This window comes from Peribacillus sp. NPDC076916 (genome assembly GCF_050269675.1).
Taxonomy (GTDB): Bacteria; Bacillota; Bacilli; order Bacillales; family DSM-1321; genus Peribacillus; species Peribacillus aracenensis.
The window spans coordinates 691,490-744,058 of record NZ_JBNNIU010000002.1 but is presented as its reverse complement, the minus strand read 5'-3'; the positions used below and the strand labels follow the sequence as shown (position 1 = coordinate 744,058).

47 protein-coding genes and 4 pseudogenes (1 of these 51 running past the window's edge) are annotated in these 52,569 nt (G+C 36.9%); 13 read left to right on the top strand and 38 right to left on the bottom strand.

Annotated elements, in window-relative coordinates; translation table 11 throughout:
• The 3 genes from ACQKFG_RS08560 to ACQKFG_RS08550 form a co-directional block, all read left to right on the top strand.
• Positions 1-1,390: hypothetical protein (locus ACQKFG_RS08560; protein WP_427557856.1), on the top strand; the 1,390-nt coding region annotated here is incomplete at its 5' end.
• Between the two features lie 175 nt (positions 1,391-1,565).
• The gene (locus ACQKFG_RS08555; protein WP_427557853.1) at positions 1,566-2,444 is read left to right on the top strand and encodes a glycosyltransferase family 2 protein; all 879 of its coding nucleotides are present in this window, start codon (positions 1,566-1,568) and stop codon (positions 2,442-2,444) included.
• A gap of 89 nt (positions 2,445-2,533) precedes the next feature.
• Positions 2,534-3,364 carry a glycosyltransferase family 2 protein gene (locus ACQKFG_RS08550; RefSeq protein ID WP_427557850.1) on the top strand — a complete coding sequence of 277 codons (831 nt, stop codon included), beginning with the start codon at positions 2,534-2,536 and terminating at the stop codon, positions 3,362-3,364.
• 15 nt (positions 3,365-3,379) lie between these two features.
• On the opposite strand, the gene ACQKFG_RS08545 is transcribed toward ACQKFG_RS08550, so the two are convergent.
• From ACQKFG_RS08545 to ACQKFG_RS08510, 8 genes and pseudogenes are all read right to left on the bottom strand, one after another.
• A complete protein-coding gene (locus tag ACQKFG_RS08545) occupies positions 3,380-4,663 on the bottom strand; it encodes a glycosyltransferase family 2 protein (RefSeq protein WP_427557847.1) in 1,284 nt (427 codons plus the stop codon).
• 584 nt (positions 4,664-5,247) lie between these two features.
• The gene (locus ACQKFG_RS08540) at positions 5,248-6,378 is read right to left on the bottom strand and encodes a glycosyltransferase (protein ID WP_427557844.1); all 1,131 of its coding nucleotides are present in this window, start codon (positions 6,376-6,378) and stop codon (positions 5,248-5,250) included.
• 143 nt (positions 6,379-6,521) lie between these two features.
• Positions 6,522-7,523: a glycosyltransferase gene (locus ACQKFG_RS08535; protein WP_427557841.1), complete on the bottom strand. Its 1,002-nt coding sequence runs from the start codon at positions 7,521-7,523 to the stop codon at positions 6,522-6,524.
• A 919-nt stretch (positions 7,524-8,442) separates the two neighbouring features.
• Positions 8,443-8,948 (bottom strand): annotated as a pseudogene (locus ACQKFG_RS08530) (TylF/MycF/NovP-related O-methyltransferase); the annotation flags it as partial.
• Positions 8,945-9,184 carry a CmcI family methyltransferase gene (locus ACQKFG_RS08525; RefSeq protein ID WP_427558242.1) on the bottom strand — a complete coding sequence of 80 codons (240 nt, stop codon included), beginning with the start codon at positions 9,182-9,184 and terminating at the stop codon, positions 8,945-8,947. The gene ACQKFG_RS08525 and the pseudogene ACQKFG_RS08530, both read right to left, overlap by 4 nt.
• 372 nt (positions 9,185-9,556) lie before the next feature.
• Positions 9,557-10,582: a hypothetical protein gene (locus tag ACQKFG_RS08520; RefSeq protein WP_427557838.1), complete on the bottom strand. Its 1,026-nt coding sequence runs from the start codon at positions 10,580-10,582 to the stop codon at positions 9,557-9,559.
• A gap of 174 nt (positions 10,583-10,756) precedes the next feature.
• Positions 10,757-10,952, bottom strand: a pseudogene (locus ACQKFG_RS08515) (glycosyltransferase family 2 protein); the annotation flags it as partial.
• 885 nt (positions 10,953-11,837) lie between these two features.
• Positions 11,838-12,048 (bottom strand): annotated as a pseudogene (locus ACQKFG_RS08510) (IS21 family transposase); the annotation flags it as partial.
• A gap of 324 nt (positions 12,049-12,372) precedes the next feature.
• Between ACQKFG_RS08510 and ACQKFG_RS08505 the strand changes: the two are divergent.
• From ACQKFG_RS08505 to ACQKFG_RS08490, 4 genes are all read left to right on the top strand, one after another.
• Positions 12,373-13,050 (top strand): O-methyltransferase, encoded by a 678-nt coding sequence (locus ACQKFG_RS08505; RefSeq protein WP_427557835.1) that lies wholly within the window; start codon positions 12,373-12,375, stop codon positions 13,048-13,050.
• A gap of 753 nt (positions 13,051-13,803) precedes the next feature.
• Positions 13,804-14,526, top strand: a complete 723-nt coding sequence (locus tag ACQKFG_RS08500; protein WP_427557832.1) for a hypothetical protein — start codon at positions 13,804-13,806, stop codon at positions 14,524-14,526.
• Between the two features lie 375 nt (positions 14,527-14,901).
• Complete coding sequence (locus ACQKFG_RS08495) at positions 14,902-15,543, top strand: class I SAM-dependent methyltransferase (protein WP_427557829.1); 642 nt, start codon at positions 14,902-14,904, stop codon at positions 15,541-15,543.
• A gap of 800 nt (positions 15,544-16,343) precedes the next feature.
• Positions 16,344-16,763 carry a hypothetical protein gene (locus tag ACQKFG_RS08490; RefSeq protein ID WP_427557826.1) on the top strand — a complete coding sequence of 140 codons (420 nt, stop codon included), beginning with the start codon at positions 16,344-16,346 and terminating at the stop codon, positions 16,761-16,763.
• A gap of 1,549 nt (positions 16,764-18,312) precedes the next feature.
• On the opposite strand, the gene ACQKFG_RS08485 is transcribed toward ACQKFG_RS08490, so the two are convergent.
• The 11 genes from ACQKFG_RS08485 to ACQKFG_RS08435 all read right to left on the bottom strand — a co-directional run bounded on the left by ACQKFG_RS08485 (position 18,313) and on the right by ACQKFG_RS08435 (position 30,720).
• The gene (locus ACQKFG_RS08485) at positions 18,313-19,368 is read right to left on the bottom strand and encodes a hypothetical protein (RefSeq protein WP_427557823.1); all 1,056 of its coding nucleotides are present in this window, start codon (positions 19,366-19,368) and stop codon (positions 18,313-18,315) included.
• A gap of 58 nt (positions 19,369-19,426) precedes the next feature.
• A complete protein-coding gene (locus ACQKFG_RS08480) occupies positions 19,427-20,059 on the bottom strand; it encodes a LamG-like jellyroll fold domain-containing protein (protein WP_427557820.1) in 633 nt (210 codons plus the stop codon).
• Positions 20,060-20,131: 72 nt separating this feature from the next.
• A complete protein-coding gene (gmd, locus tag ACQKFG_RS08475; protein ID WP_427557817.1) occupies positions 20,132-21,088 on the bottom strand; it encodes a GDP-mannose 4,6-dehydratase in 957 nt (318 codons plus the stop codon).
• A gap of 55 nt (positions 21,089-21,143) precedes the next feature.
• On the bottom strand, positions 21,144-22,181 hold the full coding sequence (locus ACQKFG_RS08470; RefSeq protein WP_427557814.1) for a mannose-1-phosphate guanylyltransferase: 1,038 nt from the start codon (positions 22,179-22,181) through the stop codon (positions 21,144-21,146).
• Positions 22,182-22,398: 217 nt separating this feature from the next.
• Positions 22,399-23,505, bottom strand: coding sequence for a glycosyltransferase (locus ACQKFG_RS08465; protein WP_427557811.1), 1,107 nt, complete (start codon positions 23,503-23,505; stop codon positions 22,399-22,401).
• Between the two features lie 492 nt (positions 23,506-23,997).
• Positions 23,998-24,456, bottom strand: coding sequence for a dTDP-4-dehydrorhamnose 3,5-epimerase family protein (locus tag ACQKFG_RS08460; RefSeq protein ID WP_427557808.1), 459 nt, complete (start codon positions 24,454-24,456; stop codon positions 23,998-24,000).
• The gene (gene rfbD / locus ACQKFG_RS08455; protein WP_427557805.1) at positions 24,449-25,294 is read right to left on the bottom strand and encodes a dTDP-4-dehydrorhamnose reductase; all 846 of its coding nucleotides are present in this window, start codon (positions 25,292-25,294) and stop codon (positions 24,449-24,451) included. The genes ACQKFG_RS08460 and rfbD overlap by 8 nt, the downstream gene beginning before the upstream one ends.
• Before the next feature lie 4 nt (positions 25,295-25,298).
• Positions 25,299-26,258: a dTDP-glucose 4,6-dehydratase gene (rfbB, locus tag ACQKFG_RS08450; protein ID WP_427557802.1), complete on the bottom strand. Its 960-nt coding sequence runs from the start codon at positions 26,256-26,258 to the stop codon at positions 25,299-25,301.
• On the bottom strand, positions 26,255-26,995 hold the full coding sequence (locus ACQKFG_RS08445) for a sugar phosphate nucleotidyltransferase (protein WP_427557800.1): 741 nt from the start codon (positions 26,993-26,995) through the stop codon (positions 26,255-26,257). Before ACQKFG_RS08445 ends, rfbB begins: the two co-directional genes overlap by 4 nt.
• A gap of 220 nt (positions 26,996-27,215) precedes the next feature.
• On the bottom strand, positions 27,216-28,163 hold the full coding sequence (gene manA, locus ACQKFG_RS08440; RefSeq protein ID WP_427557797.1) for a mannose-6-phosphate isomerase, class I: 948 nt from the start codon (positions 28,161-28,163) through the stop codon (positions 27,216-27,218).
• Between the two features lie 838 nt (positions 28,164-29,001).
• Positions 29,002-30,720 carry an ABC transporter ATP-binding protein gene (locus ACQKFG_RS08435; protein WP_427557794.1) on the bottom strand — a complete coding sequence of 573 codons (1,719 nt, stop codon included), beginning with the start codon at positions 30,718-30,720 and terminating at the stop codon, positions 29,002-29,004.
• 219 nt (positions 30,721-30,939) lie between these two features.
• Here ACQKFG_RS08435 and ACQKFG_RS08430 point away from each other — a divergent pair, with 219 nt between their 5' ends.
• The gene (locus ACQKFG_RS08430; protein ID WP_427557791.1) at positions 30,940-32,181 is read left to right on the top strand and encodes an MFS transporter; all 1,242 of its coding nucleotides are present in this window, start codon (positions 30,940-30,942) and stop codon (positions 32,179-32,181) included.
• 201 nt (positions 32,182-32,382) lie between these two features.
• Here ACQKFG_RS08430 and ACQKFG_RS08425 read toward each other — a convergent pair whose 3' ends face one another.
• From ACQKFG_RS08425 to ACQKFG_RS08400, 6 genes are all read right to left on the bottom strand, one after another.
• Positions 32,383-33,645 (bottom strand): LysM peptidoglycan-binding domain-containing protein, encoded by a 1,263-nt coding sequence (locus ACQKFG_RS08425; protein ID WP_427557788.1) that lies wholly within the window; start codon positions 33,643-33,645, stop codon positions 32,383-32,385.
• A gap of 205 nt (positions 33,646-33,850) precedes the next feature.
• Positions 33,851-34,600, bottom strand: a complete 750-nt coding sequence (locus ACQKFG_RS08420; protein ID WP_427557785.1) for a (S)-benzoin forming benzil reductase — start codon at positions 34,598-34,600, stop codon at positions 33,851-33,853.
• A 377-nt stretch (positions 34,601-34,977) separates the two neighbouring features.
• Positions 34,978-36,435, bottom strand: a complete 1,458-nt coding sequence (gene cls / locus ACQKFG_RS08415) for a cardiolipin synthase (protein WP_192205051.1) — start codon at positions 36,433-36,435, stop codon at positions 34,978-34,980.
• A 232-nt stretch (positions 36,436-36,667) separates the two neighbouring features.
• The gene (locus tag ACQKFG_RS08410; protein WP_427557781.1) at positions 36,668-36,931 is read right to left on the bottom strand and encodes a metal-sensitive transcriptional regulator; all 264 of its coding nucleotides are present in this window, start codon (positions 36,929-36,931) and stop codon (positions 36,668-36,670) included.
• A gap of 171 nt (positions 36,932-37,102) precedes the next feature.
• Positions 37,103-37,546 (bottom strand): CoxG family protein, encoded by a 444-nt coding sequence (locus tag ACQKFG_RS08405; protein WP_192205053.1) that lies wholly within the window; start codon positions 37,544-37,546, stop codon positions 37,103-37,105.
• A gap of 186 nt (positions 37,547-37,732) precedes the next feature.
• Positions 37,733-38,260 carry a DUF4309 domain-containing protein gene (locus ACQKFG_RS08400; protein ID WP_427558239.1) on the bottom strand — a complete coding sequence of 176 codons (528 nt, stop codon included), beginning with the start codon at positions 38,258-38,260 and terminating at the stop codon, positions 37,733-37,735.
• A 561-nt stretch (positions 38,261-38,821) separates the two neighbouring features.
• On the opposite strand from ACQKFG_RS08400, the pseudogene ACQKFG_RS08395 reads away from it, so the two are divergent.
• Positions 38,822-38,973 (top strand): annotated as a pseudogene (locus ACQKFG_RS08395) (glycerol-3-phosphate transporter); the annotation flags it as partial.
• A gap of 257 nt (positions 38,974-39,230) precedes the next feature.
• Here ACQKFG_RS08395 and aspA read toward each other — a convergent pair.
• Both aspA and ACQKFG_RS08385 read right to left on the bottom strand, forming a co-directional pair.
• Positions 39,231-40,661, bottom strand: a complete 1,431-nt coding sequence (gene aspA, locus ACQKFG_RS08390) for an aspartate ammonia-lyase (protein ID WP_349728276.1) — start codon at positions 40,659-40,661, stop codon at positions 39,231-39,233.
• A gap of 23 nt (positions 40,662-40,684) precedes the next feature.
• The gene (locus ACQKFG_RS08385) at positions 40,685-41,674 is read right to left on the bottom strand and encodes an asparaginase (RefSeq protein WP_427558236.1); all 990 of its coding nucleotides are present in this window, start codon (positions 41,672-41,674) and stop codon (positions 40,685-40,687) included.
• Positions 41,675-41,903: 229 nt separating this feature from the next.
• Here ACQKFG_RS08385 and ACQKFG_RS08380 point away from each other — a divergent pair, with 229 nt between their 5' ends.
• Positions 41,904-42,278, top strand: a complete 375-nt coding sequence (locus ACQKFG_RS08380; protein ID WP_427557777.1) for a helix-turn-helix domain-containing protein — start codon at positions 41,904-41,906, stop codon at positions 42,276-42,278.
• Between the two features lie 546 nt (positions 42,279-42,824).
• Here ACQKFG_RS08380 and ACQKFG_RS08375 read toward each other — a convergent pair.
• The 5 genes from ACQKFG_RS08375 to ACQKFG_RS08355 form a co-directional block, all read right to left on the bottom strand.
• Positions 42,825-42,992: a hypothetical protein gene (locus ACQKFG_RS08375; RefSeq protein ID WP_192205058.1), complete on the bottom strand. Its 168-nt coding sequence runs from the start codon at positions 42,990-42,992 to the stop codon at positions 42,825-42,827.
• A gap of 259 nt (positions 42,993-43,251) precedes the next feature.
• Positions 43,252-43,860, bottom strand: a complete 609-nt coding sequence (locus tag ACQKFG_RS08370; protein ID WP_342613989.1) for a flavin reductase family protein — start codon at positions 43,858-43,860, stop codon at positions 43,252-43,254.
• An 18-nt stretch (positions 43,861-43,878) separates the two neighbouring features.
• Positions 43,879-44,487 carry an alpha/beta hydrolase gene (locus tag ACQKFG_RS08365; protein ID WP_427557774.1) on the bottom strand — a complete coding sequence of 203 codons (609 nt, stop codon included), beginning with the start codon at positions 44,485-44,487 and terminating at the stop codon, positions 43,879-43,881.
• A complete protein-coding gene (locus ACQKFG_RS08360) occupies positions 44,487-45,434 on the bottom strand; it encodes a ring-cleaving dioxygenase (protein ID WP_427557771.1) in 948 nt (315 codons plus the stop codon). The genes ACQKFG_RS08365 and ACQKFG_RS08360 overlap by 1 nt, the downstream gene beginning before the upstream one ends.
• Positions 45,435-45,458: 24 nt before the next feature.
• Positions 45,459-46,436, bottom strand: coding sequence for a ring-cleaving dioxygenase (locus ACQKFG_RS08355; protein ID WP_349728275.1), 978 nt, complete (start codon positions 46,434-46,436; stop codon positions 45,459-45,461).
• A 245-nt stretch (positions 46,437-46,681) separates the two neighbouring features.
• On the opposite strand from ACQKFG_RS08355, the gene ACQKFG_RS08350 reads away from it, so the two are divergent.
• Entirely contained in the window at positions 46,682-47,281 is a 600-nt protein-coding gene (locus tag ACQKFG_RS08350; protein WP_427557768.1) for a nitroreductase family protein, read from the top strand.
• A 182-nt stretch (positions 47,282-47,463) separates the two neighbouring features.
• Here ACQKFG_RS08350 and ACQKFG_RS08345 read toward each other — a convergent pair whose 3' ends face one another.
• Genes ACQKFG_RS08345 through ACQKFG_RS08335 form a run of 3 tightly spaced genes read right to left on the bottom strand, consistent with a single transcriptional unit; the run spans position 47,464 to position 49,794 of the window.
• Complete coding sequence (locus tag ACQKFG_RS08345; RefSeq protein WP_427557765.1) at positions 47,464-48,516, bottom strand: alpha/beta fold hydrolase; 1,053 nt, start codon at positions 48,514-48,516, stop codon at positions 47,464-47,466.
• A complete protein-coding gene (locus ACQKFG_RS08340) occupies positions 48,509-49,012 on the bottom strand; it encodes a hypothetical protein (protein ID WP_427557762.1) in 504 nt (167 codons plus the stop codon). The genes ACQKFG_RS08345 and ACQKFG_RS08340 overlap by 8 nt, the downstream gene beginning before the upstream one ends.
• Before the next feature lie 20 nt (positions 49,013-49,032).
• Positions 49,033-49,794: an SDR family oxidoreductase gene (locus ACQKFG_RS08335; protein ID WP_349728566.1), complete on the bottom strand. Its 762-nt coding sequence runs from the start codon at positions 49,792-49,794 to the stop codon at positions 49,033-49,035.
• 344 nt (positions 49,795-50,138) lie between these two features.
• On the opposite strand from ACQKFG_RS08335, the gene ACQKFG_RS08330 reads away from it, so the two are divergent.
• A complete protein-coding gene (locus ACQKFG_RS08330; protein ID WP_192205065.1) occupies positions 50,139-50,594 on the top strand; it encodes an OsmC family protein in 456 nt (151 codons plus the stop codon).
• A gap of 46 nt (positions 50,595-50,640) precedes the next feature.
• On the opposite strand, the gene ACQKFG_RS08325 is transcribed toward ACQKFG_RS08330, so the two are convergent.
• Together ACQKFG_RS08325 and ACQKFG_RS08320 are read right to left on the bottom strand one after the other, a co-directional pair.
• Positions 50,641-50,892, bottom strand: a complete 252-nt coding sequence (locus ACQKFG_RS08325; protein WP_192205066.1) for a YkuS family protein — start codon at positions 50,890-50,892, stop codon at positions 50,641-50,643.
• A 343-nt stretch (positions 50,893-51,235) separates the two neighbouring features.
• On the bottom strand, positions 51,236-51,400 hold the full coding sequence (locus tag ACQKFG_RS08320; RefSeq protein WP_427557757.1) for a hypothetical protein: 165 nt from the start codon (positions 51,398-51,400) through the stop codon (positions 51,236-51,238).
• Between the two features lie 95 nt (positions 51,401-51,495).
• On the opposite strand from ACQKFG_RS08320, the gene ACQKFG_RS08315 reads away from it, so the two are divergent.
• Positions 51,496-51,687 (top strand): hypothetical protein, encoded by a 192-nt coding sequence (locus tag ACQKFG_RS08315; RefSeq protein ID WP_427557754.1) that lies wholly within the window; start codon positions 51,496-51,498, stop codon positions 51,685-51,687.
• A 194-nt stretch (positions 51,688-51,881) separates the two neighbouring features.
• Here ACQKFG_RS08315 and ACQKFG_RS08310 read toward each other — a convergent pair whose 3' ends face one another.
• On the bottom strand, positions 51,882-52,569 hold the 3' portion of the coding sequence (locus tag ACQKFG_RS08310) for a magnesium transporter CorA family protein (RefSeq protein ID WP_192205068.1). The gene runs 251 nt beyond the window's last position; 688 of the gene's 939 nt are visible here — the last part of the coding sequence; its start codon lies off the right edge, out of view; its stop codon occupies positions 51,882-51,884.

The window sequence follows — 52,569 nt, the reverse complement described above, 5'->3', positions numbered from 1 at the left end:
TAAGGAAAATGAAAATCACCATCAACAAGAAATCGATCAGTTAAATCACACGATTGCTCTTGTTTCGGAGCAAGAAAATCAATATAAAGCCGAGATTGAAAACCTGGAGCAAATGATTATTACTTTTAAGGAAAATGAAAATCACCATCAACAAGAAATCGATCAGTTAAATCACACGATTGCTCTTGTTTCGGAGCAAGAAAATCAATATAAAGCCGAGAGTAAAAATCTGGAGAAAATGATTATTAATTTTAAAGAAAATGAAAATCACCATCAACAAGAAATCGATCAGTTAAATCACACGATTGCTCTTGTTTCGGAGCAAGAAAATCAATATAAAGTGGAGATTGTTAATTTAGAAAAAACGATTAACAATCTAAAGGAAAACGAAAATCAACGTCAACAAGAAATCAATCAGTTAAACCATGCGATTGCTCTTGTTTCGGAGCAAGAAAATCAATATAAAGTGGAGATTGGAAGTTTAGAACAGACGATTAACAATCTAAAGGAAAATGAAAATCTACATCAACAAGAAATCGATCGGTTAACTCACACGATTGCTCTTGATTTAGAGCAAGAAAATCAATATAAAGTGGAGATTGATAATTTGGAACAGACAATTATCAATTTAAAGGAAAACGAAATGCTACATCAACAGGAAGTTAATCATTTAAAGCAAACGATTGCTCTTGTTTCAGAGCAAGAAAATCACTATAAAGTGGAGATTGATAATTTAGAAAAGACGATTAACAATCTAAAGGAAAATGAAAATCTGCATCAACAGGAAATTAAGAACTTAACTGAATCCATAACAGATTTTACAGAAAAAGAAATTAATTTTATTCAAAAAATAGAAACCCTAAATAAAACGGTAATGGATCATAAAGAAAAAGAAATACTTTATAAAGATGAACTAGCAAAATTTATTCTTGAACGAGACAAAAATCATTTGCAACCAACAGGAAAAATGGAAAAACCTTTTAATAATAATGGAATTCAAAAGCAAGTTGGAAATACTCGTGTAAATATGGGAAATTACAATTCGCTAAATAACGAAGAAGTAATTAAACAACCAAATGCGTTTCGATTCTCGAATGAAACAATCCAACAAAAAACTACAACCCAAAATTTTAATATGCAAACATCACATTGTCAAACAATCTTTCCCCCAAATAAATCGAGTTACACAGAAATGGATAGAACACAACAAAATTATAATTCCAGAATAATGTCATCGTATCAGCAAAAAGATTACACAGATACTAAATTTAAAAACACTCATACAGATTCATTGGATATGTTTTATAAAAATCACCCTTTATATAATTTACATTCGGGAGCGCAAAAAACACCAATAGATCCCTTTAAGAATTATAGAAAGCATAAATAATAACCTTTATTTATAGTTAATGTACTCTCACTTTAACTCAACAACAAACAAAAACTTAACTATTTTTTCAACCGAAGATCAAGGATTGTGATAATCCCCCTCTTAACATCAATTTCACAGTCCTTGATTATTTCTTAATAATGAAAAATTCGTTACAAAAGGAGAGAAAAATGAAGTGAAAACTCATCCTTTAATTTCAATAATTTTTCCAGCCAAAAATGAAGGGGAAAATGTGAAAAACACTCTTGATTCATTATTTTCAGTTGAAACATATTATTCCTTCGAAGTGATTATTATTAACGATGGATCATCAGATAATTGCTGCGATTTCCTTAATACCTATACTCATGCAAACCAGGTTAAACTTTTTCAAACAGAAGGAATTGGAGCTGCTAACGCACGAAATTTCGGAGCAACAAAAGCTTCCGGAGAATTTCTGATTTTTTGCGATGCTCATTTACAGTTTGAAGATTTGTGGATCGATCATATTGTAGAACCTCTGCTTACAGGCAAATCAGATGCAGTAACCCCAGCAATCGCCTCGTTTGACAATTCCGATTTCATTGGCTATGGTCAAACCTTAAAGTCAAACCTTAGAATTAAATGGAACTCTAAACAAAATGGACTCTTTGAAACTGCCGTATTACCCGGAGGATGCTTTATTATCCCAAAAAAAGTGTTTGAAGAGGTTGGCGGATTTGAAACCGGATTTAAAACTTGGGGACATGAAGATGTAGAGCTTTCTATTAAGCTATGGCTGTTTGGATTTCGCTGCCACGCTCTGCCTAGTGTAAAAATAATCCATTTATTCAGAAAGGCTCACCCCTATGAAGTTAGCTATGATGAAGTTTATTATAATTTATTAAGAATGGCCTACTCTCATTTTAATAATCATCGCATTCAAAAGTGCAAAAAACTCATGCTCCATGTAAAGGCTAACCCTATTGAATCCCAAGTTCTCCTTGATGGAGTTAAAAAGCAGCGTCGGGCCTACTTTCAAAAACGAAAATATGATGATGATTGGTACTTTGCCAAATTTAATATAGATTTTTAGAATGTATAGAATCCACTATTTGGTTTGATTTGAGAGTAAATCTTGGGTATTTTTTTAAAAAAACAGATTAATATAGGAGGCGAAAAAATTTGACGGTTAATCATGAACACCAATCTTATGCATCACCACTTATCTCAATTATCATCCTTACCCGAAATGGTCTTCCTTTTACAAAGGAATGCATATCGAGCATATTTCGCCACACAAAGGAAAACTTTGAATTGATCTTAGTTGACAATGGGTCTACCGATGGCACCCTTGAATTTCTTAAAACGCTCCCTAACTCTAAGGTCATTGCAAACAAACAAAACAAAGGGTTTTCTGGCGGATGCAATCAGGCATTTACTTTTGCAAGAGGAGATTGTATAGTTCTTCTGAACAATGACACTGTTGTTACAAACGAATGGTTATACCGGCTACTACAGCAACTCAATAAAAATCCTTCAATTGGCATTGTTGGACCGAGATCAAATAATGTCGTCTCACATCAAGCAATTACTCCAGCTCCATACAAGACAATTAACCAAATGCAAAAATTCGCTAATGAATGGGCACAAACGCATGATCAGCAAGGCTATGAAGTGGATTACTTAAGTGGTCTTTGTATGATCTTTAAAAGAAGTTTGATTGATATGATTGGGGGTCTTGATGAACGCTTTTCCCCAGGGTATTTTGAAGATACAGATTTCAGTATAAGAGCTCAAATTTCCAATAAAGAACTATGGGTAGCAAATGATGTTTTTATTCATCATTATGGCAGTAGTAGTTTTAGAATAAATAGAGCATTGCAGAATAAAATCATCCTAGAAAACCGAAAGAAGTTTTTTCTAAAATGGAAGATGAGTGACTTGAAAGAAATTAAAGAAACTGTGGAACGTGAAAAGCCATTCAAACGGGAACAACATTATATTCCCTTTTGATTGGCTTTTTTATTTTCAAAAAAGAATTTCCCACTTAAAAGGCTCTCCTGTTTTAAATTTAGATAACAACGAATGTTCCATTTTAACTGGATTCGTAACCGGAAGCTTCAGCTTCATTGCTACCTGTTTTTCTATAGGATGTAAACAATTCTTCAGGCTAATGTAATAGTTTTCATGCTTAAATAGGGTGCCATCTGGCAAAATAGGGGTGCTTTCGGATAATTCTTCAATAGGAAAAGCCTCTGGTAATTGGGCTAATAAATGTTCATCAGTGGATATTATCTTATCCCACCTAAAATTAAAATCTCTAAATGCTTTTTCATTTTTAATGAGGTGCTTCCGATTATTTTGCAGATAATATACTGCTGGGTGATTTTTAGACTTGATGAGCCTTTGATTTGGCAAAAGCGCCAAATTTATAAAAACCTGACTGTCAACTGGTGGCCCCTCTTTATATTTGAAAAGAAATGGATCCGGAATCTTCACAACCATACTAGGATCATATTTTAATTTTGTAAACACTTCTTGGAAAATCTTTCTCCGTACTTGATTTTCAATAATATAAGTCTCAGAGGAAGGCCCTCTCACAAGAGTTCCGTTTGGAATGCTCTTTGGCAAATGAGTATACAGCCTCTGGAATGATTGATCATCTTTAATCGCGATATCTAAAATTTCCGGAATAGGATGAAATGGTTTATATTTAGTTAAACGACTCCAAAAAGCTGCATCCCCATTATACCAGTATGCTTGATCATCATTCCAGTAGCTTCCAAATTCTTCGAATATTCTTTCTGCAAGGTTACGAGTATGCATGATTGAACAATGATCAACCCACCCCACAGGACTCTTTAATACTCCATATGTTTTTCGAACTTTCTCCTGTTCAACTATTCCATATTCATTAATGGTTTTCACCAATTGCTGTGAATATACGATTTCTATAGAAGAATTTTGATTCAGAACTTTTACCATCGTTTCAAAGCGTGAAGGTAAAAATGAATTGTCATCCGTTAGATAAGTAAGATACTTTCCTCTTGTCTTAGGAATCGCTTCATTAATTAATGTTGCATACCTTGTTGTTTTGTATCTTTCACTGTCTTGAATGTTACTGTTAAAATAATGTATTCTTGGCTTATTTATATATTGCTTTATGATTTTTACTGTTTCTTCATTGGAGTTATCGTCCATGATGAAAAGTTCCCAATTCTGATAAGTTTGATCGAGAACACTTTCTATGGATTCACCAATTGTATTGGGTTTGTTATAACTAGTTAAAATGATTGATATTATGGGAGTCATTTGCTATTCACCTCTTTTAGTTTTAATTTTGAATATAACTTGGTTCATTTTCATTGCTTCGATCTGTGGAAAAGAGCTGAATGTCATTTTATTATATGAAAGCGCTCGAGCGGGCGTCAGTGCTAGGTCCTATGCTGCTACAACTATTGATTTCAAACTCATATGTAATGCATTGATTTTCGTTTGGCCTATGCTAGCTAGATGGTAACCACTTTTCTCTGGAGCAAAGAAAGTAATCATTAACAGTGGGTGAAATAATAAGTCTATTTCACTAAACTTAATTAGGAATATTTAGGAGTATTATTAAAGCAGATGTACCAACGGATGGCCACATCTGCTCAATTTATTGATCCCATTCAATTTCACTTTGAATATCACCCACCTCCGTTAATCGATTTTTTTTAAAAATTTCACCCTCCTCACTCTTATACTACGTATATTTTAAGTTCAATATCCGTATTGTCAATTCCTATCACTTTTCTGATTTTTTAGTAAATAGGAGAACTTTAGGCCTGGAAATAATAGCTATTACGTATTTTCCATTTTATTAAAGTTCCTTTAAAAGACATTTACTTTTTTCACTATCATAACCTCTCTTTAATTTGACTTGAAATATTCTGAAATGAGAATTTATTTTTCATATCTTGTTTTGCTTTTGTAGAAACTTCTTCTCTTTTTATATGATTTTCAAATGCTTCACGCATAACTTTCTTTACATTTTGTTTCAAAACTTTCGCCCATTTATGACCCAAATAAAATTCAGGTCTTGTCTTTTGGAGTTCATTATGGACAGGTTCTAATTCCGGCTCTGGTTGAATAAGAAAAGAATTACTATTATTCATGAATTCTGTAATTCCTCCCCAATTTATAGAAATAACTGGTTTTCCCATAGCCATCATTTCCATCTGTGGCATTCCCCAACCGCAAGCCCTCTCAGTAGAAACATAACAACTACAGCTTGAATATAAGGATAAAAGTGTATCCTGAGGCATTTTTTCAATAATGAAATGGATATGGGGATTATTTTCTTTAATGGGAATATATGAAGATATTACTTTTAAATACTCTTTTTCTTGATTCCAACTAGGGACGTAAATCTTTAAGATAAGACTAACATCTTCCTCATTTGAAAATTCTTCACAAAAACTTGGGATAAGTAAATCTAGACCTTTACGAAAATCAAAGGCTATAGTATATAAAAATCTAAAGGATTTTACTTGTGGTGGAAAAGGATATGGGGGAAATATTTGATCGTATTTTGTATGATCAATTGGATAGTGGATAACTTTTATTTTCGATGGATCAACACCAGATTCTGTAAACGTCCTGTAATTAAATTGAGTAGGTACCCAAATTTCATCCATTGAATTACACAAGTTCACCCAACTCATTGGGATACGATCCGTTTCAAAAATGGTTATTCCAATCCGTTTTTTAAAGCTAAATTTGTTACCATTAACAAAATTCTCTGGTGTTCCATGAATAAATAGTATTGAAGACTGTCCTAAGTTATTATCTGGCGTTCGGATATATCCGTATTTGGACAGCAATTCCTTATCATCATTTCCAAGTTCTTTTTCAATTGAGCCTTTTAAGTTAATTAGTACTGGAAGCCCAATATATTTCAATGCTCTTAAATAATTTCTAGAAACATTTCCATATCCACCGATATCACCTACTGGTCCTACCCACGTAATTCCTGATGGCTCTATCATTTTATTTTTCTCCTTATTTAAGCTTTTTTAAATGCACCTTGGATCAAATTATATTACATTTATGGAACGAATCTAAATTTCCCTTCATGGATCTTAGCTTTGTTGTTAATATATCACACCATACAAAATAAACCTTTAAATTATCAACCTTTACTTAAATATTGTCTCCACTGATTTTTAATATTATCTTTCCCAAACAAATTTATCGCTTTTATTCTGGCACGATCACTAATTTCTTTAGCAAGTTGATGGTTATTCATAAGTTCACTTATATACATTTTTAACTCTGAAATATTATCTGATACATATCCTTCCTTACCATTTTCAATAATATCCTGAATTTCAAAGGTTTGTTGTTTATAAAATTGATGGTTACCCTGTTTTTCTCCAATTGAAACTATAGGAATTCCCGTCATGAACGCCTCAATAAAGCCTAGAGTATAACTCGTTACTTGCGTTCCTGTATAGAAAAAAATACGGTTATCCTTCATTTCCTGCTTTAATTGTTCGTATGTTATCTTCCCAGCACTTTCTGGTAATCCCTCATTTCCTCCACCAAACAATTTTACAGGAAATCCTTTACATGTTTCATGAAAAAAATCATAACTACAATCAACTGCTCTTTGTTTCATCGATTGATTCAAAGCCATTATTTGATTAATATTACCATTCCATCCATTATACTCCAATGGGTCTTTGTAAAAGCGTATTAATGCGTCTTCACCAAGGTATCCGGGAATCATTTTTTCTCTTGGTGAATAGCGGACTATCTCTAAACCTTGTTCACGATACGGCTTCAGTAACTGTTCAACTGAAGAAACAGACTGCCCTATTGATCTCCAGATAACGCGTTTATGCTTAATCTTTTCCCAATTATTAACCACGATTGAAGGTGTATGCATGATGATAATAATATCCTTATCTTCAATAAGCCTGGGATCAAGATCATCTTTGTTAGGGGAATGATCAACCAAATCTGCGAAATTGGGGTCATAATTCATATCAGGGATAGGTGGGCGAAGTGAACTTCCTATATGTGGTCGACTATAAGCGCCATGAGAGAAACATTCGTATCCCAATTCATTAAATATTTTTAATTCATCATACTCTAATACCTCATGAACAGAAATATATAAAATGCGCATATTCTACCCTCTTCCTAGATGAAATTTATTTGTATTAAATCTAATTTTGAAATGGTTTTTTCACCCAAAATGCGAAGTTTCATAGTTATTCGTAGTTCTTTTTTTAACAAAAGTCTTTTTAATATCCTATGCTTAACATTTTGGAAGAATGTTTTTTAATATAAATATTTAGGGTTTCATTACTATAAGAACTTGTGGATACAAATTTGTAGTGAGGCTTAATTATGGTAAACGGGAAGCCTCAATGCTATTCAGTATAAGTAATGCAGCCAGTTTCATAACATTAAAGTAATAAAACTAACATTCTTTTTTTAATTAATAAAAGTTGTTATGTTTGTTAATTCGAAAACTCTGATATTAAATAAAGCATTTTTTTGGAAATGAAAGGCGTTAACGTTATGTGGTAAGATTACGAGTAATCTTATGCTGGAGAAAGGCACCTCAAATAACACTCGTATCAAGGTTAGCTGAAGTGAATTCAAATAAAGTTGGATTTTGAATATGATTGTTATCATTCTACACATGAAGTATGTTGTTAGATACCAAATAGGTTAGTTAAACCATCCGGCATGTTGGGAATATTTGTTTGTTTTAACGGAAATGCTTATGCCTGAAGCGACAAAAGTAATTAATTAACTAATCTAAAAAAGGGAATTATTTTTTTGTCCACATTTTTGTTATATTTTTAAATTGCACTGAAGGAATTAATTAAGATCCTTTTAAACATAGCATTCATTAAAAAAAAACAGCATGGATTCTTTTTTATTTAAATTCCAATAGGAATACAGTAGAGCGGCTAGGAAAGACACTCTACCGATTTCATGGAATAATCGGAGATACTTGCCTTTATTAAACATCGGTCATAATTAAAATATATTCAACCTAAAACTAGCTTTAAACAGCACTATGATTTAAACAATTATATCTGTTTCAATTTTCTCCAATAACAAGCACCACTTACATCAATGTTTACAAGAGGTTCAGCGATATTTAATTCGGGTCTAAAATCTTTCACAGCAGCATTACAACCTGGTAAATAATAATCATCTATAATTATATACCCACCATAGAGACTTTTTTATAAAGGTTTTTTAAACTATCCATAGTGGAACCATACATGTCCCCATCCAATCATAATACAGCTAACTTTTTAACATGAGCTAAGGTTTCTTTTAAGAATACAACCTGATTATCTAAGAGATCGTATTTTTTGAAGTTTTCCATTACGTACTTCTTTTAATGGTACTTTCAAAAAATCATATGTATGATGTGGATCCCCTTTATCTTTGGGATATTTATCTTTATCAGGTATCGGTAATCCTTCAATGGAGTCAGCAACCCATACTTGTCTATCATTTACTTCATGAACTTTAGAAAACCCCTCATAAAAATACATACTCCACCTCTCCAAACCCCTGTTTCTACTGATCAATAATTTTGGTATCTTCTAAAATTAAATAACTACCGACTGTAACGAAATTACCGTATAATTTCAGTTCGTTTAGAACATGGTTTTTAGAATGAACTGAGTCTAAAATAACCATAACAGTATCCGTTAGATTGATCATACTCTTAACATTTCCTATCGTTTCTTCTGCTGTTGAAGATGCTTCCAAGTATGTTATTCTTGCGTGAGAAGGGCTATTAAGTTGTTGACGAATACCATTGGTATTAATCTAACCTTTATTTATAAGATCAAGTATAGTTTTAAGGAATAATGGACTACCTCCACCGAATGTTCCATTTTTCATAGTAACGTCTGGTTTTATCTCATAAATAATTATTGATATAAAAAAAATCAAACGGAAGTTTACTACCTACGTCCCTAGCCATTTCGCAATAGAAGATACCATAATATAGTAATTTTAGTTATGGAATTCATCAATTAAGTTATTCATTAATTAAAAACCTCCATTTAATGAAGGATAATAATCCATGTGCTTTTCCACAGATAATTTATTTACTTTTTTAACAAGAACCTAGACACCTTCCCCATTCAAAAGATGTCTTCTTCTACATCACAAAACTTTGTTTTACTTCAAACCTTTCATAAAATTTTGAATGGATTTTCCCTCATTATCAAAATTAACCTTACTTTTAAAGTTTTCATATACATTTTTGCATAAATTTTCATATTTTTTTTCATCTGAATAGTATAGGATCTTATTTACCACCTCTTGGGGGCTTAATCCGTCTATAGCAAGGCATGTTTTACCATCGATCATGAGCTCTCTTCCCATTTTGTCTTTATAGTATTCCATCTTCACAATCATTGGCTTTGCTACGGCAGCAGTGTTATAGATGATATGACCGTACCCATCTCCCCCATTTTTTGTATGCCAAATAAAGCGGGACTGCTTCATTTCTTTTGCTAATTCGTTGGGGCCATTCGCATAGCCGTCACGGCACACATTACCAAAACTTTTAAATGTCCAATCAGGCATCAGCCTTTCTACAGTCTCAAACAAGTTCCAATCAAAGGCGTATCCCTCAGAGGTAGGAAAACAATTAACAAAAGAAGATATTTTTTGACCAGGGTAGGAAAAGTCAGGATAAAAAACGGAGAGATCAAATTCTTGGTGATATGAAATAAAACGTATGTTTTCTGGAACACCTTTGATTAACGCACTTGCCATGATATTTTGGGCAAGTCCTGCTTCAACTGCCCATGAGTTTCCAATTTGGTAAATTAACTTTGGCTTATTAGGGTGGCTTTTGCAAAGACGACGGAATGGTTCAATATGTTGTGGGAGTGAAGCAATTACGATATCCACAGGCATTTTGTAGAAACCTTTTAAAGTAATGCCTTTTCCAGTAAAACCAGTATCAGGGCATAAAAAAATAGAGTTATCTTTCCCATATGGTTCGGCTCTACTGGAATCTAAATACTGTTTAACTGTGTCCGGATGATCAAATACTTTCCAAAAACCATGAGTATACCAATCATATCCAATAGGGTGAAAAATACTACCACCCAGTCGCCTTTCGAATAACAAAGTTAAGCTATAAAAAAGTGAACCATGATGGTAGTCAGAAAAAACAATTGGCTTTGAATACATAATTTCCACTCCTTTAAGGGTTCGTTTTTCTACTACATCTCATTTAATATTAATACACCCTCCCTTGCTTGCACTGTATGGATCATGTCCGCCGAATCATTTTCTTTAAAAAGCCTATTTTTCATATTTGTTTTGTTGATTCTAAGACGTGTACCGTACCCGCCTAAATCGTCTAGAGAAGAAAAATTCTTCTTTATCTCGACAACAAAGGAATTCAGTCCATTTACCAACCTGTAACTTCTTTTTCAATATCCATTACGTCACAATCAGCATTAACTGCATCAAACTCTTGAAATTTTAGGAATCTTGCACTTCCCAATGAGGCGCATATTGCCTACAAATTTCTACAGATTGATCTGTAGAACCTCATTATAATAAGAATTCCCTGTGCATCCACCACCAAGTAAGTAAGTAAATATTCTTCATTATTAAAATTGAGAAATTGAGGTTGTAATAAGACATCCTCCTTAATTTTTTTGTGGCATACCAAGTGGTTTTTTTGAACCACTTGCCAAGGTTAATCAAAATCAACCTACTTTCATAAGAATTCTTATAACTACACGAGTTCCACTACAATCCGGACCCAAAGCTTAAACTCAGTCATTACTATACACCCAAAAAAGAGTTTGCCATTTAAATTACTTTATGTTGAGCTTCAAACAATTGTGACGGCGAAATCCACTGTACTTCAAAGAAAAAGACAGATCGTTAACACTTCCACAAGGAATTGGCTAGAAGTGGCGAAACACTTTCACTTTTGTGGGATTAATATTGCTTAAGTAGTAGAGCGAATCAAGAAATTCCCTATAGCTATCGTCAGTTTTGCCGATTTTATCATGAGTATGCCACCAAGACAAAGGCAACTATGCGTATCAAGCGAAAACCTGTTGAACTTTTAGAAGTGGATGGGCGGGCCAAACCATGAATATGAAAGATTATTATATTTGGGAAGACATTCCTGTATATGTCTTTGTTTCAACTCTACCGTGTAGTCAATATGCTTGTGTAGAAGCTTTTCTTTGTGAACTGAAAATTGGATTAAAGCCCACGGCTTGCTTTGAGTTCTATGGAGGTGTACCAAGGATTGTGGTCCCAGATAATCTAATAAATAGCTGAACACTATAATACAACAATTATTCCGGCTTGAAATGTATGAAATATACATCAACCCCAATACTGTTCATATATTTTTCCAGTTGCCTGACAGGTGTAGTTTTACGCATAAGACTATTTGGGTTTCTTTATCCCACAATTGGGCTTCAACGTAGGTGTAGCTGCTGGCGCCGAGTGTGGCGAAAAAAAACTGAGTCTCCTTCATCTCTCCCGTTTCAACGTTAATTACGGGGATGGTTGGCCCGGCTTAATCAAAGAAAAAGCTTCTCTCCAGCCTTGTGCTCCTGGCGTAAGGATAGCTGAAGCGAATTCTTCCACTGATTGAACCGCTCGCAAAACTGGCTGTACTGATAGTTAAGCAACAATATGCATACAAAATACTAATTTATGCATGACTTTAGAGGTTGTATTTCCCAAAATCCCCTAAAAAATTAAACTGAATTATTGTGTCATTTGCTCTCTGGGCTGAATACTTTGATATGAGCTCATCGTATGGGGAATTTATTATAAGCAGGATTGACAGAAAATTTTTTTAAAATTTTCTGATTCGTTGATACCTGCCTTTTTTCACTCGGAAAGTATGCTCAAGAACTAACTGATGATGCTATCGAATATGCAGAACAAATGAAAGCTGATCTTGATTTTATGATTAAGGAACTTAAAAAGGAGAAAAGTAAATGAACATAACTGACCTATTATTATCTCTCGATCCAACCCTCCAGCTCCATAGTGAGTCTGAATGGTCAGGTGGAGAGGAATCAAAACTGTATTCCGCATTCAATTCTGGTGGTATTGAGTGTGAAACAGGGGAGTTTCTCTATGCGTTTGTCCGGCTTTTAAAGCCTGAATGGGTACTTGAGACGGGCACCCACTATGCAACAGGTGCCTCCTATATGGGCATGGCACTCAAAGACAATGGTAAGGGTAAACTTGATACCGTTGAATTTTCGAGACATGTTCATGAACGGGCAGTTGAGCGAATACATCGAATGGGCTTACAAAGTCATGTGAATTTATATTGTAAAGATGTCAAAGATTTTGACCCAGGCGAGAAGAAATATAAGCTGATCTTACTGGATACAGAGCCACAGACACGCTTTGCGGAGATTATTAAATTCTACGACTACCTAGAAGAGGGTGGATTTATTTTTATCCATGACCTCCACAGGCATCTAGGGCAAGAAGTAAAAGACAATCCGGACCATCCCAATCAACCCTATTGGCCGTGGGGGGAGATTCCAGGAGAAATAAATGGATTAGTTAAATACGAAAAAATAAGACCATTCCATTTTGCAACACCTCGTGGTCTCACCGGGCTATATAAAACGCATCCATCTGACTATAAGTGGATATAATGCTATGTATTGAGTTTGATAGTTCCGGGCAGAGTGCCTGATGCTTATAGAAGACGATAGCTTTGTATTCAAGCCTGGTCAAATAGACAAGTGCTTGAGCAAGGTCATGTGGATTTAATCGGAAATTAACGGGTATCGTGCAGCAAGGAAATCCTCGACAGGGCAGCAGAGCTATGGGGTTGAATTATGAAGGGCTAAGTAATCAGGGGTGTAACTTTTGGCCTACTCTCTTTTTTTCTAAAACTGGTACGCTACGGAATACTTCACGTAAATTTGGTGCTGTTCATTGGAGTGCCGGCGAGTACTGCGAAGCACTTGATTACACTTTTAAAGAAGAGGCAGCAGAGAGGCAGCAGGCGATACATTCGTCGGGACGCCACTTAAACTATGGGCAATGATACATCCCGTAATTTCACGCAAGTCCGGATGACCTGAGGGATTACGAAGCAAAACGCTTTTTATTTGATAACGGCACGCCTTGGATACAAATGGGCAGTTTATCATCCGGTATGGGAGGAATAATCAGGGATCATTAGAACAGGCCATTGACTTTTAGAGAATTAATGGCAAGGAAGAGAAAGCATCGCTTCCTAATCATTGGTGTAATTCGAGTCTTGAGAAAGAAGAATTTGAAAGGCGTATCACCACCTGTTGGACAAGGGCATAGGAAGCACGAGATCAGGATAAATTGGTAGAATTAGCGGAGGATACTACATTGGACTTGAAAGAGTAATTGAACAGGAGGACTGTAATATGCAAATTGATTTAATACTTTTATGGCCGAATAATTGCGATTACCCACTTTGGCGACAATTCATTCGGGATAACCGCAACAGACTTTACCGCGTTATTATCGTTTTCACCGAGACAAATGTTCTTCCAAATTTTCAGGAATTCGTGCAAAAAAACATGATGGAAGACAATGTAACCTTCATCACCAATAGGGATCATTCTAGCGATGAAGACTGGCGCAATGTCGCTACCAATGAAGCACTGAAATATTCGGACAGTGAATGGGTATGGTTTACAGAACAAGATTTTATCATTAGTGATAGTAAATTTTGGAAGGATGTACAACACCTAGCAACTGTCGAAAAAAGCATAGCCGTATATCAGGACTTTGGTGCCCCATCCGGTGCACTCCGGAGAATACATCCTTGCTGTTGGTTTTTACACAAAACAATTCTCAGTCAAATAAAAAAAGACTTTTCAGCCAAACCACCGGAATATGACCATTTTGGATGTATTCAAAAGCAACTCCATGAAAAAGGTATACTTACCGCAGCTATCCCGGAATATACCTACTTGCATCTTAATGGATTATCACATAATTGGCATTTAATACAGAATGGTCAAGAACCGATCGATTATAATCCGGGGCAGTTTAAGCTCTGGCTGACAGAGTGTTTAAAAGTTAGAGTGCCATTACTTGATTCTTGGAAAAATACAGCAAAAAGGTATTTAGGATTAACGTAGGACAATGACGAGAAAGGAAATACAGAAAGTTGAAGAATACTATTATTGGATTGGTTAAAAAACTGGTATTCATGTCCTGACTAAAAGCTAAACTTGTGAGTGTCTATGGGAAGGAACCATTTACTTATAGCTGGACTGAGCAAGATATTTATGAAAATTAATCGCCGAATACTTCAGTAACAAATCTAATTAACTGATTGCAAAAGAAAAGTCCTACAAGATTATTAAAACGTATATTTCGCACCTGATGTAGTACCTTGATTTTTTAATTTCGCATTTTTTAATATATACGTTTTGTTCCCAAGTAACCATATCAATTCATTCATATAGTATAGAGAACAGAACGTAAAATTGCATACGAGGTGGTAATAGCAGATGAATTGGACCCAATATAAAGACAAATTCCTTTCCGGCGATACTGGTGGTTGGTCGGGTCACCGACGATTTGCTTATGAATTAGTCCGCTTTATGAAGCCTAGAACCTTCGTTGAGCTTGGGACAGCTGCGGGAACGTCTTTTTTGAGCATTTGTGAGGCTGTCAAAGACGGTGGACTTGGTACAAAATGCTTTGCGGTAGATACCTGGAAAGGTGATCCTCATACGGGGTATTACGGTGACCATATATATCAAGGCGTCAGTAATCATGTGAATCGAGAATTTCAAGGAATAGCGACTCTAATAAGAAGCACATTTGACGAAGCATTGGAAAATTTTACGTATGAATCTGTTGATTTGCTTCATATCGATGGCTATCACACTTATGAAGCCGTTTCTCACGACTATACGACATGGTTACCGAAGCTGGCGCCAAATGGAGTTATTTTGTTTCACGATATTGCATTGAGAGGCGGTGACGTTGGGGTATACCGATTGTGGGATGATCTAAAATCCGTGTTTCCGTATATTGAATTCGATCACTCCTTTGGACTTGGTGTTTTGTTTCCCAAAGGTCATAAGGAAGCATTCACCGATATCATTGCCCAGAAAGAAAGTTTTAAAAATCTATATAGCACATAAACCTTGCTCGTAATATGTCGATCAACCCGGTAAACAGTTATAATAATCATTTTTATGTAAACGACAGTTAATCCCCATCCTGGGAAAGGATGGGGGTTTGGTCTTTTCCAATTACTACACACCAGTAGTATTCATCGCAGACTACTTAAGCAAATAACTTTAGGCTACGTAAGATTCCCTCTAAAGGTTTGTTTGCCATTGCTTGTTCATAAACGTAGACAAAGAGCTGACCAAGATGTTCTCACCGTATTCTTCGGACAACAACACCAATTGTGAGCGGGTGCCCTTTTTCCCTGTCTTTTCGTTTACACTCGAGATAGTTGTACGCTAAGAAATGTACACACCAGAATCGCTCAATACCTTTACAGGAAAGCAGCTGGCCCAGTAAATCCTTGAAATAACGGTATCCGGTTTCAATATTCCACCGGATATTGTTGTAGCCAGAATGGTCACGACATTCAAGCTACAGTCTTACAAAGGAGGCAAAATGGCGTCTCCTTCGAATGCCGATTTCCCAAGATAAAAAGGCCTGGACATTTTCAACATCACTTAAAGGTCCCTTATACGGATTGGTTTTATAAAATGACCGTCAACTGTAACGTAGTGGAGATATGACTTAGCAATATAATCAGTTGCAAATTCGGACTTGATTCCGATCCCGTTCGGATAGATTTTACGATTGGTCCATATTCCACCAATTAAGTGGTATCCTTTCTGGTTATAGGCATCAATGAAGTTTTACTTGTGTACCAACTATCTACAAGGACATAGACCTGTTCGTCTTCCAACGGTTTATACTATTGTATCAGTTTAATCGCAAGGTCATTTTTACTTTTAAAGATCTGGCCGTGTTCTTGAAAGTAAACCTCACGAATATAAGGGCGAAAATCCCGGGCAAACGAGTGCCTCTCTCTGAAGAGGTGGGCCGTTACGAGACAATGGGGCCACACCGTTTTTCCATCAGAGTGGGAAAAGTGATTACCCAGCCCTTCCATTCAACGGGTCGTACGATCCTTTTTACACTGAGTGTCGTCAACGAGGAAGAACACAACTGGTCGAGTGTCCCCTTTTTTGGCTGGCTCCCTTCACTCGATCCATCATATATTGAAGCTGGTGACGTGTCACTCGGCTGGGACACCACGGTGATTCATTTAGAAATCGTGTTATACAACCTAGATCACGATATTCATTGGTTGACCGACTATGCCGGGTACGGGTAATCGTTTATCGGCCATCTGTAAGAATGATTCCATGGATAAGCGAAATCATGTTATTCAACTGTGGCTTCAATAGACCAAGACACTAGGCAAAAACAAAATTGACGAAATAAGAATAACGGGTTACCACAAAAGTGGACACTCTCCTTTTCGTTAAGATTGGGCTTGGTAACCACAATATTCACCAACAAGGTAGAGATGTCCTTTTTTATTTTGGGAATACGACAAAGGTTTCAAAACAAACACTCAATTAGACAAGATTCTTCAGGACATGTTTTTTGCAAGGGTCAAGTAAGTAAATGATAATCGAAATTTGTAATGTGAGGTTACTAAAAACTTTGAAGAAGGTGGTAAAAATATGGTGCAACCTACAGGGATTTTATGGGCGGGTCCAATCTTTGATATGGAAATTTTTTGATGACATTCCGATATATTGATTTACCGTTAAAAGGTTTGAATATAGGACAAATCGATCATGAAAATGGAAAAAAGATTTTGATTTTTACTTAAAACAACAAATGAAAACACCGACCTTGGTGATCACTCCTATGTAATTATCCATAGTACCCCTGAATCATATGAATCATTAATTGAAAATAACATAGAAAATAATCAAATAAAGAAAAAGATAGGAATAACTTTATTTGAGGGCAGATCGTATACCAAGACATTGAGTCAATCTATGCAATAAAATGGATGAAATTTGGGTACACTCGGAGTTTAATTTAAATCATTTGCTAATTAGTATATACTACCAAACTAAAATTTATACATTATCCGATAGATTCAAAAATTTATGATAGGAAATTTGAACGTTATTCTCTTCCACCAGAGATGAAGTCATTTAAATTTTTATATTGTTGAAATACAATCATCATTGTATTTTTTGGAATCAAAGCCATCTCCTCCTAACAGCCATTGATTGATATTAAAATTGTCATCCAGATAATATTTTCAGATTATACGGGTTCTCAAATAATTTCTATAATTCTTGGAGAAATTCTATCAAGCAGGGTATACCCTATTTAGAGGCAGTGGAAGCCATGGAAAATGTTATACCAAAAACTATATCTTCGATTCGTCATATAAATCCTTTGGGTGTTTCAGGAATACTTGCACCCAAAATGTAGGTGTATGGGAATAAATTGCTAGAGAGTATTGGTCATGTCATTCTTCGAAAAACGAGTGCTAGTCCTTAAAGGGAATATTACTCGTTGACAGAATTCAAGAATCCATAAAGTTGTCTTTTTAACTAATAGTAATATTTAAAACCTGTGTATTCTAAACAGGTTTTTCTTGGTGGAATTCATAAGAAAGGGTAAAAAGGTTTAAAAAGGGAAGCAAAGAATTTAGATCCTGCACTTTAACATGGTGCCCAAAGGTCGAAAAATACTACCACCAATACACATTGGAACAAAAGAATTAAACTATACTATATAATAAGTGCAAATTGATAAAGGTTGTTAAAACTAATAGGAGATGAAATCTCTCTATCCATCTCCTAGTTAGAATGTCAATTCCAACTGAATTTACGATTATATAACAACACCAACTATTTCAATCTTTTTATAAAACTGTGTAGGGTAATATACTCTTTATCAAAATCAACCTTTTCTTTAAAATTCTTATTTACATTTTTGCATAGGGCTGCATAGCGGTTTTCCTCCGAATAGTATCGTATTTTATTTGCGATCTCTTGAGGGGTTAATCCATCTATTGCAAGACAAGTTTTACCTTCTTGCATAAGTTCTTTACCAAGTCTGTCATCGTAATATTCCATTTTAACCACCAACGGCCTTGCTACTGCAGCAGAATTATAGATTATATGACCATAGCCATCGCCACCAAACTTTGTATGCCAAATAAATCGGGAATCCCTCATTCTATCAGCTAGTTTATTTTGACCTGCAATTTCTCCGTCACGGCATAAGGCTCCATAAGACTTAAAATTCCAATCAGACATTATACTTTCAACGGATTCAAACAGTTTCCAGTCATCTGTATAAATATCTGCAGTATTAAAACAGCTAACAAAAGAACAAATATTTTGAGCTGGATATGAAAAATCAGAGTGAAAAATAGAAAGATCAAACTCTTGATGGTATGAGATAAAGTTGATATTATGAGGAACATTTTGTATTTTTGCACTGGCCATTACATTCGAAATTCCAGTTTCTATAGACCAATGATTACCAATTTGGTAAACTAACTTAGGTTTATTTGGATGAGTCTCACATAGTTTGCGAAAGGTTTCAATATGTTCAGGTATGGTAGCAATAAGTATGTCAATCGGAATTTTATAAAAACTCTCTAAAGTAATAGCTTTATTTAAAAATCCGGTATAGTCCTTACATACATAAACCGGTAAATTAAATGTAGAATCATTACATAAGTGGCTCACAACACTATTATGTTTACTATTACCAATCTCCAAATATTGGTCAACTGCATCATGATAAAGATATATTTTCCAAAACCCTTGTGAATACCAATCCTTTCCAATAGGACGAAAAACCATTCCTCCCAGTTTTTTTTCGAATAACAAAATTAGACTATTTAAAAGAGAGGGATGATGAAAGTCGGTAAAAACGATCGGTGGTGAATTCATTTTCAATCATCTCCTTAAATATCAATTACTTTAGGCATCCACAAAAGCCTTTGCTAAATTAATAAGCTCTTGGGAGGGCGGTCAAAATAAAATTATTGATAAGGTTGGGAGGGCTAATTGTTATATTATTATGAAACCACCAATATCTAAATAACCCCTCTTCTTCCCCGGTCAATATCTCATGCATTCCTTCTTTAATTTCCTTTTCAGTTCTAGAATAGTCCCAAAGTTTTATATCCTTAATGTATCCAATATAAAAACCATATGGATCATAGCCGCCAATAAGACCAGAAGCATAAACATTATTTTTACTACTGCTTAAGCCCTTACTCTTAAACTCACCATTGATAAACAAGAATGGTGTTTTATCATCATAAACAATTGCAACATGTGTCCACTCTGTTAACGGAATTTCATATACCAATAAGGCTGGGAGATGTGAAGAAGTATGTTCAAATACCGTTACACCATTGGTACCTGCGGATACCCCTACCCCTGCTCTCTCCCCGATTACAGCATGCCCTGGCCCAATTAAGTATCTTTGACCGGATAGTCCACTAATTCCATTTATAGTTTCATCGACTATTTTATGGGACTCTTTTGGTTTAACCCAAAACTCATACGTGAAGGAGTTGCGAATGTTCTCAAATATTGGTTGAACTACTACATGCTCTTTTCCTTTAAAATACATAGGCTGTTCCCCCAACCTTTTTCCACTTGCGCAATCGATTTTTTAACGACAAACAAGCTAGGTCATTGATTTTTAATGATAATTTTCGAGGTCCTGATCTACCATCATCTTTACTATTTGTTCAAAGTTTATTTGAGGCTCCCATTTTAATTTTCGTTTTGCTTTTGAAGGATCTCCTAACAAAATATCAACCTCTGCAGGTCTCATGAACTGTGGGTCTTGAACGACATGCTCCTGCCAGTTTAAACCAACATGTTCAAAAGCTATTTCAACAAATTCTTTAACAGTATGGGTTTCTCCAGTTGCAATAACATAATCATCGGGTTCATCTTGCTGCAGCATTAGCCACATTGCTTTAACATAATCTCCTGCAAAACCCCAATCGCGTTTTGAATCTATATTTCCTAGATGCAACTTATCTTGTATTCCAAGCTTTATTTTGGCAACGGCATCAGTAATTTTCCTGGTAACAAAATCTATTCCCCGGCGAGGAGATTCATGATTAAACAAAATTCCAGAGCAAGCATACATATTGTAACTTTCTCGATAATTCACAGTAATCCAGTGACCATAAACCTTTGCCACACCATAAGGGCTTCTAGGGTAGAATGGCGTCGTTTCTTTTTGTGGCGTTTCAAGTACTTTCCCAAACATTTCACTACTTGATGCCTGATAAAACCTTGCATCTGGTTTCGCTTGACGGATCGCCTCAAGTATGTTCGTAACTCCGAGTCCCGTTACCTCTCCCGTATAGATTGGCTGACGCCATGAATCTCCGACAAAGGATTGTGCTGCTAAGTTATAAACTTCGTCAGGTTTTGCTAATTGCACTGCTTCAGTCAAAGATGTAATATCGCGAAGATCACCTGATATAAAATCAATTTCATTTATCAAAGATTTGATATTTTCAAGATTAGGGGTAGCTGTTCTTCTTTTTAATCCATAAACTTTATAACCCTGATCTAATAACAGTTCTGCCAAATATGAGCCGTCCTGGCCTGTAATTCCTGTTATTAATGCTGTTTTCATAAGTTAAACCTCCGTTCCGTTATTTTCATCGTAAATCAATTATTATTGGTGATTCCTATTCATCTTTGGCTGGTTTATCCGGGAAGCATTCGTTATTCAATAGCCTTTTTATAGTTTGTTCCTCTGATTTGTGGCAAACCAATATCCCCTCTTCTGTTGAAACTACAATTAAGTCCTCCACTCCAATAAGGAGCGTCTTACGATCAGTGTAGACAATACAATTTTCAGAAGAGGATGTAGTAACTTCACCTTTTTGATAATTATTATTTTTGTCAGCTGTTTCAACACGTTCCAAAGATGTCCATACACCTAAGTCATCCCAGACAAAGTTTACTGGTATGGTATAAAGATTATCTGCTTTTTCTATGATTGCATAATCGACAGAAACTTTTGGAATCATTGAATAAGCTGTTTTTAAGTCCACTTCTTTAGTGTTTATAAGTTCCCACATTTCTGGTTGCAGTTTTTTATAATATGATGAAATTGTCGAAGGTTTCCAAATAAAAATGCCTGTGTTCCAATATACATTTTCTTCAAGCAACAACTTTTCTGCCGTTTTAATGTCTGGTTTTTCAATAAATGATTCTACCTCATAAACGGATGAATAAAATTGAGCATTCGGTTTTGTGCGAATATACCCATATCCAGTCTCAGGGTTAATAGGAGTTACACCAAGTGTAACGATTGCATTTTTACTGTCGGCTATAGTTTCTGCTAAATTAATTGCATTTTGAAGGTGTTTACTGCCTTGTATATACTGATCAGAAGGAGATATAACCAAAGCCTCATCATCATTTTTTTCTAAAAAATGTAGAGCGGTCAGTGCAATACATGGAGCTGTATCCCTTTGATCTGGTTCCAATATAATCATTTCCCTATGAATCTCTGGTAATTGTTCTTTTACAAGTTTCAAATATTTCTCAGTAGTTACTACAAACACCTTTTCAGCTGGAAGCCAATCCCGAAATCTTTGATAAGTTTGTTGAAGCATTGTTTCGTTTGAAATTATTTTTTGAAACTGTTTAGGCTTATCTTTTGTACTTAAAGGCCAAAACCGTGTTCCCTGTCCTCCCGCTAAAATGATTGCTTTCATACTTTACTACACACCCTTGTAATAAAATTTAAGTGCACTCAGAACAAATACAAAATCTGTCAATTACATAGTATGTGTCATAAAGAACAATAGGAACACCAAAGTTACCCTTATAAGCATAATAAAAGTTGCCTCTACAGTTTTCTTTTTTTACAAGCAAGTTAGGATTTTAGTTTTTCTCATTCTCGCGCAAATTGTAGTATGATACTTTTAATAATCACAATAATTCGATTTGATTTAGACGTATTTTATATATACGTCCTATATTTTTGGGTGAATATTTAATTAATATTGTTTTTTTAGCCTGTAAACCAATTCGATTAGCATAATCTACATCATCCACCATTTGTTTCATTAAAAACGCAGCATGATCAACTTCAGGTTCTGCCCATTGTTGACCTGTTATATAAGGTCCGTAATTCCCCTCAATATTTTTCAATGTAAAATCAACTAAGCTTGAATTGTTTTCATTCATAAAATCAACGTTTCCCGACCAGTTTGTTGCAATCACTGGTTTCCCCAAATACATCGCTTCAGCTAACGGTAAACCAAATCCTTCTGAACGGTGAAGGGAAACTAAACTGTCTGTGACATTCATTAACCCATTAACCTCTTTGCGGCTTAACACTTTATCAATTAGAAATATATTGTTAAACCCCATAATGTTTTGTCTTATTAGATTAACTTCGTTTGGAAAATGCGATGCATTATTGATCTTAAGAACTAAACCAACAGTATGATTATTTTGCGAAAAAGCTTTTTTAAATGCCTCTATAACCGCTAGAGGATTTTTTCTGGCAGATGTGCTGTGAAGATCGAACATCGTTAAAAATAGAAAGCGATTATTTGGTAAACTAAATTGAGTCCGATTTATTTTTGGGATTTCAACGGAAATTGCATGAGGAATAAAATGAACAGGTTTTAATGTCTTTGAAGAAATGGAATTTAATGTAAAAAGTGAAGGAACCCAAATTTCACTTATTAAATCGAAGCTTTTTACCCAAGCATCTGGAAATTCAGGCAATTCCCAATGCCAATATCCAATATTATATCGATTGTTAAACCATTCACTTTTTAAATTGGTTAATTTAAAGTGATAATACAGTTGGTCTGCATTTATAAAAAAGATATTAGTTTTATAAATAGGCTGTTTTACCTCTTTGTGTTTCCAACTAAGATCACTTTGTCTTGAAGGGCATCTAGGAAAATTAATGATGCAAAACGGAACTCCGACAGATTGCAGAGCTTTTGCAGCCGAACGACATGCTTCACCCAAACCTGATTCAGCTCTAGCATATCCGATAAGATTTACTCCATTTTTCATCATTTCCACCTCAATTGCTATATATCTAGGATTATTTCCCTTTTAATTCCGATCACTTCTAACTATTCGTTTCCTTTCAGGAATTTTACTTGATTATAAAAAATAGTGGATATCATTCACGTTATATAGGATTAAGATTACATATTAACCCTATATAACCATTTATCAGGAAAATCAAGATTACTTTTGCTTCTAAATCAAATTTTGAAAAGAATCAAGTTTAATGAAGGACTACTTAAATAAAAACTTGTGAATACTTGGATAAAGGAAATGCATTGGAAACATCAATTATTTTAGGGCATAGGATATATATGTATTTATACTATGGTTATTTCTATATATACTCATTAATTTATTAAAATAAGAATCATTGAAGACGTCACGTAGCATTCTTTGAATCTGGAAAAGAGAAAGAAAAAGACCAGCTTCCACTAAATTGCTACAATTGAACCGGCCCCAGATACATTTTATTTCTTTCTGAAAAGCCCCTCATTATTTGTTTTCTGTCTCCCATGAAAAACCTATTGCCGAATCATCCCAATTAATCCGTTTCTCATCAGGATTTTTCGGATTATATGACTCTGTTGTGAAGTAAAGAATCGTAGCAGATTTTTGCCCGAGAACACGATACCCATGCGCAACACCTTTTGGTATCAGTAACATAATGGGATTTTCCTCACCCATATAATACACATCAGTTTCTCCCTTTGTAGAAGAACCTTCCCTCAAATCATAAAGAACGACTTGGGCATTCCCTGAAGGAAAAAACCATAGATCATCCTGTTTCTCATGATAATGAAAAGCTTTAATGACTCCCGGATAACTCATCGAACAAGAAGCCTGACCAAACCTCGATAACAATTCAGGTTCATCATCACGGACAAGCTCTGCAAAAAAACCACGGTCATCACAATGTTTTACAAGTTTCTTTACCTTCACACCTTCAATCATGACAGACCTCTTTTCGAATAAATTCCTTTAATGCTTCGTTCCATGGACGGGGGATTTGAACCTTTTCCCGAAGCAATGCTTTATTTTCCAAGACTGAAAAATGAGGTCTCGGAGCTAAAGCACCAAATTCTTCAGTAGTTATGCTTTTTACCAAATTTGCATCGAATCCGGCTTCCTCAAAAATCGCTTTTGCAAATATATACCAAGAGCATGAACCAGCATTACTTACATGATAAATGCCATTTTTCTTATCGAATAAATGACTAATTGTTACAGCAAGATCATTAATATAGGTAGGGGAACCCACCTGATCATTTACAACTCTTATTTCCTTATTTTTTTTCGCCAGTTCTAACATAGTCTTCACAAAATTCTTTCCGTCATGACCGTATAACCAGGAAGTGCGGATCACGGTCCCATTATTTATTGAGAGTACGAATTGTTCCCCAATCCATTTGGTCATACCGTAAGTTGATTGTGGGTTTGGAACATCTTCCTCCAAATAAGGGGATTGCTTATTTCCATCAAATACATAATCAGAACTAATATAAAACACCCGGGCACCAACCATATTTGCAGCTAGCGAAACATAGCCCGTACCAAGGCTATTTACTTCAAAAGCCTTTTTACGGTCCGTTTCACATTGATCCACGGCAGTAAATGCGGCAGCATGAATAATGATTTGGGGCTCAAGTTGGATGATTTTTTTATATACCTCCTCTTTTTCTGAGATGTCTAAATCATTTCTACTTAAACTTACTACAGTATGAAATTGACCTAACCGTCTTTCTAGTTCTTTTCCTAACTGGCCATTGGCACCGGTAATGACAATATCCAAAGTCTCACCCACTCTTTTGTTCGTTTTGGCGATACCATTCGATCGTCTTTTGAATCCCTTCATGAAAAGTAATTGTTGGCCCCCAACCTAGTTCCCTCGAGATTTTCGAGGAATCCATGGCGTATCGACGATCATGCCCTTTCCGGTCCGCTACATGCTTGATTAGTTTTTCCTCTTTTCTTAACTTCTTTAAAATATAGTCGATTATTTCTCGATTTGTTTTTTCTTCAGAACCTCCAATATTATAGACCTCTCCGGCCAATCCCTTTTCAAGAACGGCATGGATGGCACGGCAATGATCTTCAACATATATCCAGTCACGAATGTTTAAACCGTCGCCATATAAAGGGATTTCCATATTATTCAAGGCTCTCGTAATGACTTTAGGAATGAATTTTTCTGTATGTTGCATCGGACCATAGTTATTGCTGCACCGTGTAACAATTAACGGCAGTTGATAGGTTTGGAAGTAGGATCTTACTAATAGATCCGCACTAGCTTTACTTGCTGAATATGGATTGTTCGGAGAAACAGAGGTTGTTTCAGTAAATGGAGAATCATTCGGCTCTAAAGAACCATATACTTCATCTGTTGAGATTTGGATCATTTTATGAGCTTTTCCAGATGTAACTGCTTGTAATAAATTATATGTCCCAATAATATTTGTATGAATAAACGGAAATGCATCCTCAATACTACGGTCTACATGGGTTTCGGCAGCGAAATTAATGATGGCAAAATAATCTTGATCAAATACCTTGGATAATTCTGTTTTTTCACCAATATCCGCCTGAATACTACGACAGCGATTCGATTTCACAAATGATTGGATATTCTCAAGATTACCGGCATAGGTTAAAGAGTCCACATTGGTTATATAGTAATTAGAATTCTCAAGTAAATAGGATATAAAATTGGATCCAATAAAACCGGCGCCACCTGTAATGAGGAGGTGTCGTTTCACGTCGCATCCTCCTTCTTTATTTTTTCGTGTACATATTGATTCGCTTGATAAAGTGAATCATGTGTACCTGCATCAACCCACCATCCTTGCAAAATATCATATTGCAGTTGATCATCTTGAATATATAGATTATTCACATCGGTTATTTCCAACTCATTTCGATGTGAAGGATGAATCGTTTCAATATATTCAAAAACCTTTTGATCAAACATATAGATTCCAGTCACACAATATGAAGAAGGTGGATTGCTCGGTTTTTCAATGATGGACTTTATTTTTTGATTGGTTTTGTCTAAATGAGGTACACCATATCGAGTAAGATCTTCCACTTCTTTTAGAAGTAACATTGCACCCTTTTTCTGTTTTTGAAATGTCTGAACAAATGGGGATAATGAATCTTCAAAAATATTATCTCCTAGTAATACGACAAATTTTTCATTATTTATAAAATTTTTAGCTGATATTAGTGCATCCGCTATTCCTCCACCTTCATTCCCCTGTATTTTAAATTGAATGTTTACATGAAGATCTTCCCCAAGCCCCAATAACTCGATAAAGGAACAAAGATGGTGTTTATTTGTTACTATTAAAATTTCATTTATTCCGGCTTCTTTCAACTTTAAAATTGACCAATAAATCATCGGATATGGTCCTACTGGCAAAAGATGCTTATTCAGAAATTTAGTCAATGGCTCTAGACGAGACCCTGTACCACCAGCAAGTATGACTCCTTTCATTTTTTCCCACCTTTTTATTGTATTAGCATCAGATGTTTTACAAGAATCAAGGAGTTCATTTCCAATCATGTTGATATTACATATTACTATATGACTGACATACTCACTTGACATAATATTTTGAATAAATATGGTTTACTTTATAAGTTATTATTGATATTTGGGTATTATTATTATATTTTACTTTCCACACCATTCACTGCCATTTCACCCTACATTCTTATGGGTGTGAAACGATTAGCTCTAAATTACCCTTAATTTCAAAATCCCCTAAATCGAACGGCAGAATAAAATGGTCTCCTTTTTTGATTAAAGATGTTCCTTCTGCTGTTTTAATTTGACCATTTCCTTGGATTACACTTGCTAATTGAAACCTTTCGTTCTGTGTATAAGAAAAAGAACCATTTATTTCCCATTTATATACAGAGAAATACTCTGAACCTAAAAATTTTGTAATTGTTGCCTCATCTTTGTTTATCACCATGTACCCTGATTCTTTTAGTTCATGAGGAATTATTGTTACATCAATCGCTTTATCCAAATGTAATTCTCTAAGGTTACCATTACTGTCGACACGGTCATAATCATAGACACGGTAAGTGGAGTCAGAGCTTTGTTGTGTTTCCAAAACAAGGATTCCTTTACCTAGAGAATGTATCGTACCAGCTGGTACATAGAAAAAGTCACCAGGTTTAATTTTTACTCTTTTAAGCAAACGGTCCCATTGCTTATTTTCAATCATGTTTATTAATTCTTCCTTTGTATTTGCATTATGCCCAAGTACAATCTCTGAATCTTCTTCGCAGTGGATTATATACCAGCATTCTGTTTTACCCTGCGTACCGGTTTCCTTTTTATTAGCTTTTTCATCGTTAGGATGGACTTGTATAGATAAATCATTATTCGCATCTAAAATTTTTATTAAAAGTGGAAAATCACCCTGATTCATTCCACCAAAAATCCCAGGGTATTTTCCCCAAAGCTCTCCCAGGGAAAGGCTTTTAAATTCACCTGCACTTACAACACTTTGCCCATTTGGATGGGCAGAAATGGCCCAGCATTCACCAGTTTTTTGTGAAGGAATGTTGTAATGGAATTTGTCTTGTAACGCAGTGCCTCCCCAAATTTTTTCTTTGAAAACCGGTTGTAAAAATATTGGGTGCTTCAACCTTCTTCATACCCCTCCATATAAATTTTCACAAATTATACAAAACTCTATACTAAATATTATTATTTTATGGAATACTTGAAGAATGGTAACGTTGCATCTGCGGAATTGTAGCATGAGTTTATTTAATCCTGTAATAAGAATTCTCCATTAAAAAAAGTTAGCCACTAAACGAATTCATAAGAAGTCATATCCGCATTCACTCAATTACACCCAATTCAAAAAAAAGACCTGGATTAACTCCAAGTCCTTTCTGCTAAACATATGTTACATTATTATATTTTTCCCAACCTAGATTTACCGTGATTCGATTAGTTACTACGCCAAGAATACTTCCTCTGTCATTCATTGCGGTATCGCCAATTATAGTGATTCATCCAATTGACCCATGCCTGCTAGACCAACTGGCAGATTAAGTGCTGACTTCCCGACTGCTGTACTGATATCATACCCAACAGTGATAACATTTAGGATCCTAACAGCCTGAAATGAATTAAGGCTTGCCGGGTGCGGAAGCTATATAAGAACACGCCTTGACTTGGACCGTTAGCTTACCTTGATTCACCCTTTACTCTTCGTAGAACTTACTAAAGTAGCAGAAGTGACATCATTATACTAATCCCAATATGAAATTGTAGTTCAGTTGCATAAAATGCAATGTTAAGACAGTAAATACTAAGGTAAATGAAGCATTGGTAAAATATTAAGTTATTAGTCTACGAAAAGGACCAACACATCCATACCTTCTTTTTTTCTTGAATTGAAGTTATTTCACTTCATGAAAATAACTCCACCATATTAAAAAAAGCTATATGTCCTTGTGAGGACATATAGCTTTTTATCTTTTTTGAAATTGTAATTGATGCAGATTGGCAAAAAGGCCCCCCTGCTTAAGTAAGTCATCGTGACCGCCCTCTTCAGCAATTCCTTCTTCCGTAACTACCACGATCTTGTCAGCGTTTCGTATGGTTGCCAAACGGTGTGCGATGATTAGCGTAGTTCTGTTTTCAGCCAGTTCAGTAAGAGCCTGCTGTATTATTCTTTCCGTTTCAGTATCGAGTGCAGAGGTAGCCTCATCGAGAATTAATATTGGCGGATTCTTCAAAAACATCCTCGCTATTGCAATTCGTTGTTTTTGTCCTCCGGATAATTTCAAGCCTCGTTCACCTATTTGAGTTTCATAGCCTTCTGGAAGTCCTTCAACGAAAGTCTCCAAATGGGCTTTCCTTGCGGCTTCTTGAATTTGTTCATCCGATGCTCCAAGCATTCCGTACGCAATGTTCTCTTTTACTGTTCCTGTGAAAAGGAATACATCTTGCTGGACTATGCCAATTTGTGAGCGCAATGACTTTTTCGTCATCTCACGAATATCAATTCCATCAATGGAAATCGAGCCTGCATTAACATCATAAAATCGTGGGATCAATGAACATATAGTCGTTTTCCCGGCTCCTGAAGGCCCGACAAAGGCAATGGTTTCACCCGCTTTAACTGTTAGATCAATACCTTTTAAAACCGGCTTTTTATCTTCATAGTTAAAAGAAACGTCTTTAAAGGAAATATCGCCCAAAAGGGTGGTCACTTCTATTGCATCCTTTTTATCCACGACATCAGGCGCGACATCCAAAAGTTCCGTAAAACGCTTAAAGCCGGCCATCCCTTTTGGATAAAGTTCCATCAACGCACTTATTTTGTCGATCGGTTTAAATAATACGTTAACGTATAAGACGAATGCAACCAATTCACCATAAGAGAGCTGCCCATGAAATGTTAGCCAAGCTCCTATCACCAACACGGCAAGGGTCATAAACCTCGTCATCATGTAAATGCCTGATAAGCTAAAGGACATTACCTTATAGCCAAGAAGTTTCGCTTTACGGAATCTGCGATTATTAGTAGAAAATCTTTTCATTTCATATGTTTCATTAGTAAAGGATTGGACAACCCTCACCCCTGAGACGCTATCTTCCACACGGGCATTTACATCTGCAACTTCTGTATACATTTTCTTCCAGGCTTTATTCATCTTTAAGTTACTTATGACAATTAATAAAACGAGGAACGGTAAAATACAAACCGATATGAGTGCCAATTTCACATTGATCGTCAACATAATCCAAAATGCACCTATAAAAGTCATGAAGGCAATGAATATATCTTCGGGACCATGGTGAGCAAGTTCACCAATATCGAACAGATCATTAGTTATGCGGCTCATGATATGGCCGGTTTTCGTGTTATCAAAAAAACGAAAAGATTGTTTCTGCACATGCTCAAATAATTCCTCACGCATATCAGTCTCAATATTAATACCCAATTTGTGACCCCAATACCCTACGATGAACTGTAAGAAGGTACTAATGATATAAAGGAGGAACAATCCGGCACTTACCGAAACAATTGCAGACCAATCATCGCCAGGCAGCAGTGTATCTATAAACCACTGAACGGCTAGCGGAAATGCAAGTTCAAGTACAGCCACAACCACTGCACTGAAGAAATCAATAATGAATAACCGCTTATGCGGAAGGTAATATGAAGCAAAACGTCGAATCATCAAATTTTTCTCCTTTTTTACATATATTAAGGAGTATAATTCCATATTCAATATTCAGCAAGCATTTCATAACCCCCATTTTCATATTATGGTAAAATCGTCTATATAAAACAGCCCAACCCGGCTCATACAATCTATTAAATTTGGGAGTGAATCCAGTGTAAAAAAATAACCATTTTAAATATCCATGATCTTTATTTTCTTAAAAGGATGGTATTCATGAAAAATACATCGTTTCGATGCCTTTGGATAGGTCAGGCGTTTGCAAATCTAGGGGATATATTTTATGTAGTCGGGTTGATTTCACTATTATATAGCTTGACGGGATCTGCTTTTTATTTGAGTTTGCTTCCGTTCACTACAACGATTTTTAGGTTTTTCAGCAGTTTACTTGCCCCCCTTGTCATCGACAGGTTTCCTTTAAAAAGAATTCTTGTACAATCTCAATGGTGGAAAACTATCTTACTCGTTTGCCTAGGAATCTATATAACAATTTTCAATCATGGTTTTTCTGTTGCCGTCATTTTCTTCATCGCCTTGATTTCATTATTGGATGGAGTCGCAGCCCCGGTCAGCGCAGCTTTGGTTCCTCAATTAGTTCCAAAAGATGAACGGATGAAAGCGAATGGTTTCTTGAATGTGATCACCCAGACCATTTTTGTAGCAGGATGGCCACTAGGGTCCGTTTTATTGATAAGCACCAACAGCAGCTTCATCATTTGGCTTGCTGTCATGCTTTTTGCATTTTCAACGATCTATACAGTTAGAATCGAAATCTCTGGGCAAACGACGGATTCTGTTGCTCCGACAAATTGGGGTTCCATTAAATCCGGATGGGTTGCGATTCACCAAATCCCAACTATCCGTACACTCATTTCCATTGATTTTATAACTACTTTAGCTTCAAGTGTGTGGGTGGCTGCCATTATTTATTTATATGTAGAACAGAACCTGCAACTTGGTGAGGAGTGGTGGGGATACATCAACACAAGCTACTTTGTCGGCATGATTTTCAGTGGATTGATCGTCATCCGTTTTGCCAAGTTACTAGAAAAATATATTGGATTCTTCATCATTCTCGGACTATTTTTAAGTTCACTGCTGATTCTGCTTTTTGGAACTACCAGTATTCCAGCTTTGGCTTTGCTGCTGGCATGCCTATACGGTCTCCCGGAACAAATCCGGGAAGTGATTTACACCAAGCTATTCCAAGACCATGCAACGGAAAAGACTCTTGCAAAAATTTATGCCGTTTGGGGAGCGGTCATCAATCTTACATTTGCCGGCTCTGTCTTACTATTAGGCTATATAACGGAAACATACAGTGTCAAAACAACGTTCCAATTTTCTTCCACCCTGATATTCCTTGCCTTTCTTTATGCAACGTTTAAAAGGAAGGAACTACAAGGGAAAAAATGTGATCAATCACTGTCAAGTCAGCCTTCTAACATTCCTAGATGATGCTTTTCTTTCGATTTAACATAAAAAAGGAACCTTGGTTTTTCCATGGCTCCTTTTTTATGTTTCAAGACTCCTCGAACCATATTGTCTCTCTTTAAAAACTTGCTCGATGTGATTGGCTTGCCCCTGATTAAAGCTGCACAACCAAACAAGGAAAAAAAATATATAAAACTTCCTTTCATTACCTGACACCCATTCATTCTACTTGATAATCCAGATATTCTTATCTATAAACTCCCAATTCTGCGGAAATTCCAAACCGATTTGCCAATAAGTAGCACCTATCAGTTCATATGCATCAATCATTTCATATTTTGCGCTTATTGATCGAATATCTTCAAACCAAACGACATGGTTCGAATTCTCTCTTCGATAAGAATAGGTAGGGGAAGCCGCTGAAGTGTCAAAAGTTATTTCAGAGCCAGTTGCAATGGCAAGATTTTGGGCATTTTGAGCTGATAAAGCCTTAGTCTCGTGGCTTGGTATTATCCAATCGTAGCCATACATAGGAAATGCCGACTGCAGTTTATACTCAGGTATAGTCGACAAAGCATAACGAAGAACTTCGCCCATCCACCAAAGTGGGGAAATGGGTTCAGGCGGGCCAGTTGGATACCCATAGTCAATGGTCATCACGGCAACAAGGTCGGCTGCCTCTCCGATCCCCCGATAATCATGCCCGCCTACAATTCGATTATCAGGATTATCGGCTGTTTTTGCATGTACGTTCACATGCAGGATCAGTTCGTTCAACCCCTCCTTTAATTCTTTTAAAAAAAGCACATAATCGGAACGCCTGGCAGGTGGGATGAATTCGATGTCCATACTGACACCCCCATAGCCTTTCTCCCTAACGAAATTAAGCATACTATTGATTAAATTCGCTCTGTATACTGAACTGGCAAGGACTTCACCAGCCAAATCAGCGTCAAAATCACCACCTTGGAAGTTCCGGATCATCAGTAGCGGCTTCACCCCTGTCTGCTCGCATTTCGCAATAAGGGGGAGATCATCACCATCAACGTATGCATTTCCTTCCCTTGTAAACGAATAAGCTACAATGGCTAAATAGGATAATTTATCACCATTCTGCTCAAGTGTTTTAAACACTACCCCACCTGAAGTCGGGAAGGCAAAACCCAGCGTAATCAATTGATTTTTGTAAGGAGACGGAATTATAATCTCCGTACCGACTTTTAGCGAGTTTGCAACGATTCCTGGATTTGCCGCCATGATTTCCGCTGCACTCGTACCAAAACGACTGCCAATTTTAGTAAGGGTATCCTGACTTTTAATTAGATACCTCCTATTCACCGTTTTTTCAATAGGTATATACAATGCCAGGCCAGGGACCAAAGTTGTTGATTCCAATCCGTTTACTTCAATTATCTTCGATGGGTCAACTTTATTTTTCGTGGCAATTCCCCAAAGACTGTCACCTTTTTTCACAATAATGATCGTCATTAAAAGCCCTCCAAACCCCTTCAAAAAAAGTTTATGTCATTCAGTCAATTGGATAGAACGCATTATCACATTTCCTAATGATGAAATCCTGGTTTTTTAGACTTTATTTTAATTGGAATAAAGATCACAAAAAAAGAGGCTGTCCAAAGGGACAGCCCCACAATATAAGCAATCAGTTGATTTCCGTTTCACATTCTCCCATACATCAAAGTAAATTCTTAATATCGTAGAACTTCCCATTCTCCAAATCTTCTGCCTCAAGAAGCTGCAAAAGTTTATCTGCCACAAATTCGGGACTTCTTAACATGCCATTCTCTTTATATTCATGAAATTTGTCTCGATCGGAAAAGTCCCGTTCGTCTGCTGACCGGATTGTCCCTTGCATTTCCGTATCCATTACACCCGGTGAAAAAGAAATGAGAGACGCAGGGAAAGATGTTTTATCCTGTTCCAACCCTGCAACCCGTGTAAACATTTCTAGCCCTGCCTTCGTGCTGCAATAGGCTGACCAGCCATGATAAGGGTTTTTTGCTGCTCCTGAAGATATGTTGACCATTACCTTCTTTCTGTTCCAGTCCTTTGTCTGTTTAACGAATTCATCAGCCAGTACGATGGGTGCCAAGAAATTCACCCGCATGCTCATTTCCAAATTTACTCTACCAAGGCTTCCTACCGGCTTTATCGGTTCAATGACACCTGCATTATTAATGAAATAAATGTCACTTGTTTCATCGACAGCAGCAAGAATCTCATTGACTAAGGAAGGTAACTTTTCAGTTTCATTCAAGTCCACCGAAATAAATGTAAGTTTCTTCCCGGATCTGTCAGCCATCTGCTGCATTTCAGGATGTGCTGTACGGGAAACTAAGATGCAATGATCACTCGTCTGCAAACAGCCTTTGGCGATGGCAGCCCCTAAACCTTTTGAAGCTCCTGTGATTATAAACGTTTTCACGGCATTTCCCCCTTTTATGAATATAAACTATTGTACCAAAATGGAGTCCGAATGGTCTCCTTCCGAATTCCTTTCACTATTCTTACCAAGGATGATTACTATAATTTATAAACCTTATTGGCTATACTCCATGATTTTTTCAATTATATGAAATAAATCCTCATTGGATTGATGAAATTTGTGAACCTGCCGAAAATTTGCTAGCCGAGACCCCGGTGAAACGCTTGCTTTGATGAGGCTTGGCAGACAGTCGGCGGAAAGAAACGGATTTGTGAAATTATGAACGTTGATCAAAGAAAAAAACTGCAGGCAAACCCGCTTTTACGAATTTGTCTAAAGTCTGAGCGGTTCATATAGTAATGGACCGTAATTAAAAATTATAATATGGGTGATACCAGCCTTGCAATGGACTCTTTAAAACGAATCCATTTTGAACGCTTTTCAAAGTCTTCAATTGTAAGCTGCCTGCAGACTTCAACATCCTTATAAAAAATCCTTGTCAGTGTTTCGGCCATTCCTTCATCATAAATGAAGGCATTGACTTCAAAGTTCAATTTAAAACTACGGACATCAATGTTTGCTGTCCCCACCGAGGAGACCTCTTCGTCCACCACGATCATCTTCGCATGAATAAAGCCGTTATCATAGATGTATACCTTAGCTCCCGCTCTTAATAACTGCCCTGCGTTGAAAGTTGTTGCCCAATAAACGAAAAGGTGATCAGGTTTATTCGGAATCATGATTTTTACATCTAACCCTGATAAGCTGGCAATCCTGAGTGCATCCAATAAACTTGCATCCGGTATGAAGTAAGGTGTTTGAATGAGAATCGATTTCTTTGCTGAAGATATTAATTTAATATAGCCGTTTTTAATTTGTTCCCATTCAGAATCTGGCCCACTTGTCACTATTTGCAAATCTATATTGCCTTGAGGCTTTAAAACAGGGAAATAATGAGGCTGATAAGTTATATCATGGTGCTTTGATGCCTGATTCCAATCCAGGATAAATCGGGTTTGAATGGCTTTGACAGCTGAACCCTTTATTCGAAGGTGTGTATCACGCCAGAAACCGAATTTTGGATTAAGCCCTAAATATTCATCACCAACATTAAAGCCACCAACATACCCTACTTTTCCATCAATGATGACTAGCTTTCGATGGTTACGGAAATTCAGCCGTAAATTTATAAATTTTAATTTGGATGGAAAGAATGCTTCCACTCGCCCTCCCGCCTGCCTAAATTCCCTGAAGAAACTTTTAGTCATCCCTCTGGAACCGAGCTCGTCATAAAGCAGCCGAACTTTGACGCCTTCATTCGCTTTTTTAGTCAAAGCTTCAATGAATCGTTTACCCAGGCCGTCCCTTTGAATGATGTAGTATTGTATGTGTATATGATTTTCTGCCGCTTCGATATCTTTAAAAAGCTGGTCAAACTTATTTTTTCCTTCCGTAAAAATATCGACTTGATTATCTTCAGTAAGCACGGCATCATTGTTCCGGAGATGCATATAAATCAAATCACGGTAATTACTTGAAGAAGCATTTCGAAAAGGAAAATGATTCGTTGAAAGCTCTTCCATCTGTTTATCAAGGATTTCTTCAATCCCGATTTTCTTCTTGTCCTCCCATTGGAATAAATGGGCGTGCCTTAAACTCGTTCCAAAAAGGAGATATAAAATAAAACCGACTACAGGGAGAAAATATAACACCAATAACCAAGCCCAGGTGGTGCTCGCTTCCCTTCTTTCAAAAAATATGACAATCGTGGCAAATAAAATATTTAGAATGATGACGAGGCCGAGCAAAACCGATGTAACATGCGTAAATTCCATAGTATTCCCTCACTCAATTTTTATCCCTTTAAGGATACCATGCAAATTCTTTATATCAAAGGATTTGCTTATCAGAAGTGAAAACAGAGAATTCAAAAAAAGGACCTCTTCCTGTAGAGGCCCCTTTTAAAAAAATCCCACCCTGGAAATTTAGAATTTCTCAGATTGGTCAGATTGTTTTTAATTATTGTCTTAAACCTTCCAATCCAACAATAACAATAAATATAATTGCTTATCGGCTTTTCACTAATAAATTCACAGCTTCTTTCACTAGCTCTTCGGGATTTTTTTCTCCGGATTCATTAGCCTCCCGGACGCATTCTACAAGATTTGAACTTACTATTACCCCGATTGTCCTATCGATTGCAGATCTAGTGGCAGATAACTGTGTTACTACTTCTCTGCAATCTTTGTTTTCCTCCATCATTTTCAATATCCCACGAAGCTGACCTTCTATTCGCTTCATTCTATTTTTAACCTGATTGTCATATTCCATGTGAGGCCTCCTACCTTGCCTATTACTTATGAATCCTATCCAGACATCCATCATAAACAAATTCAGTTGAAATGAAGGATTGATAAAAAATCTTACAATTTATAATACATACCACTTAGGTATAATTGTCAAGTGCCAAAATTCAATAATGATAGCTCCAATATGTAATTTCTATTTTTGTACTAGGAGACTTTGTGCAACTGCCTCAGAAAACTCAATCGTCATTTGTGGAACGTAGGTTTTTAACAAAGCATTGACGATAGGGGCTTTGGCTCCTTTTGCCGTAATCGCCAGGCAGCCAGTCATTTTAGTCTGGCCAACTCCGCACTGTTCTGCTAAAAAATAGCCATGCCCATCAAATTTTTCATTTAATCCCTTAAGTTTAAATGTTACCTTTTCGGGTTCAATCCATTCCAATATATTCACTTCAAGTTTTATTTTCTTCTTCATTAACCCCAAATCGCTTTTAAACTCCCAGATGAGTGTCCACTCATTCATCATCTCATGATTGATATATCCTGGGACAAGAGGTGCCCAACGATCTATGCTACTTACAAATCCCCAAACCGTTTTTATTGAAACAGGTAAAATGATACTGTGCACACCTTCTGACAAAGCAGTTCCCCCTTAATCATTCTATTTACATCTTTTTAATGTATGGCTGAATATTATTGAATAGAACGGTAAGCTCAGATTCTTAAACAAAATTCTCCCTCTGGTAAGGAAACCATTTAAAGATACTAACAGTAAAGAATCGCCCTTATGCAATATAGGGACGATTCTTTTTTGTCTTGTTCCTTATCAATCTGACGCAATTTCAACCGTATACATACTCAAATTTGGATCAGGGTTGATCCAGGCGCTTTCAAACACGAATACCACTTTATAATTTGCGTAATCGGTATAAGTGACATAGTACATCCCTTCTTGCTCCACTTCACTTACAGGTTCACCAATCAATCCCTTCAACATGGATAAATGGATGGTTTGCAATTGCGGATCAAAATCATCAATGGCGGTAATCGTTTTTCTTCCTGTTGAACCGTCATAGAGGAAACGGATATTATGGGACCAATAATTGGCCGCGACGGTACTTAAATCTTCCGGTGCACCCCAGGCTTTTTCCACTTTCTTCAATGAATCACCTACAGAAAATGGGCCACTGCTAATGGTTTGCTGGGATTCATAGGCCAAACCCATGATCTGCCGAATCAAAAGGTCCGGCGTGGATTGTGATGATAGTGAATTTGATGAAGCAAAAGCAGCCTGACCACTAAACATGAGAAATGCGAGCATTAGAAATGTAACACTTTTGATAAAACGATTCACTTGTTTCAAAGGTATCCTCCCTTTCCACCTGGAAGTGACTAAGTACATTATTTTAAATATCTAAAAAAAATGAAAAAATTCTTATGTCATTCCAGTTAGTTTTACCTTTACCATTAATATTCATTGGAACTTTGGACACATACCATTCGTTTTTAAAAAAACTTAGCATGAAATATTAGTCTATTTAACTTGACGAAAATGGCACCTCATTTGTCCGAGTGGGCACAAAAAAATGCTCACACCGTTTTCTTATGATGATAGTTAATTCATACAAGCTAACAATGGTGGAGATTTTGAGAACTCATGCTTAAATAGGACCTTTAAGGTTGCTAATTAAGCATGAGTTTTTATTTGTGTCATCATCAATACTTAATTCAATTAGGTTCAAAAATATCATATTAAGGAGGAATTGGATGCTCAAATTACTTTAGCCAGTTTTACCAGTTGAGAGATTACCTGAAGGAAAGATAGATTCCGAAAATAAGAAACTCAGTTTACAAGTTTTCCTCGGAAACTTCATTGGATATGCAGCGTATTATTCAATTCGTAAAAACTTTTCCATCAGGCATTCCGGGCACTTTATTATGCGGTTATATCTCGGATAAAGTTTTTAAAGAACGTCGGGGATTGTCTTTATGCCTGGTGCTTTAATCGCAGTCCTTGTTTACTGGTTTAACCCTGCTGGCAACCTAATGATTGATCTAATTGCGATTGAATAGCGGCTGATGCTATTAGATATATTCTAAAGGCGATGGATTTTTTATGATTGGTTAACACCCTCCATGATTAGATCGATGGCAAATATTATCTGCATATTCAGATAATAATACCGAGAAGCTGTTGCCGAACGGTTTGGGTAACATTTCATAATGGAATACATAAAATAAATGACTATGCCTTTACACCAACGGTCCTAAAGGCATAGTCATTACATCAAAATCATATAGATTGTTTCCTACTAATTTACTGGTTATTGCCGCTCAAAAAGTGAAGCTCCCGCTATACCGGGTTTTGTCATCTCATAAGGATTTAGAATTAGATCCAATTCTTCTTCTGTCAACACATCATATTGTAAACAAAGTTCGCGAACTGATTTGCCTTTTAATATCGCTTCACGCGCTATACGTGAAACCACTTCGTACCCAAGGTGCGGATTGACTGCTGTAATCACACCAACACTTTGTTCGACATAATCTTTTAAATGTTGCTCATTAGCTTCAATGCCTTCTAAGCAATAATCTGTAAAGACATTGAAAGCATTGTTCATGATGCTAATTGATTGCAATAAATTGAATACAAGGACTGGTTCCATTACGTTCAACTCTAGTTGTCCTGCTTCTGATGCTAAGCAAATTGTATTATCGTTCCCGATCACTTGGAAAGCGACTTGATTAATTAATTCTGGCATTACTGGATTTACTTTTCCTGGCATGATGGATGAACCTGGTTGACGTGCTGGAAGAGTGATTTCCGCTAATCCCGCTCTCGGTCCTGAAGCCATCAAACGTAAATCATTAGCAATTTTAGACATATTCATCATACATACTTTCAATGAAGCTGACACTTCAGTATATGCATCCGTATTTTGGGTTGCATCCACTAAATGTTCTGCACCTACAAGCGGCAAGTTACTGATTTCAGCTAAATATTTAACAACATTTTCAATGTAACGGGGATCTGCGTTCAATCCCGTTCCCACTGCCGTTGCCCCCATATTCACTTCATATAAATGTTGGCGTGATTGACTGATTCGTTTTATATCCCGATCCAACACGCGACTGTATGCCTCAAATTCTTGACCGAGTCGAATTGGCACTGCGTCTTGAAGATGTGTGCGTCCCATTTTGATAACATGATCAAATTGTTTTGCTTTATTCTTTAAAACCGTACTCATCTTGGTCATTGTTTGTAACAATTGCTCTAAAAGTCTTAGTGTTGATAAATGAATGGCAGTTGGGAATACGTCATTGGTTGATTGCGACATGTTAACATGGCTATTTGGACTTACTTGTACATACTCCCCTTTATTGTGTCCCATGAGTTCTAACGCACGGTTGGCAACGATTTCATTAATGTTCATATTCATCGATGTACCTGCACCGCCTTGAATTGGGTCAACGATGAAATATTCATGCCACTTTCCATCGATCACTTCATCAGAAGCTTTGACGATAGCGCTTCCAATACCATCATATAACCGTTTGGTATCCATATTTGCTAAAGCGGCTGCTTTTTTAATCATAGCTAGTGCACGAATCATTTCTTCATTGACTTTGTAACCGGTAATCGGAAAATTCTCTACAGCGCGTAAAGTTTGTATTCCATAATAAACATCAGCTGGAATTTCCTTTTCCCCTAGAAAGTCTTTCTCGATGCGGTATGTTCTCTCTTCTGTCAACATTTCCTCTTGCCCCTTTGTCTGTTCTATAATGTAATGTCCTCTGCAATCGGTGTTTCCATCATTTCCTTCACTTTTTTTGGATCCTGTGTCTTGGCTAAAATCCACATCAACTTAGGAACGATGGCTTCCGTATTCATATTTCTGGAACGAATGATGACATTCTTATTCACTTTTCGTCCCACTTCGTAAATATCCATATCTTCCCCTTCTTCTAAACATTGGGTAGTAATGACTACGGATATTCCACACTGTACTAACTCATTCAATTTTTCTAAAATATTTCTTCTTTGAAATGGAATACCACCGCTTCCATAACTTTCAATTACGATTCCCCGACATTGATTTTTCAGAGAATCAAAGAATTCAGGTTTAATACCGGGATACAGCTTAACTAAAGCAACATCAGTACATAGGGAAGCATCTAACTTAGCTTCCTTTTTCTTTGGTGAATGAACTGGCTTTAGATACTCAATTTTATCTTTGAATATGGTAGCGATATATGGATAGTTAATACTTTCAAATGAATCATAGCTTTTAGTTCTTAATTTAATGGCCCTAGTACCCTGAATGACTCTACCATCAAATACAACATATACTCCTCCAATATCTTCACAAGCAAACCGAATCGCATCAGAGATATTTCTTTTGGCATCTGTCTTTTTAAAGGCAATTGGGATTTGAGAACCTGTAATGATAATTGGTTTCCTTAAATCTTGTAACATATATGAGAGCGCAGCTGAAGTGTAAGCCATTGTATCTGTTCCATGGGTAATCACAAAGCCATCGTATTCATGGTAGTGCTCATGGATGGCTTGTGCCATTTCTGTCCAATCTTCCGGCTGCATATTTGTACTATCAATATTCATCAAAGGCTTACTATCAATCTGATAAAGTAAATCCAATCCCGGCAGGTGTCCTAAAAATTCGTCAGCTTTCATATCTGGAACCAGTCCATTTTTCCCTTCTAACGATGCAATTGTACCACCTGTAGTAATTAACATCAACTTCTTCATTTTTGACTTCAACTTCCCCAATAAACTACCCCCTATAAAGCCTCCCTGTTTTACAATCATTCATCATCTTAGAAAAGGATGTTTTTGCTGGTTATATACATGTTACGCGTACATCACATGTTATTATAGTCATGTTCCAGAGTGAAATCAAGCTAAAAAACATTCATTACGCGTACGCTTATTCCAATTTGATGTTATAATCGATTTATATAAAAGGAGAGTAATAAGAATGATCGTAAATAGATTAACTTCATTAAGGAAGGCCAAAAGGTGGTCTTTGCAATATACCGCTGACAGACTCGGAATAGCCAAGAGTACCTATGCAGGTTACGAATCGGGCCATCGCCGTCCTTCATTGGAAACGATAAATTTATTAGCAGGCTTATATGATACATCCACTGATTACATTCTAGGTCGAGTGGATTATCCATCTAAAGATATTACCACAGAGTCACCTCGAGCCATGGAATTGACGGCTTCACCAAATATGAAGCTTGCTGTCGATGGAATCTCTCTTTCTGAAGAGGAAACGATTCAATTCATCGCTTTTATTAGAGCTAAACGAGAAGTGGAAATAATTCGCCATAAACAAAAAGAAACATAGCAGACATTGAGCTTAAGACGTTATGGGGAATGAACCGCACTTCACCAAGTACTTATAATATTCACGATGCAACTGGAATGACTGTAAAATCCCATGGCTTTAAACAGTTAGGATATGACGGTTATGATTAATCGTTGACGCTACATGTAATTATTCCTGGATGACAGCTTAAACTTACTAACAGGTCTTTGTAGCTTTTTGAATAGTACCCGAGTTTAGAAAATTAAGTTTTATTAATTATAATAGAAGAAAGTCGGCTAATTAAATGCATCCATCATCATTATTCTGTTATCTTCTTTAACTTACTTCAAGGGAAGATGAGTATTCCGCTGTTTCTCGCTACCATCTATGCTTATTTAAGTAATCTCCGACTTTCCCTCTTGATTTATTTGCAATCAAAGAAAAACCACAGCAAAGCTTATGGTTTTCCTCGGTATATAAATAGAAATTGCTGTCTCATCTTTAAAGCTGAAAGCGAAATTTAAAAATCGCTCAATATCTTGGTATGTTTAAAACTTCCTCATTTGATATACTGTTTCTCAAAAATCAAGGCATCTCGTCATCTTTTTCCCGATTTTTGAAAGCTTCATGTGTGACAATATCCTCGATTTGTTCATATTGCCGGCTATGTTCCTTCTCTTCGCTAATTCTATTATCGGGTAGATTTCCTGGATGCCCTTTTTCTTTGTGATTAAAACTTTTACCACGACTCATACTCATTCTCTCCTTTCTAATCATTGTTTGTTTAGTTTTCCCAAGCTATCATAAAATATGATTTAATTTCCCTTTTTCCTGTTTTTGCAGCAGGCTTGGATACACCTGCAACGCCGGGCGGCATAATTATGAAATGGTTGCTCAATTTCGAACAGTCGCTTACCGCATTAAAATTGCAGCTAAAGCTAACTGGGATAATTTTGATCTAAAAAAATGACGCCATCTTAAAAAGATGACGCCATTTTTTCTTTCTTATAACTTAAGGACGTTCTAATTCAAATAATTCCCCTAGTTTTGTATAAGTATGACCCGCTAATCTTGCTACAGGTTTTAGCCCATTCTGGTCAATTCGACCGTTATGGTAAATATCTTGCACGATATGATAGCAGACTATTTTCCCTATCAATAAATCGCAACCTGGTTTATCCTTGGAACCCGCCATAGGTATCGCATGCTCTAATGTACATTCAAAGCGTACCTTCGCTTCTTGCAATCCTGGTACGGATACCTTATCACTAACAGCTGTCGTGAAATGGGTCAGACTCAATTCACTTTCGTCAGACGGGAGTTCCTTCGCTGTTCGATTTGCATCAGCTACATTATTCTCATCAGTGATATGAACAACGAATTCACCTGTTTGAATTGCATTTCGGGCAGTGTCCTTTGAAACCCCTTCTTTCCGTTGGACAGAAACGGAAATCATCGGAGGATTTGAACTGACTATGTTAAAAAAGCTGAACGGCGCTATATTGACTGTACCTGTTTCGGATTTTGTCGTAACCAAGGCTATAGGTCTCGGTATGATGCTTCCAGTCAAAAACTTATAATTATCCCGTTCAGTCAGACTTTCAGGATTAACAGAAATCATCTTCATTCCCTCCCATTCTTATAAAAAGTTCTTTTGAAACCATGAACCCGCTGCCTCAACCTCTGACCGTGTTAACTGATGACCGTAATTTTCCCACTGAACATCCACTATAGCACCCGCTTGCAGCAAAAGGTTATTAAGCTCATCAGTTTCTGCTGCCGGGCAAATCGGATCGTTTTTACCTGCAGCAATAAATACAGGTATATCCGAAAGGGAAGGCAATGCAATCCCTCGTCTAGGCACCATTGGATGATGAAGACTCGCTCCTAGTAATGCCCCTTCGAAATGGAACAGCAAACTTGCCGCTATATTTGCACCATTGGAATAACCTAATGCTACCACTCTTTCACGGTCGAAGTCATACTTTTTGGACGCTGATTCCAAGAAGTCATAAAGCTCCTTCGTACGAAAGATCAAATCTTCTTCATCAAAAACCCCTTCTGATAATCGGCGAAAAAAACGAGGCATTCCATTTTCAAGCACATTTCCCCTTACGCTCAATACGGATGATCCTGGTGAAACCATTTCCGCTAATGGCAAGAGATCTGTTTCCGTTCCTCCAGTGCCATGTAGAAGCAAAAGCAATGGCGCTTCTGGATTACTTCCTTTTTGAAAAATATGCTTCATCATTTATCCTCCTCAAGTACTCTCGGCACTGCCGGCAGTAACGTTTTCTCCATGATCGCCCTTTTTTCTTCCAGCCATGGCGGCAGCATTAAATTACTGCCCATCGTTTCCTTCGTTTCATCATGAGCGAAGCCAGGAGGATCTGTGGCAACTTCAAAAAGTATGCCTCCATCTTCCCTGAAATAAATGGCATCGAAGTATTGACGGTCTGTAAAGGGTGTCACACCATAGCCATGGTTGGCGATATGCTCCCGCCATTCTTTATGATCTTCATTATCGATTGCACGCCATGCAACATGATGGACAGTTCCCACTCCGATCTTCCCATTTGGCAAAACCGTTTTTTTAACATCTATCAAATTTCCGATGTCCGATGTGGATTTAAAGCGAATGTAATCGCGCTCTTCCCCAATTTTTTGCAGGCCCATCACTTTCTCTAATAGTTCCATCGTTTTGTTCGGTTTTGACGTCAATAATACGGCACCACCGAATCCCTTGACCGCCTTGGCAGCTGGTACACCGCCGAATGACCACTCGCTATTTTTCCCTTCTTTACGCTCAACCAGTTCAAGTTGCAAACCGTGTGGGTCTTGGAATTCCAGATATTCCTCGCCGAAACGTGAAACTTTTTCAAAGTCTATGTTAAATTTACCTAAACGCATTTCCCAGAAACCCATTGATCCTTCCGGAACAGCATATGTTGTAACCCCCACTTGTCCTGAGCCAATTCTCCCTTTGTATGCCCCAGGCCAAGGAAAGAAAGTGATGATAGTTCCCGGAGAACCTGATTCATCACCGAAATACAAATGATAGGTTCCAGGGTCATCAAAATTAACGGTTTTCTTCACCATACGCAGTCCCAATACTCCAGCATAAAAATCCACGTTCTCTTGAGGATTGCCTACAATTGCGGTTATATGATGTATTCCTGCATTTTGCTTTTGCATGCCCAATACTTCCTTTCCCATTGATTAATTTGTTGGTTTTGTATTCAGTGGTTTTAAATTCGCTTCAATATCCTTTCTTTTCGATTCTAAAAAAGGTGGCAGGGCAAGGTTCTCACCTAAGTGCTGCTCTGCTTCATCCACTGCAAAACCTGGTCCATCAGTAGCCAATTCAAATAAGATGCCATTCGGCTCCCTAAAATAGAGTGAATGAAAATAATAGCGGTCCACATAACCAGAGTTCACGAATTTCGATTCACTAATTTTCTCTATCCATTTTCTCAGTTCCCCTTCATTATCCACCCGGAAGGCAATATGGTGTACTCCCCCCCTCCCCAATCTTTCCCGAGGTATGTCATTCCTTTCTTCAATATGGAGTTCGGCGCCTGTTCCTCCCTCACCTGTCTCGTAAACGACTATCGGATTTTGCCCCCTGATTGAGGATGGGTATGTGCCTGACTGCCTGAAACCCAATACGTCGGTAAGAACGCGTTCTGTTTGTACAATATCAGGTACAGTAAGTTTTACTGGTCCTAATCCAAGAATGGAAAACTCTTGCGGCACTGGGCTTCCATCCCACGGTAATCCTCCTTGAACGCCGTTATTATCCTGATCGGAAACCAAAAGAAGCCTCTGCCCTTCAGGGTCTTTAAAAGAAAGCACCTTCCTTTCAAAGCGGCTCGATATTTCATCCTGCTCAACATTGAATTCAACAAACCGTTTTTTCCAATATTCTAGTGCTTCATCATTTCTTACCCTTAAGGAAATTTCTGAAATACTATTATTCCCCTCATGAGTGCGGGCAGCATTGGGAATTTCAAAAAACGTCAATTCCGTACCCGGTGAACCAATTTGATCTCCATAAAATAAGTGATATACACGTACATCATCTTGATTCACCGTTTTTTTAATTAATCGCAACCCTAAGACTTTTGTGTAGAATTCAAAGTTATTTCCCGCTTTAGCTGTAATCGCCGAAACGTGATGTAATCCTTTTAATTCCATCCAAACCACTCCTATCTTTATAAATCTCCCCTTACGGAAATGAATTAATCCTAAAATAATATCTCGAATTCAAGGTATTTAACCTTCAAAATACTTTTAATACAAATATCTTGATTTAAAGATAAACGACATAGATAAATTTGTCAACCATTTTCACACAAATAATTTTACCCGTTTTCATTTATCATAAAATATTTAAATCAGGTCAAAATAAATCGGTAGTATAAAGAATGGAGGTGTGATATATGGTTAAAGATTTTTTTAGCGCAATTGAAGATAGACGCTCTTATTATTCCCTTAGCAAGGAACGTGTTGTTCCTAATAAAAGGATTAAAGAAGTTATCGATCATGCCGTTCAATATTCCCCTTCCGCTTTCAACTCCCAAAGTGCAAGAGTGATTGTATTAACTGGTCAAAACCACGACCAATTATGGGATATCACAAAAAAAACATTAAGAAAAGCAATCGGCGCCAAAGATTTTGAAAAAACTGAAAAAAAAATGAATTCATTTATAAATGGTTATGGTACGGTTTTATTCTTTGAAGATCAGGCTATTATAGATAGGCTTCAAGAACAATTCAAAACGTATGCCGATAACTTTCCGATTTGGTCGGACCAATCATCTGCCATTTTACAATTTGTCGTATGGACTTCCTTGGAAATTGAGGGGTTTGGTGCAAGTCTTCAGCATTATAATCCTTTAATCGATGACGAAGTGAGAAAGACATGGGATATATCACGTGATTGGAAACTCATCGCACTGATGCCCTTTGGAAAACCAACTGCAGAGCCTGATGATAAAGACTTCTCACCACTTGAAGAACGTGTGAAATATTATCATTGAAACAATAGGGGCTGTCTCTGCATAACGAGCCAGCCCTTTCATTTATTTCACTTTAGTAATCCGGAAATGCAGCAAAAAATTTTGAAAATACCAATGACGCAAAGCCTATATATTCTACAACCGGCATGATTTTGATATCCTCAATGGCGTTCAACATGTACATTTCGCATCCCCCTAGTAAACTATTGAATTGGTGAGGAACGCCCTAGTAGCCATTCCTTCAAATAATATGGGAGTTCACCGGAATATTGTTTAGCAGCATGTCCACTTTTCAGTAGGCTATATGTCTTATCCTTACATTTTAAATGCTTCATTACCGGATAAATCATTTCCTGTGGGACCAATCGATCATTCTTATTCGCTATTACTAAAACACTAGCATCAATTTTCGATAGCTTCGCTTTTTTTCCCCTTACCTTAAAACTCCCATTAACCAAGCTGTTATTTATCAAAAGGTCTTTCGTTATTTGTTTTGCGGCTGCTCCGGATAATGGTACATGCCCATTAGCCCAAGCATTGAAGCGGCGCCAATTTTGAACGTATTCATCATCATCCGCTTGATTCAATAGAGATAGATAGGGTGATATATAGATAGGGGATGTCATTAATCGGATTCCATATTTAACTGCACTGGCTGGGATCGTTTGATAAATATCAATCGTATCGTCAAAATCCGCGGTGCCTTCCTTTAACGCTGCCTGCCATTGATCAAAAAATTCTGAGGCACTGAAATCTACAGGTGTAACGGAAAGGATCAAATTCTTGATTGGCTCGTCTGAAATGGCAGCATATATTGCGGCTAATGTACCGCCGAGGCAAAACCCCATAACGGTAATTTCTGATGCTCCAGAGTGGCGTAATGCACGCTGTACTCCTTTTTGAATATAATCGGCGATATAATCTTCGATCGATATTTCACCATCTTCAAAGCCCGGACTTCCAAAATCAAGCAAATACACATCAAAACCTTCAATTACAAAAGATTCTATTAAACTATTGCCGGGGGACAAATCAAGAATCAAAGGAGTATTGATTAGTGAATATATAAGAAAAACCGGCACATCATATTTTTTTTGTGCTGATGGATAATACCAAAGCGTTGATTTGTTTTTTTTCCACACCGCAATTTTCGGCGTCATTCCCATTTCAGGCATTGGCTGATTGGGAATATCCATAAAACGTTTCCATTTAGGTATTGATTCGGATTGATTTTTCGGCACTTTCCGCTTAGACATTTGAATTTCCCTGTCCATGTAAATCGAACCCAGGTAACTGCGAGCTTAACAATAAGGAGTCATTAATAAATTCCGCCAATCTTTTTTTACGCCCTTCCATTTCATTGGATTCCCAACTTGACTTCTTTTTCTTACTGGGCGATGAAAAAGAAGTGCGTTTATTACTAACTGCAGATTTACCTCTGACATTCCCGCCCCTATCCTCTACAAGTGTTGAGATCAGCTCTTCTAAACTATCAATTTTTTCTTCGAGCTGGATGACTAATTTCGCAATACTCGCTACATCTTTTTTTGTTGGATAATTCATGATGATGGACATTCTTTCTGAGGCTTCCTGCATTCTATTTATTTTTGGAATCTGCAATCGGGCATTGTCGCTTACTGCTTCTATTAACTCACGGTTATTTAGCAAATTCTGAATTTTATCATTAAGCTGTTGCTCTTTTTGTGCGCCTAGTAATTTAAGCCCTTTATAAAAATTTGATTTTCCTGTCATATATTTCTTCCTTTCTCCGTTTACGCTAATGCCGAAACTCCACCGTCAATGATTAAAATATGACCGATCATATAGTCAGAAGCCTGTGAGGCTAAAAATACGGCGGCACCCTTTAAATCATCTTCATTGCCAAACCTGCCAGCCGGAGTATTACCTAATATGTCGTAGTTAGACTGTTCAAGAATATTCTTTGTGATTTTAGTCGGGAAAAATCCAGGTGCAATTGCATTGACTTGGATTCCGAATCTAGCAAGTTTAACTCCTAAATCCTTGGTCATTGTAATGATGGCGCCCTTACTGGTGTTATAAGCTATCGTATCCAATACCTCAGGAAGCGACCCGCCAAGACCTGTCACTGATGCAATATTTATGATTTTTCCGGAATTTTGCTGCTTCATGACCTTCGCTACAGCCTGTGAAAATAGGAAAGTACCTGTAACGTTAACATTCAATACTTTTTCCCACTTATCCTTGGGAACATCCAAAAGCGGACCTGACCAGGACGTACCGCTATTATTGACAAGAATATCAATCGTGCCGAATTGAGCAACCGTTTCCTTGACGACATGGTCAATGGCACTCTCATCCGTGATATCACATTCAAAGGCAACGGCATTAACACCCATCGATCGCAAGTCTTCACATGCCTCCTTACATAGAGGAAGATTTCGTGAAGCAATGACTATATTTGCACCAGCCTCCCCCAACGCGATGGCGATCTGTTTGCCCAGTCCCCTGCCGCCGCCGGTGATGATAGCCGTTTTATTAGTCAAATCAAACATATTACTCAATGTAGTCAACTTTTCAGCCCTTTCTTTATGAAGAATTTTTTATATAAAACTGTCTATATCATTATAGAAAAGCCTATCCAATATTGTGCTTAAAATAGCCAAATGCCCCTGCCTTTTGTTTTCATCAACATGTATCTTTTATATCAATGAGAATGCTTCGGTCAGCTGTCGGAAATTCGGCCTACTGGAAACTTAATTTGTCCTGCTGGAAGTAGATCATTCGAACGTTTCGTCACTTTTTTCGACCGATAACTGGATTATTCGACTGAGTGAGCAAAATCGGATACTTAACCTGTTAAATCGTTTACACTATAGAACAGTAAGGAGGTTAAAAAATGACTATACATCACTTTCATTTAACCGCCGAATGGCCCGGCGGCAGAAATGATATCGGCACGATTCATTCAGGGAATCTACAAACACAAATAAGTATTCCTACTGGAATGGAAGGACCAGGGATCGGGACCAATCCCGATGAAATGCTTCTTGGGGCGGCATCGACCTGTTATATCATTACCTTTGCTGCCATGTTAGAGCGAGCCCATATAGAAAAGGCGAGCTTATCCATGCAATCGGAAGCGTTAGTGGATGTTACGAATGGTGTATTCACCTATAAGAAAATCATTCATCGCCCTGCACTTGTATTAGTATCGGGCACTTCTGAAAAAGTGGTTGAAAAAGCGAGGAAACTTGCTGAAAAAGCTGAAACTTCATGTATGATTTCTAGAGCGATCAAAGGTAATGTAGCGGTGGAACTGAATGCGAAAATTTCCATAGCACAGCAACCTTGAAACAGAAAAAGTGCCTAACCCTATGTTGGTTTAGGCACTTTTTGAACTATTGAATCAAGTTCACTTTATTTTCAACCTCTTGGCACACTTCATCAGCCGTTAAACCATTTGCCTCAATGATGGACGCTTTCAATGAAGTATCGCTTATACCCATCACATTACTTTCCAAACCTGTTACCACACAACAATCCACGTTTTTTGCGTCAGCTTCTTGTTTAATCTCCACAACATCAAAACCTTTTTCGCGAAGTGCTTCCTGTATATTCGTTAAAGATTCTTCAACACCGATTTTTGACATCAACACACACCTCCTCTACCTTCTAACCTGTCCTTTTCACGTTCAATATATGTATAGGATGCAAAGGAAATAGGGAAAGTAATATCGAGGTGATAAACATGAATGGGAAAAACAAGAAAGATGCTTCACAAACTCGTTTAGGTTCTTCTCAGATAGAGGGGCAAGGAAACCGGGGCCTTCACTCAACCTTCTTCACTTAAAAAGCAAAAACGCTCCTGATAAAAAAGAATTCTAAATCAATCATGGAACTCCGCCTTCGTGATACGCAAAAAAACGCTTGGTTTAACCGCCAAGCGTTTTTCCTCTGAATGACCCTTTCTTTGCCATACAATCAATAAGGGTCTTATATATTTTGTTTTCTGATTTCCCTTTGAATTTTTAGATCATTCAATTGATCTCCATCAATTGCTTTTGAATCCATTTTTGCATTTTCGGCTTCACATGGGTTTAAATCACTTGCCCTTAAATTATTATTAGGCGCTGCTTGCTCGTTCCATTTGGTCATCATGATCTCCTCCTCAGTCCTTTATTCTTCCCAAACCTAAGAATATTCATGAATACACCCCATCATTTATTGCAAAGATAGGAATGGAGGTGGTTTTATTGGAACCAAACAAACCCGGCAATAAGAATATACCGGATTTTAAAGAGTTGAACGATCGTATCATCAGAGAAGCATCACAGAGTCCCCGTTTAGTGATTCAAACAAATTTGGATGCAAAGAATGTAAAGGATGAGAACCCTTATGCGGATCGGATAAACAGTGAAGGATTTTCTGATTTTTTTGAGGAATAAAACAAACCACTTTGTACAATTTGGACGTTGATTTCCGCTCCAGGCACTCGCTTTCCGCGGGCTGTCCGGAGCCCCTCGGCGCCTTTGCGCCTTTGCGCCTGCGGAGTCTCGCACACCCTCTCCAATCAACTTTGTTTTAAAATATAAAATCCCTTTTTCTACAAAATTAAACCGGCTTAATAAGCCGGTTAATTTTAAAAATATTTTTTCTTCCAAAAAATGAAAGCCGTCGTCCCAGCTAAAGTGATGGCAATTAATAATGTAAAAATGAAAGCAAACCGATTATGTTCAAATGGTAGTTCGACATTCATTCCGTAAAAACTTGCCACCATCGTCGGAAGTGTTAAAATAATGGTCACTGAGGTTAGAAACTTCATGGCATTGTTGACATTATTGGAAATGATCGAAGCGAATGCATCCATCATACCGCTAAGAATGGATAGATACACTTCCGCCATTTCGATTGCCTGAGCATTTTCGATGATTACATCCTCTAGCAATTCTTTATCTTCTTCATACATTTTCAAATAATTAAAACGGAGGATCTTATCAAGTACTACTCGATTGGATTTCAATGATGTCGTAAAATAAACCAGGCTTTTTTCCAAAGCAAGGAAAGTGTATAATTCTTTATTTTTCATGGACTGATGCAATTCACGTTCCGCTTCATTAGTCATCTTGTTAATCTGTTTGAGGTAACGTAAGTAATAGGATGAAATCTCAAATAATAATTGTAACGCAAACCTGGTTTTCTTATTGGTGAAAAACCCTTTGATTTTATTGTTTTTGAAATTCGCCAATATCGGTGTTTCTTTCAAAGACACTGTAATGAAACAGTCTTTGGTAAAGATCATACCGATGGGGATCGTTTCAAAGATCGGT

Bases quoted from the DNA above. Each gene is read 5' to 3' on its own strand.
- ACQKFG_RS08465 (WP_427557811.1), bottom strand. From the start codon at position 23,505: ATGAAAAATGGAGTAAATCTTATCGGATATGCTAGAGCTGAATCAGGT.
- aspA (WP_349728276.1), bottom strand. From the start codon at position 40,661: ATGTTGACAGAAGAGAGAACATACCGCATCGAGAAAGACTTTCTAGGG.
- gmd (WP_427557817.1), bottom strand. From the start codon at position 21,088: ATGAAAACAGCATTAATAACAGGAATTACAGGCCAGGACGGCTCATAT.
- ACQKFG_RS08535 (WP_427557841.1), bottom strand. From the start codon at position 7,523: ATGCGCATTTTATATATTTCTGTTCATGAGGTATTAGAGTATGATGAA.
- ACQKFG_RS08380 (WP_427557777.1), top strand. From the start codon at position 41,904: ATGATCGTAAATAGATTAACTTCATTAAGGAAGGCCAAAAGGTGGTCT.
- ACQKFG_RS08460 (WP_427557808.1), bottom strand. From the start codon at position 24,456: ATGATTGAAGGTGTGAAGGTAAAGAAACTTGTAAAACATTGTGATGAC.
- ACQKFG_RS08445 (WP_427557800.1), bottom strand. From the start codon at position 26,995: ATGAAAGGAGTCATACTTGCTGGTGGTACAGGGTCTCGTCTAGAGCCA.
- ACQKFG_RS08545 (WP_427557847.1), bottom strand. From the start codon at position 4,663: ATGACTCCCATAATATCAATCATTTTAACTAGTTATAACAAACCCAAT.
- ACQKFG_RS08485 (WP_427557823.1), bottom strand. From the start codon at position 19,368: ATGAATTCACCACCGATCGTTTTTACCGACTTTCATCATCCCTCTCTT.
- ACQKFG_RS08355 (WP_349728275.1), bottom strand. From the start codon at position 46,436: ATGGAATTAAAAGGATTACATCACGTTTCGGCGATTACAGCTAAAGCG.
- ACQKFG_RS08335 (WP_349728566.1), bottom strand. From the start codon at position 49,794: ATGTTTGATTTGACTAATAAAACGGCTATCATCACCGGCGGCGGCAGG.
- ACQKFG_RS08540 (WP_427557844.1), bottom strand. From the start codon at position 6,378: ATGATAGAGCCATCAGGAATTACGTGGGTAGGACCAGTAGGTGATATC.
- ACQKFG_RS08360 (WP_427557771.1), bottom strand. From the start codon at position 45,434: ATGCAAAAGCAAAATGCAGGAATACATCATATAACCGCAATTGTAGGC.
- cls (WP_192205051.1), bottom strand. From the start codon at position 36,435: ATGGAATTTACGCATGTTACATCGGTTTTGCTCGGCCTCGTCATCATT.
- ACQKFG_RS08375 (WP_192205058.1), bottom strand. From the start codon at position 42,992: ATGAGTCGTGGTAAAAGTTTTAATCACAAAGAAAAAGGGCATCCAGGA.
- ACQKFG_RS08435 (WP_427557794.1), bottom strand. From the start codon at position 30,720: ATGATTCGACGTTTTGCTTCATATTACCTTCCGCATAAGCGGTTATTC.
- ACQKFG_RS08495 (WP_427557829.1), top strand. From the start codon at position 14,902: ATGAATTGGACCCAATATAAAGACAAATTCCTTTCCGGCGATACTGGT.
- ACQKFG_RS08430 (WP_427557791.1), top strand. From the start codon at position 30,940: ATGAAAAATACATCGTTTCGATGCCTTTGGATAGGTCAGGCGTTTGCA.
- ACQKFG_RS08505 (WP_427557835.1), top strand. From the start codon at position 12,373: ATGAACATAACTGACCTATTATTATCTCTCGATCCAACCCTCCAGCTC.
- ACQKFG_RS08410 (WP_427557781.1), bottom strand. From the start codon at position 36,931: ATGGAATATGACAATCAGGTTAAAAATAGAATGAAGCGAATAGAAGGT.
- ACQKFG_RS08325 (WP_192205066.1), bottom strand. From the start codon at position 50,892: ATGTCAAAAATCGGTGTTGAAGAATCTTTAACGAATATACAGGAAGCA.
- ACQKFG_RS08500 (WP_427557832.1), top strand. From the start codon at position 13,804: ATGCAAATTGATTTAATACTTTTATGGCCGAATAATTGCGATTACCCA.
- ACQKFG_RS08345 (WP_427557765.1), bottom strand. From the start codon at position 48,516: ATGTCTAAGCGGAAAGTGCCGAAAAATCAATCCGAATCAATACCTAAA.
- ACQKFG_RS08520 (WP_427557838.1), bottom strand. From the start codon at position 10,582: ATGTATTCAAAGCCAATTGTTTTTTCTGACTACCATCATGGTTCACTT.
- ACQKFG_RS08350 (WP_427557768.1), top strand. From the start codon at position 46,682: ATGGTTAAAGATTTTTTTAGCGCAATTGAAGATAGACGCTCTTATTAT.
- ACQKFG_RS08480 (WP_427557820.1), bottom strand. From the start codon at position 20,059: ATGTATTTTAAAGGAAAAGAGCATGTAGTAGTTCAACCAATATTTGAG.
- ACQKFG_RS08370 (WP_342613989.1), bottom strand. From the start codon at position 43,860: ATGATTTCTGTTAATCCTGAAAGTCTGACTGAACGGGATAATTATAAG.
- ACQKFG_RS08385 (WP_427558236.1), bottom strand. From the start codon at position 41,674: ATGAAGAAGTTGATGTTAATTACTACAGGTGGTACAATTGCATCGTTA.
- ACQKFG_RS08470 (WP_427557814.1), bottom strand. From the start codon at position 22,181: ATGAAAGCAATCATTTTAGCGGGAGGACAGGGAACACGGTTTTGGCCT.
- ACQKFG_RS08425 (WP_427557788.1), bottom strand. From the start codon at position 33,645: ATGACGATCATTATTGTGAAAAAAGGTGACAGTCTTTGGGGAATTGCC.
- ACQKFG_RS08330 (WP_192205065.1), top strand. From the start codon at position 50,139: ATGACTATACATCACTTTCATTTAACCGCCGAATGGCCCGGCGGCAGA.
- ACQKFG_RS08340 (WP_427557762.1), bottom strand. From the start codon at position 49,012: ATGACAGGAAAATCAAATTTTTATAAAGGGCTTAAATTACTAGGCGCA.
- ACQKFG_RS08320 (WP_427557757.1), bottom strand. From the start codon at position 51,400: ATGATGACCAAATGGAACGAGCAAGCAGCGCCTAATAATAATTTAAGG.
- ACQKFG_RS08365 (WP_427557774.1), bottom strand. From the start codon at position 44,487: ATGAAGCATATTTTTCAAAAAGGAAGTAATCCAGAAGCGCCATTGCTT.